This window comes from Thalassotalea litorea (assembly GCF_043642205.1).
In the GTDB taxonomy this organism is placed as follows: Bacteria; Pseudomonadota; Gammaproteobacteria; order Enterobacterales; family Alteromonadaceae; genus Thalassotalea_A; species Thalassotalea_A litorea.
This window is the reverse complement of record NZ_JBHZSG010000005.1, coordinates 120,825-178,495: the sequence shown is the minus strand read 5'-3', so window position 1 is coordinate 178,495 and position 57,671 is coordinate 120,825. Positions and strand designations below refer to the sequence as shown.

Sequence of the window (57,671 nt, the reverse complement as noted above, 5' to 3'; positions counted from 1 at the left end):
TCCTGCAACTTTGGAGTAATTAATTCCCTTCTTAATATAGTTATCAGGGTAGTTATGGATCTCTTTGCTAAAATTTTTACAAGGCTTTCCCTTCCCGCGCCCCTTAATGATGGATTCGTTTGGACAGCTAGCGCTCAGAAGCGAATGCTCATTGTTAATTCTTATAGACTCTAATACATAAGCTCTATTATTAATTAAGCGCGTACTAGTTTTACATAACTTGCAAGTAAGAGACTTGCCTGACCGAGTGGTTGTTAGTTTATAATCATTTGCAAGCCCTCGCTTGGGAGTGCCATCTTTATTCTTTAAAGGGTTTTTAGCGGGTACGCCATAGTTGTCGCAATTTGGATTCTTACAATAGTTTAATTGAACCATTTCATTGGATTCTGGATGCCTAAACGCTCTAGGGATTGGGAAAGCAACAGGGGCTGTGTGCTTATTAAGCTGCGGGGTCACTTGCAGTGGTACTTGCTCCGTTAGGTGATGCCTAATATAAAGTTCGGCAGCCAATTGAGCATCGATTAAAGCGCCATGCACCTTTCTTAATGAAATATCAATGGAGTACCTGCGACACGCGGCGTCGAGTTTTAACCACTTACCTCCGTTCGCAATGGATTTCATTAGGCAAGAGCATTTAAAATCTCTTCTTAATACAACATCTAAACCAGCGCGATCTAGTTCTGCTTGCAGGAAGCCCAAATCGAAATCTAGGTTATAGGTTGATAACTCAGCTCCAGATATAAAATCTAAGAAGCTCTCTGCGATATCAGCAAAAGTAGGGCTTTGTTGGAGGTCTTGGTCTCTTATTCCATGAACCTTCCTAGAACCAGGGCTAATTTTCCGCCCTTCTGGATTTATTAATGAATGGAAATAGTTTTTCTTCGAAAGCTTACCGTCCACGATCTCAACAGCGGCGAGCTCGATAACTCTATGACCGCTTGAATGGCTAACACCTGTTGTTTCTGTATCGATTACGACGATTCGTGACATATTTCCTCCTACCCCCCTTATGCTAATGATTGTGAGCTTGTTGTCAAATACATTATTATCTTATTGATATTCATGGAAAAAAGCATTGACACGGAGTGGTTTTGCTGGATTAGAATGTTTTTAAGTTGTTGTTATTTAACTATATTTTTAACAGCCTTCTTACGGATTAGGTCTTTAATTATTTAATGTAAAAAAGCATCGTTAAGATATTTACGTTTAAAACAATTTGGTAGGGGAAAAAGTGGAGCTAAAGAACGTATTTTAAGGCAGACTCAACGGCAAACATGAATGATCGGCTTGTAACTTATTGATAATATTTACAATTAAGGTTGACACGGAATGTTATTTAGGTGTTTATACTATTTCTAACATGTTGATTTTTAAGATAATTAAAAAAAGGATCTACATAATGTAGATCCTTAATTTCATATCAGCCCATCTTTGAACGGGATTTTTTATCTCTAATTTCCAACCCGTAAAATCAACAAGTTCTCAATTTATAAAGATGCCCCGGACAACACTTTGATGTCATCTATCAGCACTTGTGAATAACCTATGGCTAGAAATATTTCTAATCCTACACTAATTAGAATACTGGCGTTAACCCGCTTAGCCTGATACTCACGAAAGCCAATAATGGCTAGCACTACCATGGCAAACAGCAGGCCAGCAGTTATCGCTAGTCGTAGTTCAGATACTGGCACCTCTCTGGCTAGAAATAAGATAATTGCCATGCCAAGATAAACCGTTCCTAAACGTCGGCCAACAACAATGGCTTCTTCATGTACCGTCATTCCCCAGCGGCGCATAAGTAACGGCGAAAAAAACAACCACCCTATGCCCAATAAAAATGCTGCAATTGCGGTAATGGATACAACCAAACTAAAACTCAAAGCAACTACCTCAATGACTAGTTTTTGGTTTTATCGGAATGACCGAGAGATCTATCTGGCGCTATCACATCTCTTACAGCTTGTTTAAGCTCAGTAATTTCCGGAAACCTGCCCTGCTCTTTTCGTGACCAGATCACTTTATCATTGGCCAAAACCTCAAAGATACCGCCGGTACCGGGTTTTAATGTTAGCTCGGATATTTCGCCATCAAATGTCGTGAGTAATTCCTGTGCCATCCAGCTAGAACGAAGTAACCAACGGCATTGGCTGCAGTATTGAATTTCAATTTTATTCATAATTCTATTTGTTATTCTATTCACTCATCTAAGTGATTATTCGTTTAATATCTCAGGAAAGATGCTTAAGTATTGCCTGAGCCGGATGTTGTAGCCTCTTATCGGTATAGCGTTTAACCTGACTACGGCATGAAAAGCCTGTGGCTAACATCAACTCTGTAGGGTTTTGCTTCAACGGCGTTTGCCAGCTCAGTTCAAATAATCCTTTAGAGTTTTCCTGATTCTGAGTTTCATGGCCATAAGTACCGGCCATACCACAACAACCAACACTCATAGCTTGAAGTTTAAGGCCAAAGATAGCGAATATTTCCTGCCATTGAACTTCACTCTTCGCTAACGCGGTTTTCTCGGTACAGTGGGCAAACAGCTTGAAAGTACCTGGATTAGTACTCGCTGAAATTTCCCCAAGCTTATCCTTAATGCTAAATAACCATTCGTGGCTTAGTAACACATTGAAATCGCCCCTGCTTTCACCAAGAACCTGATTGTATTCATCGCGATAACAAAGCACGAGTGACGCATCCATACCTACCATCGGCATATTCAGGCGATGCAATTCATTTAAAAATTCTGCGCTATCTGCGGCGGTCTTCGCAAACTTTTTAAGAAACCCTTTAACGTGTTGTGGTTTGCCATTGGGTTTAAACGGCAATAACACAGGCCTGAAACCGAGCTTTTTCACCAGGCGCATAAAGTCGGCAACGACGTTGGCATCATAAAATGAGGTAAACGGATCCTGAACCACAAGAACGGTTCTGGCCTTATCTTCATCATTGAGTTGCTGCAGAGCATATAAATCAAACGACTCAAAACCTTCGTCGTCTACCTGTTTCTCTAACGACGGCACCGATAACAATGGCGTATCTTCATAGCCTAGAAATTTGCGAGATACCCAGGCAAACACTGGGTTATTAATGGACATGTTCACCGTACGCGGGAATTTAGCCATCAAGGGGGCCATCGTTTCGATATGCGCAACGAAGTGATCTTTAATTGGGCGCAAATAACGACCGTAATAGTGATCAATAAATCGTGCTCGAAAATCGGGAACATCTACTTTTACCGGGCACTGGCTCGCGCACGCTTTACAAGCCAGACAACCTGACATTGCTTCCATCACTTCGTGTGAATAATCGTATTCACCGGCTTTGAAACGCAACGTATTGACTGTCTTTAACGCCATGGCTTTGACGGAAAATCCTTGCTTGCCATTTTTAAGGTTTTCGAGATCTACGCCCTTTTCCGACAATAATCGTAACCATTCACGCATTAAGCCCGCTCGACCTTTGGGCGAGTGACGACGGTCAGATGTTATTTTACTGGATGGGCACATAGGGCTTTTGCTGTCGAAGTTAAAGCAAAGACCATTACCATTACAGTTCATGACCGATGGGAAATCCTCACGAACCTGAATAGGGATTTGACGGTCGAATCCACCGCGTTTTGTATCATCAACACTGACTAATTTGTCATCGCGCTCAAGTGGCGTACAAATCTTGCCAGGATTCATTTTATTTAACGGGTCAAATACGGTTTTGATTTTCCGTAATTCTAAAAACAATTCTTCGCCAAAAAATGCCGGTCCGTATTCACTGCGATAACCTTTACCATGTTCGCCCCACATCAGGCCGCCATATTTTGCCGTTAAGGCAACAACGCTATCGGATATTTCACGCAGCACTTCTTCTTGCTTAGGATCGCACATATCCAGCGCCGGGCGAACATGCAGGACCCCGGCATCAACATGGCCAAACATGCCATAATCAAGGTTATGTGAATCGAGCAGTGCCCGAAACTCAAGAATAAAGTCGGCAAGGTTTTCTGGTGGTACTGCAGTATCTTCTGCAAACGCTAACGGCTTAGCATGGCCTTTGGCATTCCCAAGCAGCCCGACCGCTTTTTTACGCATCCCATACAATCGAGAGATACTAGCCAGATCATAGGTTATTTGATAACCGATAACACCTTTGTCTTTGGCAGCCTTACCATTGAGAGATTTTTCAAGCGCGGCAATCTTTTGCTCAACTTCTTGTTGTTCAAAACCGGTAAATTCCACCAGATTTAAACCATCCATTTCAATATCAGGTACATCGGTAATCAGGTCTTGAACGCTATGCCAGACAATATCCTGTTTCGCCAGATTCAATACTCTCGAATCGATGGTTTCTACACTCAAGGCTTTTGCTTCAACTAAATCAGGCGAATGACGAAGGGCTGACTCAAAACTATCATACTTGATATTGACCAGCGCCCTGACATTGGGGATTTCAGTGATATTTAGTTTGGCTTCCGCGACGATCGCCAAGCTGCCTTCAGAGCCGGTAATCAAACGGCCAAGATCAAACTGCGTTAAGCTTGGATCAAAAACATTTTCTAAATCGTAACCCGTTAAAAATCGGTTTAACCTTGGAAATTTGCTGAGTATTTTGTCGCGATTATCACCACAGCTTGCTAATGCTGTTTGATACACCTGACCTTCCCGGCTAGCCAATGAAGCTTTTCTTTCGGCGTCTTCAATTGGCAGTGCTGCAGTGTTTAACAGCGTACCGTCAGCAAGAATACTGGTGAGTCCCAGTACGTGATCTGAGGTCTTCCCGTATACCAGCGATCCCTGCCCTGACGCATCTGTATTGACCATACCGCCAATGGTGGCGCGGTTTGATGTTGATAAATCTGGCGAAAAGAAAAAGCCATGAGGTTTTAAAAATTCATTGAGTTGATCTTTAATCACCCCCGCTTGCACCCGCACCCAACGCTCTTCAACATTGATTTCAAGAATACGATTCATGTGACGGGATAAATCCACCACGATCCCGGGCGTCAAGGATTGACCATTGGTACCGGTACCGCCGCCTCGGGCTGAGAATTGAATTTCATGAAATTTTTCAAGATTCGCCAATGAGGTAATAATGCAAATATCATCAACGGATTTTGGGTGTAGCACCGCTTGTGGTATTTGTTGGTATACACTGTTATCTGTCGCAACCGCTAATCTTTCGCTGTACTGACAGGAAATATCGCCGCGATAACCACTAGATTGCAGGGTTTGCAGATACTTTTGATATAAAGGTGAAACTAAATCGTCAACATCAAGGCGCGGTAGCATAAACAACAGAAATATTTTAGCGAGAATATGCGCCTATGATGCTAAAAATGACGTTAAAAAACAATCGATTTAAAAATAAAAAGCAACCCGAAGGTTGCTTTTTTTATCCTAAATCCTGTAAACCAACCACTGCTAGTTAATTGACTCGCTTAGATACATCCAGGTTGATAACACTGAATCTGGATTTAGTGACACACTGTCAATGCCTTGGTCCATCAACCAGGCGGCAAAGTCTGGATGATCTGAAGGGCCTTGACCACAAATTCCGACGTATTTGTTGCGACGCTTACAGGCCTGAATTGCCATTTCTAGCAAAGACTTAATGGCAGGATCGCGTTCATCAAATAAATGTGCAACCAACCCAGAATCTCGGTCCAAACCGAGTGTTAGCTGGGTTAAATCATTAGAACCGATAGAAAAGCCATCAAAGTAGTCCAGGAACTGGTCGGCTAATAAGGCATTGGACGGTAATTCACACATCATAATAACTTTGAGTCCGTTTTCACCACGGACCAAACCATTCTCCGCCAAAATATCAATAACCTGTTCGGCTTCTTTGATAGTTCGAACAAATGGGATCATGACTTCCACATTCTCAAGACCCATGTCATGACGAACCCGTTTAATGGCGTCACATTCCATGGCAAAACATTCTCGGAATTCATCACTGATATAGCGAGACGCACCGCGATACCCGATCATGGGATTTTCTTCATCCGGTTCATACAAATCACCACCAACTAAGTTAGCGTATTCGTTTGATTTAAAATCCGACATACGGACAATGACGCGCTCAGGGGCAAAAGATGCTGCTAACGTCGCAATACCTTCGGTCAATTTCGCAATGTAAAACTCTTTCGGAGAATCATAACCGGCAATAATATCGGTAATTTCTTCCTGTAGTCCGGCGTCAAGTGAATCAAAATTCAACAACGCTTTGGGGTGAACTCCAATCATTTTATTGATGATAAATTCAAGTCGAGCGAGGCCAATACCACTGTGGGGTAAGCGGGCAAAACTAAAGGCTCGGTCTGGATTGCCCACATTCATCATGATCTTAAACGGAATATCCGGCATATTGTCGATTTCAGAGCGCTTCACTTCAAAATCTAATTCGCCATCGTAAATAAATCCGGTATCGCCTTCTGCGCAACTGACGGTGACTTTTGTGTTGGTACTCAGCAAATCGGTGGCATTTCCACAACCAACAACGGCGGGTATGCCCATTTCTCGGGCAATGATGGCAGCATGACAAGTGCGACCGCCTCGATTCGTAACAATCGCCGATGCCCGTTTCATGATAGGTTCCCAATCTGGGTCGGTCATGTCAGTGACTAGTACATCACCAGGTAAAACCTTGTCCATTTCTTCGATGCTTTTCAGCACTTTAACCGTACCTTTACCGATTTTATGGCCAATCGCACGACCTTCACACAATACGTTCGATTGACCTTGTAATAGAAACTGTTCCATTACATTACCACTTTCACGGCTACGAACCGTTTCCGGACGTGCCTGAACGATGTATAGCTTGCCATCCAAACCATCTTTGGCCCACTCGATGTCCATTGGACGACCATAGTGTTGTTCAATGATCATCGCTTGGTTCGCCAGCTCTTGTACTTCAGAATCTGTTATCGAAAAGCGCTCTGATTGCGCCGGCTCAACATCGACCACATCAACCTGCTTGCCATGACTTAAATCGTCGGTATAAATCATTTTAACCAATTTAGAGCCAATATTACGACGCAAAACTGCAGGCTTTTGCTCTGTTACCGATGGTTTAAACACGTAAAATTCATCTGGATTAACAGCACCTTGCACTACCATTTCACCCAAGCCATAACTCGAAGTGATAAAAACTACCTGATCGAATCCTGATTCAGTATCGATACTGAACATAACACCGGAAGATGCTATATCTGAGCGCACCATGCGCTGAATACCTGCCGATAAAGACACACCTTTGTGGTCATAACCAGAATGCACTCGATAGGAAATGGCACGATCGTTAAACAACGACGCAAATACATGTTTAATGGCGATCATGACATTTTCAAAACCACGGACATTCAAAAATGTTTCCTGTTGTCCGGCAAATGAAGCATCTGGCATATCTTCTGCGGTTGCTGAAGAGCGAACCGCAAATGAAACCTCATCACCTAAACCGGCATTAAGATTGCCATAGGCTTTTTCAATGGCATGTTGCATATCCGGCAAGAATGGCGTGTCAATAATCCATTGGCGAATTTTCGCCCCTGTTTGCGTCAGTGCCTGAATATCACTGACATCCAGCGTGTCGAGTTCTGCGTAAATTTTTTCAGTCAGACCAGATTGGTCAAGGAATTCATTGAAAGCGAAAGCGGTAGTGGCAAAGCCCGATGGTACTTGAACACCCAGGGATGAAAGGTTGCTGATCATTTCACCAAGGGAAGCATTTTTACCACCCACGCGATCAACGTCGTTCATGTTGAGGTCTTCATACCAAAGTACATGTTCTTGCACGTTATTATTCTCCAAGAAGTATGAAACAGGATCGAAGTGACTTATTAATTAAAGTGTTGCTACTATATTTAAGTCAGCGGTATTCTACACAACCCATACATTAACTGAAACACATAATGTAAGTTTTTACAAGGAAGAACAAATGCGCGCAGCTTTTTATATTTCTGATGGTACAGCGATCACTTCTGAGGTGTTCGGTCATGCTTTACTGTCTCTTTTTCCAGTGGAATTCGAGCACTTCACCATCCCCTTTGTCGAGACGGTAGAAAAAGCCCAGCAGGTAAAGCAGCAAATCAATCAGGCCTATCGAAAAACTGGCGTAAAACCTTTTGTATTTCATACGTTTGTGAACCCTGATACGCGCGAAGTCATCGACAGTTGTGATGCCGTAATCTATAATTTTCTCGAGCATTTTATTAGTCCGGTAGAGCAGCAATTAGGGATCGGGGCTAAGCCAAAAGCACACAGAACTCACTCAATTCACGAGAATAGCTATGACTATCGAATCGATGCGGTGAATTTTGCTTTGGCTAATGATGATGGCACTCGTGTAACGGATTATGAACACGCTGACATTATTTTAGTCGGTGTTTCTCGCTCAGGTAAGACCCCATCTTGCTTGTATCTCGCGCTACAATATGGAATTAAAGCCGCAAACTACCCGTTTACTGAGGATGATATCGAGGAATTAAAGCTTCCGGGCTTTTTACAAAAACATAAAGACAAATTATTTGGACTGACCATAGACGCGGATCGCTTGATTGATATACGCAACGGTCGAATGGCTAATTCCAAATATTCTTCCGCTCGCCAGTGTCGTTTAGAAGTTCGGGAAGTGGAAAAGCTCTATAAACAAGAAAAAATTCCCTACCTGAATACCACCAAATTTTCCGTTGAAGAGATTTCCGCAAAAATTTTATCGGTAACAGGGCTGCAGCGTTATAAATATTAATAACGAAGAACGCATAAATGAATGGCCAATGTCATTAACTCGTTGGTTAGCAATTGGTTGCACAATATCCTTGATGATTTTCATCGTAAAGGTGCAGTGACACCTGGACCAAAAAGAAAATAACTAAATTATTCTATAAAATTCATAGAAACTATTTCACATATCTCATGAATTTAGCTATGTTAGCGGCCTAATTAACAAGGGTATCCTAATCGAATGACCATAAAGACTGACGAGTTTCGCACTTCATTGATTGAACATCTGATATCACCGGCGCAACTAGCCGAAGATATCCCTCTTTCTGAAGAAACCGCCAACTTTATTATCGACTCACGTACTACCGTAGAAAACATTATTTGCGGAAAGGACAAGCGATTGTTGGTGGTCATAGGCCCCTGCTCTATCCACGATCCTGAAGCGGCAATGGATTATGCAAAACAATTAAAAGTCTTGCATGACAAATACCGCGATCAATTACAGATAGTTATGCGGGTCTATTTTGAAAAGCCTCGAACCACCGTAGGCTGGAAAGGTTTGATCAGCGATCCTTGGCTGGATAAGTCATTTGATGTCGAAAAAGGCCTGCACCTGGCCCGAAATCTGTTAATGGAAATCAATGAGCTGGGCTTACCTGCGGGAACCGAATTCCTGGATATGGTTACCGGTCAGTATATTTCTGATCTTATCAGTTGGGGCGCGATCGGCGCCCGTACGACAGAATCTCAGGTACACCGAGAGCTGGCATCGGCATTATCCTGCCCGGTAGGTTTTAAGAACGGTACCGATGGTAATGTAAAGATTGCCATTGATGCGATCAAAGCCGCTAGTGTGCCCCACGTACTATATTCACCAGATAAAAGCGGACAAATGTCGATTTACCAAACCCACGGCAATCCGTTTTCTCACATCATTTTACGTGGTGGTAAACAACCAAATTACCACGCCAAAGACGTAAAAGAGGCCTATCAAAAACTCCAGGAGTCTGTTATTGACACTAAGATCATGGTGGATTGTTCGCACGGTAATAGTGCTAAAGATCATAATCGCCAGATTGAGGTGGCCAAGAGCCTTGCCGAGCAAATTAAAAACGGTAGCGATGCCATTTTCGGTGTGATGATTGAAAGCTTTTTAGTGCCGGGCAATCAAAAAGTCATCCCAGGTAAGGAAGATCAATTGACTTATGGTCAAAGCATTACCGACGCCTGTATCGATATGACGGATAGCGAAAAGATCCTTGATATCCTCGCCAAATCCGTAAGTAACCGATAAAGCTACCAGCCTACCTTTTACTGTTTACGTAAATGTAACCAAAAAAGGTAGGCCTTTCTTCAAAACGTCTTCAACGCTTCAAAAAAGCTTAGCTTTTCTTTAACCAAACCGTCATGTGTAGACTTTAATGTTTTTCTGAATTTTAAAAATCAGGGAAACACAATGAAAAACCTTACAAAAAAAATTATCTCGCTAAGCCTGCTAAGTCTATTAGGTGCCTGCTCGTTAGAAGGTGATGATGGTATAAATGGCCAGGTAGGTTCCTCAGGGTTAAATGGTACAAATGGCGTTAACGGCCAAAATGGCTCAGACGGTATCAATGCCAACAATTCCGTATCATTACAGGTTGTTGGCCGTTTTCAGGCAGGTGGTCAGGAAATCCTTGGCAAAAGCGCGGCTGAAATCGTTACTTTTCATCAGTCATCACAATCGGCTTTTGCCATCAATGGCGATCTAAATCAGGTAGAAGTAATTTCGTTAGCCGCTTTACCAACCGGTGAAGTTGCTAACCCAACATCCGATACTTCATTAAACTCTGCACCATTTACGTTTGCCGATAATGTTGACGTTATGGTTTCTGGTGCAAGTGAAAATATCTTGCTGGGTGACGCCAATTCTATCGCTATCTTTAATGATACCTTAGCCATTGCGGTTGCCGCCGATACCGCAACCAACGCCGGTGCAATACTTTTCTATCAATTGGACGATAGCGGCAATGGCAGTTTTATCAAAGCGGTAAAAGTTGGTGCCCTGCCCGATATGGTTACTTTTAATCAGGATGGCAGTACCGTATTAGTGGCTAACGAAGGCGAGCCAAACAGCGATTACACCATAGATCCTGAAGGTTCAGTTTCGATTATCAGCATTGATAACGGCATGATTGCCGATGAAGCAATGACCGTAAATTTAACCACAGACATGACGTTCTCATCCGATTTACTTTCCTCTACGGATTTTGATAGCGATGAAAAGCGCAAAGCCTTGCTTCTTGACGCAGGACTAAAGCTAGCGGGCCCCGCCGGCACTACACTGGCACAAAGCCTTGAGCCTGAATACATCGCCGTTAGCGAAGATAACAAAACCGCATTTGTTTCCTTTCAGGAAAACAATGCTCTGGGTATTATCGATTTAGAATCCTATCAAATCGAAGTAAAGCCATTTGGTTTCAAAGACTGGAGCCAATTTGAAATGGACTACACCAACAAAGACGAAATTGCGTCGTTCCGCACCCTACCGGGTGTATTCGGCATGTACCAACCGGATACCATCGCGAGTTTTAACTGGCACGGCGCTAACTTTATCGTTACCGCTAATGAAGGTGATTCCAGAGATTATGATGGTTACACAGAAGAAGTTCGGGTAAAAGACATCATTGATAAAGATGAGTTAAACCTTGAGCTTTCAGATGAGTTACAGGCCCTTTATGATCAAACTGGCGGTAGTGACGGTCTTGGTCGCTTGAAAGTGACGACAGCGCTAGGCGATGTCGATGCAGATGGTGTTTATGAAACACTATATGCTTATGGCGCACGTTCTTTTTCAATCTGGGATCAACAAGGTACCTTAGTGTTCGATTCCGGTGATGACTTTGAAAAAATTTCAGCCGCAATCCTTGGCAATAACTTTAATAGTGCCCATACCGAAAACAAAGGCGATAACCGCTCTGACGATAAAGGTGGTGAACCAGAAGCGTTAGCGTTAGGTATGGTCGGAGACAGAAACTTTGCCTTTATCGGTCTTGAGCGCTCTGGCGATATCTTTGTTTACGACATCACCAATCCATTCAATGTAACTTTCAATAATCACCTGAATAATCGCGATTTTAGCATTGATTTTGAACTTGATGATGATTTGGATAATCCATGCGATGAAGCACAAGGCATGGATTGTACTAATGCTCTTTTTGCTGGTGATTTAGGTCCAGAATCGATGTATTTTGTCGATGCCGACAAGAGTCCAAATGGCAATCCGTTATTGCTGGTAGGTAGTGAAGTGAGCGGTACCGTAACCGTTTATCAGATTATCGAATAAACTCGTTAGCAATTTCTGATATAGTAAAACGAAAAAAAGGGTTAATGCTTGTCATTAACCCTTTTTCATTCAAACCGCGATTATCAATATCAAAGTGCAAATATTAAGACTTTAGGGACTTCAATAAGCCGTCACTGGCATCTTCAATAAGGTTCAACACATGCTCAAAGCCATGACTCCCGCCATAATACGGATCCGGTACGGATATTTCCGCGCGATCTTCGGCGTACTCCAAAAACAGTCGAATTTTATGTTGTAAGTCTTGCGGACATTGCTTGAGTAAATCATCCATATTGTCATGGTCCATGGCAACGATAAGGTCGAATTTTTCAAAATCTTCATCGACCACTTTGCGAGCCCGAATATCGGAAAAGTCATAACCTCTCGCCTCACCAACTTCACGGGAGCGTTTATCGGGCAATTCTCCCTGGTGATAGGCAATGGTGCCCGCAGATTCCACGTCAATATCAAACCCCTGCTCTTTCGCCTTTTGCCTGAACACGGCGTCCGCCGTAGGGCTTCTGCATATGTTGCCCATGCAGACAAACAGTACGGATGTTATCGCAGATGTTTCTTTTTCATCGGACATATGGCGTTCCTTTTCGATAATGGCCCAAAGGCTAGATGTCTGTATATTCCAAAATTTCACGGGTAAAGTACATGGTTGTTCAAGACACGGTGACTTTTCTTAACATGGCTTATACTTGATACATTATTAATAAAGCCAGTAAAGAGCGCAACCGTGCAGAAGTTTGGTGACAATCTATTTATCAGCAGTGCCTTTGTAACGTTTTACGGAACCACACTGCAAACCCGTATGGCAGTTGTTAAGGCGGAAAATAACCAACTGCTGATCTACTCGCCTATTTTTCTCAACGATGCGATCAAACAGTCGTTAGCGGATATTGGCAAGGTTACCTGGATTGTTGCCCCTAATAAAATCCATAATCAAGCACTTGCTGAATATATTGAAGCCTATCCCGAAGCAAAAATTTACGCCGCGCCAGGATTAAAAGAACGATGCCCCGATATTCGGGTAGATGAGGTTGTACAAGGTTATCAGCCAAATTTCCTTTCCCATGATATCGACATGATCACTACGGCCGGAAACTGCTTTTTCACCGAAATTCTATTGCTTCACAAACCCTCGAAAACGTTAATTGTCGCTGATTATATTGAAAATATGAGTAAATCGACAACGTCTAAGCTCTGGCTGTTTAAGCTATTCGGGGTTCGTGAAAAACCCATGTCTTCGCCAGAATTTCGCATGTACACCACCGACGCTGGAAAAGCACAGGAGGTGCTTGAAGTGGTAGATAGCTGGGATTTTCAACAAATATTTCTCTGTCACGGGGAATTAATAACGTCTAATGCCGGCGGTGTTTTCAATCGGGTTAGTGAAAAGTTCCTGGAGAAGATTGAACACAGAAGTGAGCTCAGCAAGAGTCTATATCGACGATTATCTCAAATACAATAAGACAAAGAACAGGTATAGGCTTTACGGTCTGGATCTAAGTTCTTCACCTAATTCAGGTGCACTTCCTGCTTAGCTGACAGGTTGCAAAGCCGCCATTGCAAGCTATGCTCAATGCATTGAAAACCATGATTTATTTCTCATTAGATTTGCTTCTCTAAAGGGCGTGGTTTGGAGATATTCTGGGGATGTTTAAGCCAACCCAACAACCTGATGCAGCCGTTATGCGGTTACGAATTCCTAAACAGATATGCGCAGTTGTATGTGTATTATGGGCACTACTGTTAGTTACGATAGTTTTTATTAGTACCAATCCTCAAGCGCACGCACAGCAACACAATAACACCATTCAAATCCTGGTTTTTGATGACGACTTAAACCAACAAGGCAACGATATCTTTATTCGCAGTATTAATAATACCCTTGAAGCCATTCAACTTGATGAAGAATTTTTCAATACCGGTGAGAATCCTCTTAGCACCGGCAAAGTGATCAGCGAATTCAAATCCAAGTATCAATTTGTTCGCCTACCGTTAAAAAGTCTCGATTGTAATTCAACGTTCGAACAAATAAAAAACTGGGCGCAAATAGGATTGATTCTTGGGCCTTTAACCTCAGGATGTACCATCAAATTATTAAATTTATTGGCCATAGAGTCAGCAAACATTCCGATAATTAACTCCACCGCAACTCGATCAAATATTAACCAGGACGAAGAAGGTCGCCCTTTATACCCATATTTTTATCGAACCGTACACGCCGATGATAAGCGAGTGATGAATGTGGTCAATAAGCTTCAGAGTGCCCATAAACCCGCGGCTACATCCAATGATTTTAACATCCATATATTCTACAAAGATAAGGACCTATATTCTGAAGGGCTCACCAAACATTTAGAGACCACGTTGGCTGGTAAAGGTATTGCGCCCAAAAATATCTACCGATGTTATCGTAAGCAACAGATTTACTGTACGTCTCTGGCATCGAGGCAACAAGATCAAAAACAGATTGGAACAGCAACGCTATGGCAAAACGACAATGATATTCACAAACCCAATGCGGTGATCTTTGCAACATCGACCGATGACGAATCGATGGCTGGGGTCCGGGACTTTTACTGGCAACTGTCAGGTGCATTTGACATCAAATTTTATGCCTTCGGAACGCCTGCGAGCTTTCCTTTTCTCAAGGCTAACTCTTTGCTTATTTCCATGCCGACTTTAAACCTTTATGAAGGGCAATTTAGCAATAAAGTAGCTCAGTTTAACCCTCGACAAGAGCACTACCTATCAACGGTACTGGCCACAGAACTCACCTTTAAACTGATACGGGACTTTGACCCGTTTAATGAACAACAGGTACAGGAAATCATTAATAAAACGTTGCATGCGCTCGTAGAGCCAGAGCATATCAACACCGAGTTTCAGCAAACAATAAAACAGAATAACTGGTGTCATATCAATCAGGTTGCGTGTTTTCGTCTCTATGCCTCACAACGGTTAAGCAGAGAAACGTTCCGGACCCAGCTGGCTCATGAAAAATATCGGTTCAATCACTTCGGTGATTTCGTCTCTAACATGGTCGATGCCACACTTTTTGTAAAAGAGGCTCAATACCTTCTAAAAAATCGTGAACAAGTGGTGGTCAAACCCGATGATATCGAGGCCAGTGTTGACCGAAAATTCGTACAACTGTTGTCAGGTTCCATATTAGTTACAGGTAAGGTTAACAAGCCAGCGCTGAATAAAAATTACAAGGTTCGTATCCGCCAGCAAAACCAAAGTGATAGCGATCCGAAAATAATCGATTTAGCCGTTGCCGAGGATGGTAGCTTTGCCTTTAAACATACGCCCTTGCAAATGGGCGGTTTTGACATTAGCTTTTACCGCGATAAGTTCAGATTACAAAGCCAACCTTTGTTTTTTCACGTAACCTTACCCTCTAATCCTATTTGGTCATTGTTAATCGCATTTGGCGCAACGTTGCTTTATCACCGTGACATGGTCGCTAATCGCGAATTTGCACGCTTGAAAAAACCTTTGATTGAAGCTCTGTTGGCGACGTTGTTGTTTTACGTGTGTTTTGTCATTTTAAAAGAATTTTTTGGTGATTTAACACCACCAGCCTTAAACAGTGATCACAGCTTGAATCCCGGTCTAATCGGGCTGATATGCGCCGTCCTTGGGATGAAGGTTTTAGATCCCATAATCAATGTAATGAAAAATATTAAATCCGACAATTCTGGTTAATCATCACAAATTGAATAGACTTAAGACAGAAGCACTATTGTAACTCCTGTTCGAGAGGTAAATGTGACCTTTAAGCGCTTGTCTTTTATTGTTCTTTTCAGTTATTTGTTGCTCTGCATTCCCGGTTCGTTCGCCAAAGAAACCCCTGATGGTTTGCCCGAGCCCAAGCCATTAGATGTGCAAGTTAACCCAGATGTGCAATTTTCCCTTATCGATAAAGACTTTTTAAAGGTGATCAGCTTAAACATGGCGCACGGGCGTAAGGACGCATTTAGTCAGATCCTTACCAGCAAGAAAGCCATTGAAAAGAACCTCGACGATATTGCTGAGATGCTAAAACGCGAAGAGGCAGACGTGGTTGCTTTGCAAGAAGCCGATGCACCTTCCTGGTGGAGCGGCAACTTCAATCATGTCGAATACCTTGCTAAAAAAGCTGGCTATCATTTTTATATTCAAGCCTCTCATGTCGATAAGTTTTTTGGCACTTATGGCACCGCCATCATGAGCAGATTGCCAATACGTGAATCCTTTTCGGTTGCTTTCAGGCCAACTCCCCCTTCCACCCAAAAAGGTTTTGTTACGGGTAAAGTTGGTTGGGATTGCGCGCCACAAGACAAAGACTGTCTGGAAATTGACATCTATTCGGTACATCTGGATTTTCTTCGTCAGGCCAAGCGCAACCAACAAATTCGCACTCTGGCAATGATGCTGGAGCAACGTAGACGAAATTCTGTGATTATGGGGGACTTTAACAGCGAATGGTTAGGATCTGAAAAGGTTATTCGTTTTCTTGCTGAGTCCGGGAGTTTTAAACTCTATGAACCTGAATCGGAAAATTTGGCAACCTATGGTAACAAGCGGCTGGATTGGGTAATTATTTCTAAAGAATTGAATTATAAAAGCTATAAAATTGCAAAAGAAGTGTTAAGCGATCACCAGGCTGTGGTTGTGGAAATAGAATTTTAAAGGAGTATTCAGATATCCGAGATTTAGTTACAGTCTCGTTACCTGGGTTGTTGATTAACCCAAATCAATTCATCAGTATTAACACCGAATTTAGCGACATGTTCGATAAACTGCTGTTTTTCTCTGTCATCTATTGTAGGTGTTCTCGATAACAACCAGACATAGTCCGTATCATAACCCACTACATAGGCGGTTTGGTACATCCCTTTACCATTGCCAGCTTCCTGTAGATGTGAAATCACGTAGGAAGAATAAAAGGGACCAAAAAATGACACTTTTAAATGGCCGATAGTAGATCCATTAACAAATTTGGCTTTGCCTTTAGCTGTTGACCATTGTTTATCTTCTGTATCAAAGCCTTTGTTCAACACAACGACATTACCATCTTCATCGACGGTGTATTCTGCCGTCACCTGATCTAACCCCCGTTCAAACGAATGATCCAGTCTGGCAACTTCGTACCAGGTGCCCAAATAACGTGATAATTCGAAATCCTCAACCGGTTGCACACCTTCGGGAATGGACGTGCAGCTCGTTATATTCAAGACCAATGCGAGTGGCAGTATGGCTTTTAACGATAACAACAGGTTGTGAGTAAAACTCATGATGCCAATGCCTTTACATTTGTTTATCAAGGCGAACAATACCGCCTTGTAGGTAAACCATACGAACCAAATCATCCTGATGAAATACCATCGCCGGATCAAAGTCCTGAACCACCATAAACTGACCGTCCTGTTCGGTTTCTACCATGATTTCAACCAAACGAATGGTACGACTTTGATATTGCGGATTATGATCTGCGGATACTTTACCGCCGATGATAGAGCCAAGAATGGTAGCCGCTACCCGGCCACTCCCGCCTCCGAACTGATTGCCGATGGCACCTCCTATCAGCGCACCGCCAAACACCTTCCAGCCATGGTTTTGATCTTCAACCAGCTCTTCTCTGGAAATATCACGAACACTTAACACCTGGCCAAACAGCACCTTTTCTACCGGCATCGCTTTATTGCGCTCGTATTGCGCTAGCACCGGCAGGCTTAAACACATCGCCATCAGAGCAACAACAGATATTAAGTGTTTCATGTTTAGTTCCTTAAAGCTTATCCAGTTCAAGCTTATCCAATTAACGGTTACCAGCTCCAGCCTTGTTTCTCTTTGGTTTTACGAATTTCCGTCTCATCGGCCCACTCCACGATACCGGATTCAAGATCCATCAAGCGCATCGTAAATTTATAATAAACGTCAGATTTATCTTTGTTGGACTTCACAATACTGGAAAGGTTGCCATACAACATATATTCGGCTCCAGTCTGCTTACCAAACTGAACCGCCTTGGAAGGGTCCACTAAGCCTCCTTCATTTTGAAACTCGAGTTGCTTGGTTACGTCCTGAACCCGCGACATATCGACAAAACGAAACTTACCGGAGCGAAGTAATTTGGTGGAAATGGAATCAGTAATAGATTCTGTATCAATATGTTCAGACGTTTTGTTTTTAATACGTTCAACGTACATCACCGGACGACCATCTTTAACCAGCTCATTCACTGCAGCCGACTCGATTAAAGAATCCGTCATTTCTGTCGCGATCTTTTGCAGATCCGTTGACCCAAAGCTTAAATCCGTCGTTTCCACTTCCTGTGCATCACCATAGGAGACCGTTGCTTTGTTTGAGCAGGCCCCGAGGCCCAACAATAAACCGATACTAATCACACTTAATGTTAGTTTTTTCATGTTTGTTCCTTTTAGTCTTCGAATTTATACACTTCTTTAGGTACTTCGCGCACATAAAGACTGAATTTATCTACGTTCTTAACCGGAGCCATCGCCCTTAACGTCAAACTTTGCTGGCCGTGCAAGGCAACCGATTTCCATGGTGTTTTGCCCGGTTCAATCACAAACCCATCAGCATCGTACCAGTAAAACTGATATTGGAGATTCTGAGTTTTATCGTATGTACTGAGCAGTTCCAGATTTACTTCTAAAAATTCATTGGTGGTCCGGGATTTAACGTCAGAAATTTGCAATCGCTTGGCAAGTTCCGGGTTATTAACCTTTAGGTAATCCTGAAAATTATCTCCCTGGGTCATAGGATCAGTACCGATACCCGAGGTATCTGGTTCACTGGCACAGCCAATGAGCAACAATAAAGGTAAAACAAATACTATGAGTTTGCGCATAAACATACTCCGAAGATCTCACGATCTTAATTATAGGTTAGAGCTAATATAGCCAATATAATTTCCCGTTACCGTGAGTTTGATCAAGGTAATACGGTTTTCTTTTACTTCTACATCAATCGTTTGCTGTTGACCATTATAGTCAACCTGAATCGTTTGCGGCCCTGCAATTAAGGGTTGTCGTAACACTTGTATCTGCTGTGGCAACGTCAGCCAGGAGCGCGTATCTGCGCGCTCTGACGCCATGTTATATAAACTAGCCAACACATTACCGACATCGCCGCCAGAGCGGGCAGCTTCCTGTCGAATTTCTTCTTTTGCAAATATTCTTAGTACCTGGCGTGCCACCATTCCTGGCATCTGATCATAAAGTTGGAATTTAGCCAATGGCAATAAATCCAATATCGGGTCTGCCACTAAATATTTCCCTTCCTGACTTAATTGCACTTTGCTAGGCGCTGCAAACTGACTAGCATGGTTATAAGACGGTAGTGACAAAGAATAAAAGCGTAAATTACCATGATGACTGGCTGGAATGTTAATGCTTGCATCCTGACGCGGAATGATTTGTCCTAACTCAATCATCACAACCACATCGCCCTTGCCCTGGGTCGTTGCGCTTTTCGGTTGATAAGTACCATAACGCGCCTTAAATCTTTCGATATCATCTTCCATCTGCAAACGCTGCGCCAGGCGCTGAACATCATTAATGATAACTGGGCTTTGGGGATTGATTTCTAATGCACGTTTGTAATCAATGTAAGCATCATTGAGTTCATCACTGCCCTCATAGAGGACACCAGACAGGTAAAAGGTGTATGCATTTTGAAAACCAGATTTAACATCCGCTAAGGTCGATTCCATATCCGGAAAACTGGAATATAAACTCGATTCTGACACATTGGCTTTTTGCAGCGCATCATCACGGGCTTGATCAATTTTTTTCTGATTTTGCTTTAAGGCATTTTCCTGAACGATATTTGCTCGGCGAACTTCAACTAACGCCCCTTCCCTGTCACCTTGCATCAAATAATTAATCGCCTGATACGAATGCATCATACTTTGTTCAAAAGATGGGATGATATAAGGTAAGGCGTTATCATTACTTAATAGCGCACTGGCTTGATTTAACGATTCACTGACTCGTATTTTAGCCTGTTCATTGGTTGTTCTGACGTAATTGTACGCCTCTTCAAAAGCTTGTTGACTTGCCGGCCAGTCATTGGCAAGAAACGCCAGACGACCTCTTTCCAGCTGGCTCAATGCGTAACTGTTTTCTGTTTTACCGCGCTGAATGACTAACGATTGCGCTTGTTGTACCTGACCTTGATCGATCTGCGCTCGCACCGGTTGCATCTGCTGAGCATAACCGCTGAACATATCGGAAAATTGCATACCGGCACAACCGGTAAGCAATACCAACATCCCCAGCGAAGCAAACCAATATGTGCGTTGGTGGGGTTTAACTGAAGAGAAAAAATGTGATCTCATAATTTAAATTAACCACAATTGGCCGTCAATTTCGACAAATTTTATCGTTAAATTGTAATTAACTATTTAAAAGTTATGAAAAAACATCACGTTTTAATTTTTACGAGCTAGCTTTTCCTGCTTCTTTTTAATGAGTTCGGCGAACTCCCAAGGATGCAATATGCGCCCTTTTAGGTCATCACCGGGGAAAATGATCATCGCCAATTCATCTTCTTCCATGCCCGGTATCCACTTTTCCATCAGCTCAACAAATGATAACACTTTTGGTTGGCAATCGGACCATTCATCACTGGCCCACAGTTTGGCCGTTTCTTCACTTGGCCAAAATGGAACGAGGTCTTCATCGCTATCGGTTAACATCACGCAACCATGCTCATCGGTAAGAATCCATGTTTCGCGCTCACTCATTAGTCGATTCATAAACAGATCAAACCGCTGCTCTGCAGAGAGTTTTTGCGACTGCACCTCGAGTTCTTTGCTCATTTGTTTCGCCTTATAAACGGGTACTGACAGCTTTCGCCAGTTTATCGATTAACACTTCAGTGTCATGCCAGCCGATGCAGGCATCGGTGATACTTTGTCCAAACGTCTGGGCTTTATTATTGACCAGATCCTGGCGACCTTCCACTAGGTGACTCTCAACCATGACACCAAAGATTGAACGATTTCCGTCAACAATTTGCTGGCAAACATCGTCACACACCAGTAATTGATTTTTATACTGCTTTTTCGAATTGGCGTGAGAGAAATCAATCATGATTTTGTCGGGTAAATTGGCGGCCTTTAACTGAGCTCCAATATCACTGACAAATTTCTCTTCATAATTTGGCTCTTTGCCGCCACGCAAAATAATGTGGCAGTCTTTATTGCCTTTCGTTTCCACGATAGCACTGTGGCCAAGTTTAGTAACCGACAGAAAATGATGTGGTGCACTGGCAGCACCTATTGCATCGATAGCAATTCGAATGGTGCCATCCGTTCCATTTTTAAAGCCAACCGGGCAAGATAAACCGCTAGCCAGTTCTCGGTGTACCTGAGATTCAGTGGTGCGGGCACCAATCGCTCCCCAACACATAAGATCCGCCATATATTGTGGAGTGATCATGTCAAGATACTCGCCGGCTGTCGGCAAGCCTAAGGCGTTTAAATCGAGCAAAAGTTTACGTCCAAGGCGTAATCCGTCATTGATATGAAAGCTGCCATCCAGATAAGGGTCATTGATTAACCCTTTCCAACCTACGGTAGTGCGTGGTTTTTCAAAATAAACTCGCATGACAATCTCGAGCTTGTCCGCATACTTACGACGAAGCTTTTCCAGGCGTTTACCATATTCCAAAGCGGCATCGGGATCATGAATCGAACAAGGTCCAATAACCACCAGCAAACGATCGTCTTTATCGGCTAACATATTATGAATCGCTTCACGCCCATCAAAAACCGTTTGTGATACCTTTTCACTTGCACGATAACGCTCTAACAGCGCAACCGGAGGTAACAGATCTTTGATGTCGTTAATTCTTACATCGTCGGTTTGATGAAACATGAATACTTCCCTTATGTGTCGATAACTTGTAATTAAATGCCGGGTTTTGGATAAATGAAATTTAGTCGCTAACACCCGCACCAGTGGAACTGAACAATAAGAGTAATTACTCTTAAAGCGAATCGACAAATCTAGCAATGTTTATGCTCGATTCCAACCAGAATTTAACCTTAGGTTAAATAAATATTAAATTCCCGTCAGGATGGGTTAAACTAACAGGCATTATATGGGCTTTGGCTAACGTCAGGATCTGGCAAAGTACAATGAGCGATTGTGCAATCGGTCTGGCCTAATAGAGAATAGCTTATTTGCCTTCACCCCGTTAAAAGCGAAAGAAAATGGTTAATACATCCATTCCCCTAATCGACCTTCACCGTCATCTAGATGGTAATATCCGCCCCAAAACCATTTGGGAATTAGCACAACACCATGGTATAGCCCTACCCGTTGATGACTTCGAGGCGTTTGTTCCTCATGTCACGATCACCGATAAAGCCAGCGATTTGATGGAATTTCTCGGCAAGTTGGACTGGGGCGTCAAGGTGTTAAAGTCGCTTGATGACTGCTATCGAATTGGTTACGAAAATGCCGAAGATTTAAAAATAGCCGGCATTGATTATGCCGAACTGCGGTTTTCCCCGTATTACATGGCGATGAATCACCAGTTAAACATACCAGACGTCGTTGAAGCCGTTGTTAATGGCGTAAAACAAGGATGTAAGGACTTTGACGTAAAAGCCAATTTGATTGGCATATTAAGTCGTACATTTGGCACTGAAGCCTGCCAGGAAGAATTAGATGGTCTACTCGCGCATCAGCGGGATCTGGTCGCCATCGACCTCGCTGGCGATGAACTCAATCAGCCAGCGGAAAAGTTTGTCGAGCATTTTAATCAGGCTCGCGCCAGTCATTTACAAATTACCGTGCATGCCGGTGAAGCGGATGGACCGAATAGTGTCTGGAACGCAATTAAACACTTGGGTGCCCAACGCATAGGTCATGGGGTAAAAAGTATCGAAGATCCATCCTTAATGGACTATCTGGCAAAACAACAAATTGCCATTGAATCTTGCCTGACGTCAAATTATCAAACAGGTACGGTGGCCAACTTAATTCAGCACCCCATCAAACAATTTGAACAGCAGGGCTTACTGGTAACCTTAAATACCGATGATCCTGCGGTCGAGGGTATTGAACTTGCCCATGAATATGAGCTGGCAAAGAACCTATTAGGTTTTAGCAACGCACAGTTAACAAAAATTCAAGAGAATGCTTTGCAGGCAGCGTTTATCAGTGATACTGAAAAACAGTCGTTAAAGCAGCATAAATTAATGAATCAGATTTCTGATTAACCAACATTGAACTACCCATAAGAGAAGCAAACTATGGCAACTCCACATATCGAAGCAAAATCCAATGACTTTGCCAGTACCGTTTTAATGCCTGGCGATCCGTTACGCGCTAAATATATCGCTGAGAACTTCCTCGATGACGCAAAGTGTGTCACTCAGGTTAGAAACATGCTCGGATATACCGGCACCTATAAGGGCAAGCCAATTTCCGTCATGGGATCAGGCATGGGTATCCCATCGATTTCGATATACGCCACCGAATTGTATAAAGACTATGGCGTGGAAAGCATCATTCGCATTGGTAGCTGCGGTTCTGTGCGTGATGACGTTAAATTACGCGATGTGATCATTGGTATGGGGGCTTGTACAGATTCAAAAGTAAACCGTTCGCGTTTAAATCAACATGATTTCGCCGCTATCGCCAATTATGAATTACTCAATAATGTGGTTAAAGCAGCGGATCGTTTAGGTAAACCTGTGCACGTAGGTAATGTATTTACAGCGGATCTATTCTATACCCCAGAGCCTGAGCTGTTCGCAAAAATGGAAGCGATGGGCATTTTGGCGGTTGAAATGGAAGCCGCTGGACTTTATGGAGTTGCCGCTGAATACGGTAAGAAAGCATTAGCGGTATTTACGGTTAGTGATCATATCAAAACCGGTGAGCAAACCACGTCTGAAGAAAGACAAACCACCTTTAAAGATATGATGGAAATTACTCTGGAAAGTATTTTGTAATGGCTAAGTTTAAAACCGTTTTATTATCGTCTGCGATTGCCGCGGCTCTGGCCGCATCGGCCCCGACATTAGCCGCCAGCACACAAGGCAGTAATGGTGAACCACAGATATCAGAAGCACCATTAGTATCAATCAAATCGCACGACGCGTTTTTTGCCGCAATAAAGAGTCACTGCGGGAAAGCGTATGCTGGCAAGATTAGTGTTGATAACTCAGACGGTGGTGGATTTGCAGGAAAAGAACTTGTCATGCATGTTCGCAAATGTAACGATCGTCAGTTACAAGTGCCCTTTCATGTTGGTGATGACGCATCGCGAACCTGGTTAATCACTAAAACTGGTTCAGGTTTACAATTAAAGCACGATCATCGCCACCAGGACGGCAGCAACGATAAATCTACTATGTATGGTGGCCATACTGTCGATGCTGGTTGGCCTCAAGCTCAGTCTTTTCCAGCGGATCAATATTCAAAAGAATTGTTTGTTGAACAGGGGATCCCTCAATCGAACGGCAACACCTGGCAAATGTTTATCTATCCGGATACGTTTACCTATCGATTGATTCGACAAGGACGGGAATTTCGCGTTGATTTCGATTTAACTAAGCCTGTGACGCCACCTGCGGCACCTTGGGGTTATAGCGACTAACATCAGGTCAGAGTATATATCAACAACTCTGCTCCCTTGATAGAAAGCAGATACAAAAAAGCCAACCGAACGGTTGGCTTTTTTAATGCTAATAAAATTAGCTCTTAGAAGAAGCTAACTTTAAACTCAGCACCAACAAATCGTTCTTCATTGACGATTGCAGTGTTATTGGTAAAGTCTACAGCACCGATAGCTTGTTGCTCGTCTGTCATGTTTCTAACAAATAGCGACACGTCATACTCTTGAGCATCGGTTTCCCAACCGTAACCAACACGAGCGCCACCTTCTAGCAACGACTTGCCAGTAAACTCTTTCGATTCATACAAGAAGAAGCTGATGTCATCACGATATGACCAATCGGTATATGCGTAAAGTTCACCATCGCCAAGTTCAATCGCGTATCGTGCGGTAAAGGTATAAATCCACTCTGGCGCATGTGGTAAGCTATTACCATCAACAATCGCCTGACCGTCGCCATTTAATGGATCGGTTACGGTACACAAAGCACAAACCGGTACCGATAATGATGCATCATTCAATTCCGTTTTGTTGTAACTTACACTTGCTGTAATCGCAAAGTTTTCAGTTAACATAAACTCAGAATCGACTTCAAAACCGTAACCTACAGTTTCTTCTGCATTCAACAAACGTGCAGTGTTGCTATCGCCACCCACTGACGTTAATTGTTGATCATCCATGGTAAAGTAAAATACCGATGCATTCAGACGACCACTGCCATCTAAAATGTTCGATTTTACACCCGTCTCATAAGAGATGATGGTTTCAGAATCCGCAACGGAAATACCGTCGTCAAAAGCGAATAGTGAACGTCCTTGCACACTCGGCGCTCTGAACGTATCTGCTACACGAGCATAGAGGTTTACATCGCTAGTTAGTTTATGGCTAACACTGATGTCCCAGCTAACATGGGTGTCACTAGGGTTTACCGAACCACTGACTTCATCCGGGAAGCCTAACCAGGCTAATGGCGATTTTGTTCTTTGGTTGGTGTAATCTTTTTCGTCATCTGAGTAACGAATACCAAAGGTTGCAGACGTTGCATCAGAGAAGTCATAATCAAACGAGCCGAATACCGCCCATGCTGTTGTTTCTTGTTCCTGAATTACGTAACCAGTTTGAGCACCATTACTAAATAATGGATCAAATGCAAAACTTTCAATGGTTAGATCTTCATTGAAATAGAAGGCACCAACCTGATAGTTGAACGCGCCGTCAAGATTACTCGATAAACGAATTTCCTGAGTAATTTGTTGATGATCAGGGATGCCATCAGCGGTTTCTGAATCCAGAGTAATAACACCTGGGCCCATAGTTGGTGCATAAACAGCACCATATCCACCATCAACATCAGCACGTGAATATAATTCCGCACTTTCATAACCGGTGATTGACGTTAAGGTGTAGTCACCCAGGTCAAATTCTAACTTTAAGCTAGCGCCTTCAGTTTCAACCTGCTGAGTCGCGCGTGATGCTGAATCATGCCAAACCGTGTCTCGGCCTTCCCAGCCTTCGCCACCTAACTCATTTGAACCAGGTTTAAAGGCATTAGCATAAAACGTTACCGGCTTACCATCCAAATCACGCATATGGTAGTTAAACAATGCGGTAAAGGCATCGCCTTCGTATAAAAACTGGATACGCGCAGCTTGATCGGTATAACCACCTAAAACGTCATTTTGTTCAAAACCTGGCGCTTTATTGTCAATATAGTTATCTCTATCCTGACGTAATACGGAAACACGTGCAGATAGATTATCCGTTAAACCACCACCAACAGCGGCTCTGAAATCACTTGTTGATTTGCTGCCGTAAGACAAAGAGACAAATCCATCGAAGTCTTGAGACGGCTTAACCGAATCAAACTTAACCAAGCCCGCAGGCGTGTTTCTTCCAAACAGAGTACCTTGAGGACCACCAAGCACTTCTACACGTTCAACGTCAAATACTGGAAAGCCTTTTAAGATTGGGTTTTCTTGAACAACGTCGTCAACGACCAATGAAACAGGTTGTGATGCATTTAAATCAAAGTCAGAGTTACCAAGGCCACGCATATAAAAACGTGGGAAGGTACGTCCAAATGATGATTCAACGCTTAACGAAGGAACTCGAGCGTTTAAGAAACGAATATCCATCGCCGCCGATGAAATTGCTTCTAATTGATCGCCTTGAACGGCGGTTACTGCAACCGGAACTTCTTGAACGTTTTCCACTCGCTTACGAGCTGTAACTTCAATAACTTCCAGTTTCGAAGAATCGATTTGTTGAGTCTCTTCCTCTGCAAGTGCTGGACTGGCTGCAAGTGCAGCAACAGATAATATCGCGCCATTAATACTCATTGACAGAGTACTAGGTTTGAAGGTTTTCATGGTTGTCTCCCTGTGACATTAATTTCAACCCGCTTTTTATTGTTTATTTCGGGCGATTGACGACTTTACAATCAGTTACAAATGATAACCGATTTCACTGCAAATCGTTAACTTTTTATGACGTTAACAGGGATTTAAACGAAGTTCCATATACCGGTGGCTGTAAAGCAAAAATGTCAGCCACCGTTGCACCGAGATCGGCAAAGGTATTTCTTTGTCCTAAATCAATGCTTTTCATATTCGGTTTCCAAGCCAGAATCGGCACAAACTCTCGGGTATGGTCACTACCCGGCCAGGTGGGATCACAACCATGATCAGCGATTAAAAAGAGGTAATCGTCGTCCTTTAGACGTGAAAATATTTCAGGTAAACGCGTATCAAAATATTCTAAAGCCTGCCCATATCCGATAGGATCACGGCGATGTCCATAATCCTGATCAAAATTTACCAGATTGGAAAACACCAGGGTATTATTCTGGGCATTATCAAACTCGACCAATGAAGCATCAATTAACTCGTCTAACCCGGTTGCTTTTACTTTACGGCTAATCCCCTGGTGCGCGTATATATCGGCGATTTTACCCACGCTAATGACCGTTCCGCCGTTATCGCATATGGCATCCAACACCGTTGGGCTCGGCGGCAAAATGGAGTAGTCCCGTCGATTCCCGGTACGTTGAAAATTGCTTGCATCGTCACCAACAAATGGACGCGCGATAACCCGTCCAATATTCAGGTCTAAATCATCCAAAAGTTCACGAACCTGTTCACAATAACGATAAAGATTGTCTAAACCGAAGGTTTTTTCGTGTGCGGCAACCTGCAATACACTGTCTGCCGAGGTATACAGGATCGGAATACCGGTTTGCATGTGTTGCTCGCCAAGTTGAGCAATAATCGTTGTGCCAGACGCATGACAATTCCCCAACCCACCTTCAATGCCGGTACGGATTGAAATTTGTTCGAGTAGAGACTGAGGAAACGAATCGGTTTTATCAAGAAAATAGCCCCAGTCAAACAACACCGGTACCCCCATCATTTCCCAGTGCCCACTTGGCGTATCTTTTCCGGAAGAAATTTCAGCGGCATGGGCATAGGCACCCGAGGTTGCGGTTTGCGGTTGCACCGACAGTGAAGTCCCGCCTGCAGCTTTTGCTGCTTCAAACAGCCCCATTTGTCCAAGATGAGGTAATGCCAGAGCACGCCCTTGTGTTTGTAAAAACTTATCCGCTAAATTGGCAAACGTATTCGCTCCGACATCGCCAAAAGATTCGGCATCCGGTGCAGCACCAATACCAAAGCCATCTACAACCAAAATCAACGCACGAGCCATAACATATTCCAGAATCACAACATAATATAGTCAGTATAGTAATGTTAATGGCAACGTAATGTAAGTCAGAGCCAGTCTATACCACGCTAATCGGTTAATAAGCCAGCGAACGGCCAAAAAATGGTTAGATAATCATTAGCTAAGCATATAATTTATTAACATTTTGCTAGTTTTTAGGGCAAAATAAGCGATACTATTTGCATTCAATTTAAGATTGTTGTCGTATTTTGTCTATTAACCATCTTACCATCATCGCCGTTGTTGGAGCGTCCGCTTCCGGCAAGTCTTTGTTTGCGAAAACGATCTATAACGAGTTAATTGGTGAATTAGGCCACGACAGCATGACCATCATCAACGAAGACTCCTACTATCGATGCCAGGACCACCTTCCCTTCGATGAAAGAATAAAAACCAATTACGACCATCCTGACGCTTTTGAACATGACCTATTACGTGACCATCTGACCAAGCTAAGCCAAGGCCAGGAAATCGATGTGCCCGTGTACGATTATAAACAGCACACCCGTAGCAAAGAAAATACCCTTCGGGTTAAACCGGCGAAAGTCGTGCTGGTTGAAGGCATCATGCTGTTTACCTGCGCCGAATTAAGAAAGCGATTTGATATTAATATATACATGGATACACCATTAGACATCTGTCTATTGCGCCGTATCAAACGAGATTTACAAGAGCGTGGCCGAGATTTTGAATCCGTTCACAATCAATATCATTTAACGGTTCGCCCCATGTACTTTCAATACATAGAACCATCCAGAAACCACGCAGACATTGTGATTACTCGAGGCGGGCGTAATCGTCGCGCTTTAGAGTTAATCAAAGCCAAGATCCGCGAATTGGTAAAAGAAAACTAACAAGCAAGAGACGTTGCAGACATAAAAAGGTAACCCATGGATTTTACAACCTTAAGAGCATTGGCCGGCATTCTGATATTATTGGCAGTTGCCTATCTCGTATGCAGGGACAAAAAGCACATAAAATGGCGCACGGTACTCGGTGCGTTATCGATTCAGATCGCCTTAGGTGCACTGGTTCTCTATGTTCCCTGGGGTAGAGATGCACTCGAATCCGTCACTAACGCGGTCAATAATGTCATCGGCTACGGTAAAGACGGCATAAATTTTCTGTTTGGCGGACTTGGCACCGATGCCATGTTTGACAATGGTGTTGGTTTTGTCTTTGCAGTCAGAGTCCTGCCCATTATCGTTTTCTTCTCTTCGCTTATCTCCGTACTGTATTATCTTGGCATCATGGACAAGGTGGTTAAAGTCATTGGTGGCGCACTACAAAAGTTCTTAAAAACGTCTCGCCCTGAATCCTTATCGGCCACCGCCAATATCTTTGTTGGTCAGACCGAGGCGCCTTTGGTTGTGAAGCCTTTCTTACCCACCATGACCCGTTCCGAATTATTCGCAGTCATGGTTGGCGGACTAGCTTCGGTTGCTGGTGCAACTCTGGCCGGCTACGCAGGATTGGGTGTTGAGCTTAAATACCTGATTGCAGCCAGCTTTATGGCAGCACCTGGCGGTTTGTTAATGGCAAAGTTAATCTTACCTGAGACCGAAGAACCTAAAAATGACCTCGACGATTTAACTCATAAAGACCAGCATGACGACAGTGTTAACGTTATCGATGCTGCGGCAAATGGTGCGGCAAAAGGCCTGCAACTGGCGTTGAACGTTGGTGCCATGTTAATGGCATTTGTGGCCTTGATTGCTTTGCTAAACGGCCTGCTTGGCTGGGTTGGCGGCTTATTTGGCTTTGACCAACTATCGTTGCAATTGATCCTGGGCTATTTATTCCAGCCAGTTGCCTATATTCTCGGCGTGCCATGGTCTGAAGCTAACATTGCCGGAAGCTTTCTGGGGCAAAAAATTATCGTTAACGAATTTGTCGCCTACGTGGATTTTATTGCCAATAAAGATAGCCTAAGCGCCGGTACGCAAGCGATAGTCACGTTTGCACTTTGCGGTTTTGCCAACTTATCGTCGATTGCGATATTACTTGGTGGTATTGGTTCACTTGCGCCGAACCGTCGACCAGACATTGCCAAACTCGGTCTCAAAGCTGTATTAGCCGCGAGTTTAGCCAATATGATGAGTGCTGCGATCGCCGGCGTATTTATCTCATTACAGTAGCCGTTGAATGAACGTTTTAACCCAGAAGTAAGGATCTGTCGTATGTTTGAAGACCGTCGGGATGCAGCCAGACTTGCCATTCGTTTAATGGACTTAACCAGTTTAAATGACGATGATACACCTGACGTCATTGATCGATTGTGCCAGCAAGCACAGAGTAGCGAAGCCAATACTGCAGCGATATGCATTTATCCGCAATTTATCCGCCAGGCAAAGTCGCAACTCGCGAACACGTCAATAGATGTCGCAACCGTAGTTAACTTCCCTTCAGGTAATGGCCAGATTGATATGATTGTCAGTCAGACCAACCAGGTTATTGAATACGGTGCCGATGAAGTCGACTTAGTGCTTCCTTATCAAGCATTGATGCAGGGCAACACAGATACCCCAAAGGCGATGGTAGAACAGGTCAAATCGGTTTGTGGTAATGAGGTAGTGCTCAAAGTTATCATTGAATCTGGCGTTTTAAAAGATTCAACACTTATCCAAAAGGCCAGCGAAATTGCCATCAATGCCGGTGCAGACTTTATCAAAACCTCAACCGGTAAGGTCGATGTAAACGCAACCCTTAGTGCAGCACAAACAATGTTAGACGTAATTGCCGTACTCAATCCTAAAGTTGGTTTTAAAGCCGCCGGTGGTGTTCGTACCTTAGACGATGCTATCGGTTATCTACAAATCGCGGCAGACAAACTGGGCAACGATTATTTGCGTAAACAAACCTTTCGATTTGGCGCCAGCGGCCTGTTATCAAGCCTTCTTAGTGAGCTGGGCCACGGGTCAGACGATTTAGACGCTAAATATTGACCCTAACAACAGAAAAATAATTAAGGATTTCTATGAGAGCAATGAAACCAGCGACATTAAACGCATTCATTACCGCCATGTTATTGGCACCAATAATGAATGCGACAGCGCAGCAACCTGAACAAAAACAAGCACCGATTCCAACGCCCCCAAAAAATGTCATTATGGTTATCGCTGACGGCATGGGGCCGGTCTATCCGGTGTTATATCGTAATTTCAAAGACGATCCGGATACCAATATTGTCGAGCCTACCGTTTTCGACCGATTAAGGGTTGGAACATCAGCAACCTACCCACACAAATCTTCTGGTTATGTGACGGACTCCGCTGCAAGCGCAACCGCATTGGCAACCGGGGTGAAAACCTATAATGGCGCTATCGGCGTAGATATCAATAAAGCGCCGCTGTTAACGGTATTAGAATATGCGAAGATTCAAGGCAAGCGAACGGGGTTGGTTGCAACGTCGCAAATCGTCCATGCCACGCCGGCTTCGTACATTGCAAAAAATGAAAGTCGTCGCAATTATGACGAGATCGCCGATGATTTTTATGACAACCGCATCGAAGACAAACTTGTTGCAGATGTCATCATCGGTGGCGGTACCAACTACTTTATCCGAGAAGATAGAAATTTAGTGAATGAGTTTACCGATTCTGGTTATCGTTACATCGATTCGTTTGCACAATTGCAAAGCCTTGAGCCCGGCCAAACAACCAATGTTTTAAGCCTGTTGGCGGAAATCGCTTTACCATCGGTATTAGACTCCGAAACTGATTCGCCTTTATTAACCATGAGCAAAGCTGCCATTAGTCAATTGGAAAATGACAAGCACGGATTTATGCTGGTTATTGAAGCAAGTCAGGTGGATTGGGCCGGACATGCTAACGATATCGCCTATGCCATGGCTGAAATGGAAGATTTGGCGGCCACCATGTTATTCCTGGAACAATATGCCGAGCAAACAAAAGATACCTTGATTATATTAACCGCTGATCATAATACCGGTGGTGTGAGCATCGGCCGCGATGGTGAATATAAATGGCAGGGTACCTGGTTAAAAAACCTAAAACAAAGTCCTAGAACGATCGCGACCGCCATTGTTGATGACAAATTGGCAAAAGCCGACGTTGAACAGCAGTTAGGCTTTGAACTGACCGACAAAGAGTATATTGACCTTACGACCCCCGATAATGAAAAAGGTGTATATATGGCGGTTAGATCCTTGTTTGATCAGAAAACCCATACTGGATGGACAACGGGCGGACATACTGGCGTTGATGTTCCGGTATATGCCACTGGACCTGGCGCCATAATGTTTCATGGCTATCAGGACAATACCGACATTGCTAAAGAAATATTTCATCTACTGAACGAACAATCAGATAAGTAATAGTTAATCGGATAAACGGCTGTTCGCCATACCTTAATTCAGTGCACGTTAGCACAATGAACGTTTGTACAAAAAAACGGGATCTATCAGATCCCGTTTTTATTCAGACCAATCTTAAAACTAACTTCCAGAGGTTTGTTGTGGCTTTAATGACATACGCAGCACGATAAAGCCGACGATGCCACTTAGCAATGAACCGACGATAATACCTATACGTTCGTCAAACAATTTATCCATCCCCCCCATTTCAAAAGTTAATGAACCGATAAACAAACTCATTGTAAAACCAATACCACAGAGTGCCGCTGTACCATACAGAGCTCTGTAGTTCATACCTGTTGGTAAACGCGTCCATCCAATTTTAATGGCAAGGTAGCACAAACCGAATATTCCGACCTGTTTACCTATAAATAATCCTAACGCAATCCCTAAAGGAACACTGTGCATCAATTGCTCAGTGCCAACCCCAGTTAGGTTTATCCCCGCGTTTGCAAAGGCGAAAACCGGCAACACAAAAAAGGCGACAACTGAATGTAAGTCATGCTCAAGACTCTTTAATGGCGAAAAGTTTTTCCGGGTTGCGGAAGTTAGTGGAATAAACAAGGCGACCAACACACCAGATAAGGTGGCGTGGACTCCAGATTTTAATAGCGCCACCCACATGATCAGACCTACCATCATATACAGGCTGCGAGCTTCGACTTTAGATCGATTGAATAGGTAAAGAATGGGAATACAACAGGCAACAACCACCAGACTGACAAAGGAAATGTCGTCGGTGTAAAACATAGCGATAATAATAATCGCGCCGATATCATCAAATATCGCCAACGATGTTAAAAATACTTTTACGCTACTCGGTACCCTTGAACCCAATAGGCTTAGTACCCCCAGAGCAAAAGCGATATCTGTTGCTGCAGGAATTGCCCAGCCCTGGCGTAACATAGGGTCGTCATAATTGAAATATACATAAACCAATGCGGGGACGAGCATGCCCCCTATCGCACCCACGCCAGGAAGGATAATATTACGCCGGTCGCTTAATTCACCTTCAATAAGTTCCCGTTTTAATTCCAGGCCAACGAGAAAGAAAAATACCGCCATAAGACCGTCGTTGATCCATAGCAGTAACGGTTTCGCCACTTCTAATGGGCCTACAATCACAGCAACAGGGGTGCTGAGAAGCAAATCGTAATAAATTCTTAATTCCGTATTGGCAAATACCATCGCCAACACAGCCGCGAGAATCAAAATGATCCCGCCGGATGTTTCCATTTTGAAAAAGCTTAAGATAAAGTTTTCTTGATCTTGATTATTCGTTTTTCTCGGTGCTTGATTCATACCTGACTCGTTAACTCCTTACTACGTGACTTCAATCATGCAAACTACGCGTCATTACTTTGACATTTAAATTTACAAAAGTTCCTATTACCTATTGCCGAACAATACCCATCGCTCGCTTTCATCCTTGATGACTTACCACTTCATCATAGGTGCAGGATTCAAAGGGTGTTTTAAGAACCATTTACCTGCCCTTTTTGCTAATCCCTTGTGAAAATCCGCATTAGGAAATGCTGTGCGAACGGTTTCTATATAAGATTTATCAATGCCAAATCGAAATAATCCAAATGAAAAGTCCACCAAGTCCCCTCTTCGAAAAATCTCGACTAAGGGCAACGATTTATCCGTATATTCACGTATTTTATGGTGTTCGCTAATCATCAAGCCTATTTCATCCTGCCAGTCCTGCAGATCATTTTCTTCCAGGTAATCCATGGCAGGTTGTATCGATGGCGGTATATAGTCTACCGTATCTTCAACCCAAATACCGATATCATGAAAGGCTGCGGCAATATATATTTCGCGTTTTTCCTCCTCGCTCAAAGTTTGCAACGCCAGACAAAAGTGCACCATACGATATACATGATTGCGATAACCTAAAAAATCATCGCCAATCATTTCTTGATAATGATCCAGGATGGCGTCCAACTGTTGTATATGGGGTTCGACGTTCATGATTACATTCTCACTGGTTAACGATTTCAATAAACTGATCGATCACATTCAGCTTAGTGTATCCAAGAAAAGCTTGCATTTTGGTTGCTCACTTTAGCCAATCATTGTTCAGCGACTTTCGTCAACTACACACGCTTTAACACTAACTTTTTGATTCAGTGCCACATTGCATGGGCTGATAGTTTGGCAAGCTTTCAATACGATTTATCCAGGCCAAAATTGCCGGATATCGATTTAAATCAAAGCCCCCTTGATCGGCCACATGGGTATAGGCATACAGCGAAACGTCCGCTAAGGTGAGTTCATCACCGACTAAATAAGGAGACGTTGTTAACGCAAGGTCCATGCTAGCAAGTGCCCGGTTACCTCCCTCCTGCTTTTGTTGATATTCCTCTAAGCGATCTGCGGGCAGTCCCAAGTACAAATTAATAAAACGTGCTACCGCGATATAGGGTTCATGGGAATACTGCTCAAAGAATTGCCATTGCAGCACTTTCGCTTTAGTCAACGGGTCTTTGCCGGTGATGTTGTGCTGATCGGCTAAGTAATGCAGTATCGCATTCGACTCGCTGATAATGTCGCCCGTAGACGTTTCCAATATGGGAATTTTACCGAATGGATTTTTCTCTAAAAATTCTGGGGTTTGCGTATCGCCGTTTAGAATATTTACCTCTACCCATTTCATTGGGATTGCGAGTAAAGCAGCCAGCAATTGGATCTTATAACAATTTCCGGAAACACTGTCGCCATAAACGGTAACCATGAAAACTCCTTTTTTATCGGGTTCATTGCCTGGATGGTCTGCTGATTCCAAACAACATTAGTTTAGATAAAGGCGGTGACAACACAGAACAGAACAACACAGAACAACACAGAACAGCACCGAACAACATCATACAGCGCTGTGCAACGTGATTGGTAGATACGGTGAGTTGTCTTGATGACGCCATTTTGAATTGAACGGGTCCCTAATTATCTTCAAACCTACTGTTAAATCAAGGCATTTTTCGAAATACAGAGTATGGAATCAAACGATCAGGTTATCGGTTTATAACTCTTGTGGCACCGCTATAGATTGGCGTTGAATTCGTGTAGCGATAATATGTGAAAGGCCGGTAAATATAATGATACCGATGGCATCTGCAATAACATCCTGAATATCCATATTTCTTGTCGGCAAAAATCCCTGGCTGAACTCTTCAGCCAACACGAATATGCTCACTAACAGGGTCCCGAGATAGACATTGAGTTTACCAAGGTTAACGGTTTTAAATTTTAATGAGGCATTGGTAACCAGCGTGAGAAATCCAAAGATAAACAGGTGTCCGATTTTGTCACCATGTGGGGTTTGCGCCACCCATTGAAATAACGCATTGCTATGTCCAATATTCGCCAAATAAATGACCCAAAGCACTAATCCAAAAAATGCCAGTGCGAACAAAGAAACAAATTTGTACAAGAGGCTACCTCTACACTTCGACCCGAAAACCTTTTAACCCCATTTTATTGGCGATTTTAAACACGCTAATTGCAATAAAACACTAAGAAAACACTTGCATAATAAAAACCAAGGTTAAATGCTCCAATGAGTGTAACGGATGAGAAATTATGCGTCAGCTTTTGTTTCAATAATTTTACAAACCTTCTCGCTAGCGCTAAATCCCATTTTGCCTTTGCCTGCTAGACTAGTGCTCCATCAACGTGAGTTTACTGCCATTTCGAACAATAAACTTGCCGTCAAATTCATCCAGATACTTAACTTTTTTCTGGGAATACAATTTATTTCCTTTGCGTTCTAAATAGTGCAAAACCAAGGCTGAACGCTCGTCATCTAAGGTTTCATTTTGAAATTCAACACGCCAGTGTTGCGCATCAGAAATTTGAATTTTGGTAATGTCATAATTCAAGCTTTCTCCCTGATTATCCTTAAAATACGCTTCGGCAAGACGATTTTCCTGCTCATTTAAGGTCAGTAGTTGCGTAGCATATACAAGGTTTTCAGGGTCCGTAAAAGTCACCTGACGGATAAGAGTTTCCTGATCCGCGCTAAGACTGGCTTCCACCGTCATCGGAATTGAGAAGCGTTGGCCACTTTGATAATCGAGATAATACAATTCACCACGCCATTTGCCGGTAGTTTGATGTAAAACAGATGCGAGTGAATTTGTAGAAGACACTTCTACTGCCATTGACGCAGTAGGGACGAACAAAACGAAAGCAATAAGGGACAAGAATATAAAAAACGAATTTTTACTAATAAACCGCATGTAAGCCTCCTTTTATAATTTGGACGCAACAATTTCGATGTGGTTACTGAAAAACGTCTGAAACATCAAAACGGATAACGCCCCGATAATCCTTTCATGGACTGCATACAACTCATTAACTCATTACGGATACATTATTGTGCTAGCTCAAGTAACGCCTTACCTGTAAGCCGGTAACCGATCCACTCATTTTGTGGTTTCGCTCCAATGCCATCATAAAAGTCGATGGCAGGCTTGTTCCAATCCAGCACGCTCCACTCAAATCGGCCACAATTGTTATCTAGCGCTACCCTTGCTAAATGTTTTAGCAAAGCCTTGCCAGCGCCATGGCCGCGATAATGCGGAGTGATGTAAAGATCTTCCAAATACAACCCTTGCTTAGCCAACCTGGTTGAGTAGTTAAAAAAATACACAGCAAAACCGATAGGTTTGTTGTCATACTCGCAAATTAATGCGCGAGTGACGGAGCCTGGACCAAACAGCGACGCTTTGATGGTTTCTTCGCAGGCTTGTACCTCTTCTTCGGCCTTTTCATAGCGAGCAAGCTCGGTAATGTATTGCAAGATCAATCCACTGTCTTCAATTCCAGCATTTCGAATACGTATTGCCGACACAATGTCTCCAAAGTTTGCAAATAATGATAAAACCGTCGAGCTGACATCACGAAGCAAGTGAATACATGCAAGTATAGTCGACGAACAAAATAGTAAAAGTTGAGATGTTTTTTAGCTGCGTTGCAGCTTAGTTAAGAAAGTATTGCAAGCCTGATAACCAGGAAAATCCGCACGATAGCAATAATTGCGGATATGGATAATGACTGTACGGCTTTGATTTTTATAATGTAGTTTAGACGATACGTGTTGTGCGCTACGTAATCGATACACCTTTACGCCGCATTAAACTGACGAAGCTGAATCTGATCACCGTCACTAAGGGTAATATGACGTACATGGCATAAATGATTGGACCATCAAAAGCCCGGCGGCTAAGGTCAATGGTTTTAATGTTAGGACTTTAAAATCATGGGACTTTTAAATCATGGGACTTTTAAATCATAAGGAGTTTAAGATTATAGGCCGTTAAAATCAGTGTTATCTTGTCGATTATGTCCGGTTGCCCTGCTCCCCTCAAACCCTTTGCCTGTTAGCGAACGCAGGTTACAAAACTTCGATGTACCGTTATCATCAGGCGTTTGTGAACTTCATTGTTAGTCACATAACCGCATTCACCTTGCAATACTCTTCCTTCCTCCAACACAAAATGGTATTGATAAACTCCATCTTTGGGCTGTGCCAAATCATAATACAAGGTATTGTTGTGCTCATTGCCTAACACACCAAAATTTAAACGATTAGACGGTAATTTAACACTCGTTTGGATTAACTCAAAGCCCGAACTATTGACGAGCGTAATTGCAGGTTTCACCAGTAACACTATGTAAAAAGCAGCGATGCCTAGCACTAAGGTAATGAATGTCAATTTAACAAATGATTTCAATGGCTTTGAGACTATTTTTTGGCTTATTTAAGGTGGTTTTCAAGTAATATTCTAATGAGGTCATTCAAAGGCGATGCCAATCACATTTTCAGCACCGACCCTGGCCCCTTAGGATTAGCCTTTAGCTCCCTTGTTGAGCAGATCGAACATCACACTTTGATTAACTTTGATCAGCCCTCGTTTGGGTCGGTCTAAGTCAATAATGATAAATACAATTAAAGCTATTAATATGGATACTAAAACAATCGGAGCCAACATTCGGGTACCACTTAAACCAGCTGAATATCCCATTATTCCTCCTGACGAAATAAACGCCACAAATAATAGTATCACTACAACTTCGGGAACCTGCATTTGTAATAAAGCATTGCGTTTACCCTGACTATCAATTAACTGATTTAAAGAACTTACAAAAGCGCCAGTCGTGACCGGCCGAGGATCTTCAGCGGTTGCTTTAATGGCTAAAGACCATAGCTGTTTTTGTAAGCTTGATATCTCTTGGTTATAGGACAAACGCTCTGTTTTCTTCGTTAAATCAAGTCTTCCAATTTCTACTCTAAGTCTAACGTATTCATTGAGTAGTTCTTTTGCTTCATTTCGATAATCAGAGGGTAAAAGCTGAACTCGTAATATTGCGGTGCCTATTGCGTTTGCCTCATCAATTAACGCAAGGCTTCGGCTATCAAACCGTTGCATTGACATACTAAACGTGAAACCTAGCAACAATGCCAGCAAACCAAGAATACTCGCCTGAATGGATCCGGTCAGAGACTTGGCTTCGCTATCGGTTCGAGATTGCACATACCGGCCAATCCTAAAACCGATTTCATTTAAAACAATAATAACAACGAATAGTGTTACAACAATCGTGATACTGCTGTACCCATACAGTAAAATCTGTTGACTCATCGAAGTTAACCACCTGATTTCTATGCAATAAGAATAACTATAACAGGTTTGTTTCGAAACAAGTGCAGATTAACGCACATCGATATCGAACAATCACTTTTTCTGGTTTTATCAACCTTTTATGATCGCTCTAATGACTCAGTACCCATATCTAGCGGACGGTGCTTATCGGCAGATTTGCGCCAGAAAGAGGCGAGAATTGAGCCATTGATGTTCATCATCGGGCCAAATACCGCAGGTGCAATCCCCATCGTTGCTACACGGCCCATTTCTACCGCGATACCGGAGGCCAAGCCAGAGTTTTGCATACCAACTTCAAACGCGATGGCTCGAGCCGACGCTTCGTCCATACGGATTAACTTGGCAACCAAATAACCCAATGCTAATCCAAGAACGTTTTGTAAAACAACGATACCAATTAGAGCAAAACCTAAGGTGATCAGGTTATCGCGACCAGCGGCAGTGATCACGGCAATGATCACCACGATACCGACCATTGAAACGATCGGCATCGCTTTATCAACGAATGAAAATTTACCGTGTAGGAAGTGATTAAATACCAGACCCGCAACAACAGGTAAAATTACTATTTTAGTGATACTCCAGAACATGGCTACGGCATCAATCGGGATGTGTTCGCCCGCTAACCAAGACATCAGAAGTGGTGTCGCAAACGGTGCTAGCAGCGTTGAGAATGCCGTTAATGACAAAGATAGCGCTAAATTCGCGCCAGATATATAAGCCATCACGTTTGACGCAAGGCCACCTGGTGCGCAACCAACTAGGATAATACCCGCCGCTATTTCCGGTGGCATACCTGAGAGTGTTGCTAACGACATGCCGATAAAAGGCATGATGGAATACTGACAGATTAACCCAACGCCAATACTTTTAGGCATTTTGGCGACACGAACAAAATCCGCAACACCAACTGAGGTCCCCATACCAAACATAATGATCATCAACAGTGGCACAATAAGGCCGGTCAGTTTGTAGTCTCCCACTTGTGTAAATGCGTCGGGGAATGCCAAAGCAATTGCAACAATGATGAAAATCGATAACGTAAATGCGGTATTTTTTAGCATCTTATTTTCCAGTAATTGTTATTCTAATGGGGACAGAGTCATGCCTGAATCATAGATAATATATTGTTTTTCTGGGGCTTTGTCTTTTGATAATTGACTCTGACCCCATGGATTTTTAAATCAATCCTTGCAAATACATCTTACGAACCTCAGGTTCGTGCTTTTCAATCGCATAGCGCAGCATGGTTCTTGGCATTTGCTGGTAATGATTTTTTAAGTACGTATCCAGTACTTGCCTGTCTTGTCGAAAGATTTCTCTTAGCATCCAGCCACAGGCTTTGTGCATCAGATCCTCCTTATCATTGATGAGCATAGTTGCGAGTTTTAAAGTGGGTTCAAATTGATTGTGTTTGATAAATCGAAAGGTCGTGATCATTGCAACCCGACGAGTCCATAAATCATCAGACAGGGCAAGTTTATAAAGCATGGACTTGTCATGATTTAACAAGTAATGACCAAGAATATGATGCGCAGAGCTATCGACGAGATCCCAGTTATTCACCCAGGCAAGGTGGTTGAGGTAAAAATCTACCAACCGCTTTTGTGCTGTTTCAGTTTTGGCTAATTGATACTTCTTCACCAGAATGAAAAGCGCTAACAATCGGATTTCGTGATACTGGCATTGCTGTAATTTACCTAATTCTTCCAGCTCTATCTCCTTGAGTTTAGGGACGAGTTTTCTTAAGCTTGGTACGCGAATACCAACAAAGACATCCCCTTCTCCGTATTCGCCTTTGCCAGTTTTAAAGAAGCGCTTTGAATGTTGAGCGATCTCTGGATCGCCCAAGGCTACTACATCTGTTTCAATCTGTTTCGCGGTTATTGCCATACTTAAACCTTTTACCAGAAACCTTTTACCTAAAACCTTAAGCGTCAGTTACAGATGGGCATTCAGGCGCTCGAAGCCTTTTTCCAGATCTTCCAATAAATCGTCCACGTCTTCCAGACCAATATGCAAACGTACCAGAGGTTTTGCAAACGGCCAGGTGGTTGCGCTGCGCATTTTGCCAACGTTAGAATTTGCCAGGATCAGACTTTCGTAGCCGCCCCAGGAAAACCCCATCTTAAAATGGCTCATACCATCAAGCATAGCGGTTAGTGCCTCAGGGTTTGAATCTTTTAATACGAATGAAAATAAACCATTGCTGCCATGAAAATCTCGCTTGAAATACTCGTGACCAGGATGATTCTCAAATGCCGGGTGCAAGACACAGTCGACCTCTTCGCGCTTCGCCAGCCACTCAGCGATTTGCAACGCGCTGGTTTGGTGCTGTTTTAAGCGAACCCCTAAGGTTCGGATCCCCCGCATGGCAAGATAGATATCATCGGGAGAAGCACACTGACCTAAGAGGTATGAATTTTCTCGCAACGTTGGCCAGCACTTTTCATTTGCCGTTGCCGTTCCTAACATGGCATCACTGTGACCGACAATATACTTAGTCGCCGCCTGCACAGAAACATCGACACCATGTTCGAACGGTTTAAACAACACCGGTGACGCCCAGGTATTGTCTAATATAACGGTGATATCATGCTCCTGAGCATGAGCTACATCACAAATCCCCGGAACATCCTGTACTTCCATGGTTAATGAACCTGGCGACTCAAGGAAAATGACGGTGGTATTGGTTTGAATTAATGTTTCGATATTACGACCAATCATGGGATCGTAAAACGTCACGTCAATGCCCAGACCCGCAAGAGTCTTTTCACAAAAATCTCGAGTGGGTTCATAAGCGGTGTCGACCATTAACACATGGTCGCCCGTTTTCACGAAAGATAAAATGGCGCTCGTAATAGCGGCTGTTCCACAAGGGTACACATAACAACCGGCTCCGCCTTCTAATTCAGTCATAGCATCTTGAAACGCAAACGTTGTCGGGGTGCCACGACGACCATAGAACATTTCTTGTTCCGCGCGTTTTGCGGTGGCCTTTTTCATCTCAAGGACGCTGTCGAACACGATAGTGGATGCCCGAAATACAGGTGGATTAATCACACCTTGTGTCCATTTTTTCTTGCGCCCGGCATTTACAATTGCGGTATTTTTCTTCATTGCGACATTGTATCCATTGATTACTACTGGCTTTTAACTAGCTACTAACACGAATTAATTTAGCTATCTAGCCATCTAAACATAATTTTAGAATACGGTAACTGTAAGGAAATTACACGAAGTTTTTCAGACAAATACGGAATTGCCGTAATTTTTTTGTTCTAGTGATGTTTAGGTTTGAGATACCGGCCTACGCCGGTATGACGTAATGAAATCACTGGTTTGACTTATTGAACTTGCCGGTATGACGTAATGGAGTGACCGGTATAACGTATTGAAGTTACCTGTATGACGTAATGGAGTGACCGCTATGACGTATTGAAGTTACCTGTGTGACGTAATGGAGTGACCTGTATGACGCATCGAAGAGAAACAAAGACTTGATTACTAACATAACCGTAAGCCCTGACTCCAAACAAAGCGCGAAGCCGTCATTCCAGAAAAAACCAAGATCTTTTTCTGGCAAACCACAGCCCGTCATTCTGGACTTGATCCGGAATCTTAAAGTTCAGAGAAAGATACCGGCCTACGCCGGTATTACGTAATGGAATCACTGGTTTGACTTATTGAAGTTGCCGGTATGACCTATTGAAGAGAAACACCGACTTGGTTACTAACATAACCTTAAGCCCTGACTCCAAACAAAGTCCGAAGCCGTCATTCCAGAAAAAACCAAGATCTTATTCTGGTAAACCACAGCCCGTCATTCCGGACTTGATCCGGAATCTTAAAGTTCAGAGAAAGATACCGGCCTGCGCCGGTATGACGTAATGAAATCACTGGTTTGACTTATTGAAGTTGCCGGTATGAAGTAATGGAGCGAACGGTATGACCTATTGAAGTTACCTGTATGACGTAATGGAGTGACCGCTATGACGTTTTGAAGTGACCTGTATGACCTATTGAAGTGGCCGGTATGGCGTATTGGAGTGGACAGTATCACGTATTGAAATGGCCAGTATGACGTATTGGTGTGACCGCTATGACGATAAAGATGATATTAGTCATGGCGCAACGGAAGCTAGTTTCACCTTCCGCCTTCCACCTTTCAACTTCCAACTTCCGTCATCCACTAAAAAATAAGCTCTCGGCAATTGCCCATGCATGGCTCTAATAAGTTACTCCCCTGCAACGACTTGCATTTTCGGCATACAGATCATACATGGACAAAACCTTCCCCTTCAAATATCGAAGATATCTCGAGGAATTAATCCTTAAAACAACAGCATCTGCTGATCGCAGATGCTGGCAAAGTCTTTGCCAATAAACGGCAAAATACCATCAGCGATGGCTGCCAGCTGTCTGTCAATGTAAAGTTGATAATCAATCGCTGCTTGTTGATGTTCCAGTGTCTGCGGGCCCGCTACCGTCATTACGTATTCAATCCAGCCTTTGTTTTGATAGCGCAATGGTTGATTCATCGATTGATAAATATCGTCGGCATGGCGAGCCGCTTTTACATGGGGTGGTACATTTTTCTGGTACTCGTCAAGTTTTCGACGCAAGCGTTTGCGATATGTAAGCATGTGATCAAATTTACCCGCCATGGTGTCGTTAACCATTTGCAGAATATATTCGTCTACGGGTTCATTATGAAACACCTTGAGATAAAGGGTTTGCTGAAAGCTCTTGGCTAATTCGGTCCAATCCGTACGAACACTTTCCAGACCTTTAAAGACTAATTGTTCTTTGTCCTTGCGTCCCACCAAACCGGCATAGCGTTTTTTAGTTCCGATATCGGTGCCACGTACGGTTGGCATCAAAAACGTATGAAAATGGGTTTCAAATTCTATTTCTAATGCACTGTCAATTTTATAGTCATCGGCCAACTTTTTTTGCCAGCGGTCGTTAATCAAGTGCATTAACGTTTTACCTATGGCCTGCGCTTGCTCATCATCATGCTCTTCGCCAATACTGACAAAAATCGAGTCGGTATCGCCATAAATCACTTTGTAGCCTAACTCGTCTATCCAGGTCTGGGTGGTTTTCAATAAATCATGCGAACGTTTGGTAATCGAGCCTGACAATCTCGGGTCGAAAAAACGACAACCACTGGAGCCTAAAACCCCATAAAACGAATTCATAATGATTTTTATTGCCTGCGACAAAGGCGCATTTTTTTGCGCTTTAGCTTTGTCGCGCTCGGCCCATAAGGATTCGATGATTTGCGGCAGAAAATGCTGTTCACGACTAAAGCTGGCGCCGTCATAACCAGGGATCACCGAATCCGGATCAGACTCAACGCTTTGCAAACCAATAACCATCCCCATAGGGTCAATTTTAAAGGTACGAATAATACTGGGGTACAGGCTTTTAAAATCCAGAACCAACACATTTTTATACAAGCCGGGAATAGAATCCATCACATAACCACCCGGCGACACGAGATCTCGCTCACCATCACCAAGATTTGGCGCGACAAAACCAGCTCGGTGTAATTTGGGCAAATATAAATTGGTAAATGCTGCGACACTGCCGCCTACCCGATCCAACTCTAAGCCGGTCAAGGTTGATCGCAAAACCGCAAATTCAAGCAATTGGGTTTTGATAAAAATATCCCAAACCAATTTACAATCCATTAAGTTGTAGGTCGCAAGCGCCTTTTTATCTTCATGAAATTTACGGGTGATTTCTTTGCCACGATTATCAACATCATCGATTTCTTTACCCACACCAAGTAATGTCTGAGCGACATTTTCTAATGAAAAACTGGGAAAGTTATAGGTCGCGGTTTTTAACAGGTCGATACCGTCAAGGGTGACCCGACCTGCTATCATGACAAAATGCTGCTCCGGCGACAGGCGATTCTGGCGCCATTGGGTAATCGAACCATCGCGACCTATGGCAAAGGAGATATTGTGTAAATCGCATCGTTTTTGCAACAGACGCATATCAAAGCCAATGACATTCCAGCCAATGATGGTATCCGGATCCCAGTCATTAATCAGCGTAATCGCCGCGTCTAACAACGCCTTTTCATCCTCAACCCAGACAATGTAATCTTTCGCTCCCGGTTCCGGAGAACCAATCATGATCACCGTCTGGCGTGTCTCCTGGTAAAAGCCAATAGAATATAATTCGCCGCCAAAAGAACATTCTACGTCCAGCGACAACATACTCAGGTTTGGTGTATAGACCCCAGATTTCGCGCGGCCTTTTTGAATATGATGGAAGGTTGATGACGGACATGTCGGATGTTTTAACGGTTGTGAAGTCTCGTTTGCAGTGCCAGTAAACGTTATCGAACCATAGATAAACCGTTCCATTAAAAAACGGTCATCAGGACGAACATCATCCTCGTATACTTTAATGCCCTGGTCTTTTAAACGGTCCCTCGCCACATAAAACTGACTGAGTCGCTGAAAATAAAAACCATTAACTTTGTTATGGTTATAGGTGGTAAGGCCAAGTTGTTGGCACTTATGCTGAACATTGTGTCGATTGAGGATTTTTATCGCATCTAAAGCATATTGGCTTTCGACAAAAAACACCGGTTGTTGCCCGTCAACTTCCAATTTTACCGGGCCATTATCGGTTTGTAGCCAAAATACTAGCTGTATACCATGAATACTTTCCTGTATTTGCCGGGTTAAAACAAAGCCGGATAATTGCCCATAAGCCTTAGGCGCCGCTGACAGGGGGTTAGCGTCAGGTTTTGGCTGACAAGCTAAACTAGGTGTTTGGGTATGTACCGATGTGGTATCACTCATAGACATACAAAGAGATGAACTGTTATTATATACAGCATATTCGAAGCGCGAGTTAATGGAAACCAATTTATTTATGTTAGGTGAAAAGACCAAGGAAGTTATCCGCAAAGCGTACAAAGAAATTGGCCAGAATCTCGACAATTTTTCGCCTCGCAAACAACAAACCTTTTTGATCGCAGAGATCGCAAAAACATTAGGCGGCGAATACGATAAATTGCGCAAACATATCGCCATTGAAGCTGGTACTGGTACCGGCAAGTCTCTGGCTTACTGTCTAGGGGCAATCCCGTTGGCAATGGCTCGCAATAAGAAAGTGATTATCTCGACCGCTACGGTTGCATTGCAAGAACAACTGGTTGACAAAGACCTGCCGTTTTTACAGAAAAACTCTGGTCTGGATTTTGATTATTGTCTGGTCAAAGGTCGTCAGCGTTACGTATGTGCGCAAAAACTGGCGCAAGTTACGCAGGGAAATGCCGGTGGCGACGATACTCAGGTGGCCTTGTTTCAGGAAAAACCTAAAGCCAGTGACATTCGCATGCTCAACACCATGTCAGAAAAGTTAAGCAGTGGCAAATGGCAGGGAGACCTGGATTCCTGGCCAAAATCCGTGCCCCATCACATTTGGCAAACCATTCAATGTGATCGTCATTCCTGTCTCAAACACTTACCGGAACACACCCATTGTCCTTTTCATAAAGCCCGAGAAGCAATGGATCTTGCAGACGTATTAGTCGTAAACCATGCCTTGTTATTATCGGATCTTGAATTGGGTGGCGGTAAAATTTTGACCGAGCCGGAAGATACCATTTACGTGCTTGATGAAGCTCATCATCTGCCGCAGATAACGCGGGATCATTCATCAGCGATGGCCACAGTGAAAGGCGCAATGGACTGGCTAAGTAAGGTCAGTATTCTCAGTGATAAAATTTCTAAGTTAAGTAAAAATCAAAGGGCAATTTCTCCATCGTTAAAACTTGCGGACTATTGCCAGGAAATCATCGCTGACTTACAAAAAGTGTCGAGTTTCATAGAGGCGAACCGCAGCGTTTACTTTGGAGACGAACAGCAGTACCGCTTTGAGAACGGCTTGATCCCGAAAAACCTAAAGAACCTGGCAGAAGACATCGCTGCGGCAAGCAAAAAAGCTCTGGCGGAAATCACCAAACTTTATAACTTGCTAATGGAAGAGGTAAAGGATGGTGCCATTCAAATGTACCAGGCTGAAGGTCCGTTATCGGAAAGTGGCTTTATTATGCAACGCCTGGAAAACCTTGAGAAAATCTGGGCAATGTATGCCAAAACTGACTCAGAGAAAGGCGCCCCACTTGCCCGCTGGCTTGAACAAAGCGATGGTAATCGTGATGATGTTATGGTCTGTGCCTCGCCTATCGACGTTGGTTTTATGTTGGAAGACAACCTCTGGAGTAAATGTGAAGGTGCGGTGCTTTGCTCTGCAACAATCTGCGCACTCAATTCCTTTGATCACTTTCGTCGGCAAGTTGGCTTGGGTAACAATGACGGTACCCAATATCAGCGCATTGGCTCACCGTTTGATTACCAAAACAATGCGGTGTTGCACATTCCGGCGATGAAAACCGAACCGACCAACAGTGACGCCTTTACCGATGAACTGATAAAAATCATCCCAGATTTACTCAAGGACAATGAAGCAAACCTGGTGTTGTTCTCCTCTTACTGGCAAATGCAAAAAGTGGCGGAAGCTCTGCGAGAGAAATCCAAGATAGAGATTTTGGTGCAAGGCGAAGATTCGCGTCAGAAAATTATCGAAACCCACAAAAAACGCTGTGACCAGGATAAAACCAGTGTTGTGTTTGGTAGTCAGAGTTTTTCTGAGGGTCTCGATCTACCTGGCAAATACCTGACCAACCTGATCATAACCAAACTCCCCTTTTCGGTGCCTACATCACCAGTCGATCAAGCGCAGTCAGAGTACGTCAAACTCAAGGGTGGTAATCCGTTTATGATGCTAACGGTGCCAGAAGCTTCGAAAAAACTCATTCAGGCCTGTGGCCGTTTGCTTCGCAATGAAAAAGATACTGGCAGCGTCTATATCCTCGACAGACGTCTGGTGAGTAAGCGTTATGGCAAGGAACTACTTGATTCATTGCCACCGTTTAAACGGGATATTGCTTACTAATACCTATCAATGCCCGCCATACCGGGGTCCGACTACATGGATGTAGGAGGCAGAGCAATGCATGGAGCAATTGCCGAGCTCGGTATCTGTTTGTCAGGCTATAGATTCCGGTTCGGACTCCGGAATGAGGTTGAATCCGGAATGACGCTGAGCGTATAGAATCCTTAACCCATAATAAGCGCGGTTCCCTTAACCCGTCATACCGGGGTAGCCCGGTATCTGTTTTCCAAGCTCTAGATTCCGGATCGGAGTCCGGAATGACGCTGAATCAGGAATGACGCTGAGCGTATAGAGTCCTTAACCCATAATAAGCGCGGTTCCCTTAACCCGTCATACCGGGGTAGCCCGGTATCTGTTTTCCAAGCTCTAGATTCCGGATCGGAGTCCGGAATGACGCTGAATCTGGAATGACGCTGAATCTGGAATAACACCTTGATTATTGAGTCTGGCTTGACTGCTGTTCGCGATAACGGTCCAGCTCCTCCAGTAACCAGTCGCCTGAGGGAACGGCTTCCTGCTCCGGGCAGTGGATCATATATTTCTTTTTCGAGATAAGACTTTGAGTCGCACTCTTAGCGATAAAATCTTCGGTCGTTTCAATATCATCAGCGAAGTAATCGTATTTTTTTTGAATGTGCTCAACCGCTTCTTCACCTTGATGAAAATCACCATTACGCTCATATTTACAACCACTTTCTCCAACGTAATTAAGAAGATGCTTAATTTCCTGTTTGGTTTTCTTGTCTATCTCTGAGCCATACGCCAGCGGGCTTAACGCCAACAGCGCAGTTACCAAAATCCATAGACGGTTTTTCATGTAGTTCTCCCGAAAAATTGATGTTGTCATAGTCAATAATAACCCTGCCTTTAAGTATAAGTGATGATGTTCAGACTGCTGCACCAGTTAAAAGGTTTAAAAGCATGCGACCAGAAGCTTATCATTGTTGATATACGGGATAGTCGATCAGCCCCGTCTCATCGCCGCCAAACAAGGTATCGGGGTTATGCACCGCCAATGGGTAGCCATGCTTAATACGCTCAGGTAAATCAGGGTTTGCCACAAACGGTCTGCCAAAGCCAATCATATCGGCGATCCCGTTATTGATTGCCGCACTTCCCTTTTCCCCGTCATAGCGGCCAGCATAAATTATCACTCTGGAAAACGCCTTGCGCAAAGCACGTTTAAAATTCTCCGGTGTCTTTGGTGCGTCATCCCAATCCACTTCGGCGATATGCATATACGCGATGTTATGACGTTCAAGTAATTCGGCAGCTGCCACATAGGTTTCCTGAGGATTTGCATCAACCGTACCGTTTAAGGACGTTAATGGTGCCAGTCGCACACCGACTTTACCCGCGCCAACGGCATTCACCAAAGTTTCAACAACACGATCCAGAAAGCGTAATCGGTTTTCCAGATTACCACCGTATTCATCCACTCGCTGATTCGATTCTGAGTCGATAAATTGATTGAGCAAATAACCGCTAGCGGCATGCAGCTCGACCCCGTCAAATCCGGCCTCCATGGCATTTAATGCCGCCTGATGAAACTCTTGTATCACCAGTTCGATATCATCCACTGTCATTGAACGTGGTTCAACGACATCCACAAAACCAGGCTGTTGTTCACCGTTATCGACATAAACCTTGACGTTTTCTGCTTTTAACGTCGATGAAGATATCGGTTGCTCGCCGGCAAGGTTATCAGGATGGGACACTCTACCAACGTGCCAAAGCTGGGCAAACATAATACCTTCTTGGGCATGGACTGCTTCTGTCACCAGCTTCCAACCCTGTATTTGCGCGTCACTAAAAATTCCCGGGGTAAATGCATAGCCTTTGCCCATCGGCGAAATTTGTGTTCCTTCACTCACAATCAAACCTGCAGAGGCTCGTTGTTGGTAATAAGTTGCCATCATTTGATTGGGGATATCGCCCGGTTGCGAGGCACGCGAACGCGTCATGGGTGGCATAACAATGCGGTTTTTAAGTTGGTAAGGTCCAAGTTTGATAGGTTGAAACAAAGCGTCGTTCAAAGCTAAACCCTCTTGCTGCGGCTTTTTTTGAGCTTAGCCCAAATTTAAACCAATCACATTAAGTTTGTGCACAACTCAGAGTTAGGGCCGAGGTTCAGTTACAACATAGATTTTATTGATATAGTCATTCTATATTAATGAAATATAGGGCAGTAAATGGGCCTTAAGGTAAACTCCCTACGGGTGAGTTTTAAAGGCGTTTGGACTACGTTACTGATTTTGGCTGATTTTGAGAGCGGAATAACCATTCTCTGCAATCAAAGCCTTGTCTAAAAGCCTTTAAATTCTCACTGAGTGAGCAATAATTTAATGGGATTGGTATTACGATTAGGTCAGAGTGTAATCAGGGAAGGTTTGCCGGTAGGTCGGGTCAAAAGCTCAGTAATGTTTAAGTCAACAATACTGAGCCAATAGACGGACATAAATATAGTGTTTGAAAAAGAAAAAGGATGCCGAGCGCTACTCAATACCAATATATTTATGGACCTGAATCGACAGACGCCAGTTATTGGCAATGCAAGTGTCAATAGCGAGCTGCGTAGCACGCTCTTTTTGGCTTATCGGCTGCAGATAAATCGGAGTATCAGAGATCTGATGCTCCGCCAATAGCGCTTTTAAATCGTCTACATGCTGTTCTGTGGCCACCGGGTGCTTGATCTCATTCGCCCGTTGCATCGCCGATCCCAACACCTTATAACCGCCGCGCATATTGACTTTTGGTGATACGGTAACCCAACACTTTGGACTAACCAGCACTTCAAACGTCCCGGATGTTTCTACTTGCGTAGAAAAACCACTTTCCTCCAGAACCCGGCACAATGGCTCTAAGTCCACCATACAGGGTTCGCCACCGGTCAATACGATATGTTTTGCCAGCCAGCCATTATCTGCAATGGTTTGTAATAAATCGGCAATACTAAAGTCTGCCCATTCATCGGTTTCTGCGTTTTTACTCAACATAACGGGAGCACTGACTTCTCTTTGCGGATCGATTTCCCAGGTATGTTTGGTATCGCACCACGAGCAACCGACCGGGCACCCTTGTAAACGAATAAAAATAGACGGCTGTCCGGTAAAAGACCCTTCGCCCTGAATCGTCTCGAACATTTCATTAATTTTGTATTGGCTCATCATAAATCTTCTTTTGCGATACAAGAATATCAAGTAAAATTAGTAGCATCCGATATTATACCAGCCTGATCACATAAGTGCTTTACTAAAATGGTAATGCACGATGACGTAAAGCGCTGGGAAATATAACTAAGCAAATCAAAATATGGCTGAAAATATGACAGAAAAAGTTGTAGTAATTTACTCCGGCGGTATGGATTCATTTACCGTTTTAAATCGCGCAGTAAAAGACAACAAAGAAGTATTCGCCCTGTCTTTTGATTATGGCCAACGTCATGTCAAAGAACTGGAATATGCCGCAAACGTGTGTCGAGAGCTGAAAATCGAACACAAAATCATTGATATTAGCAGCATCAATCAATTGCTCTCGGGCTCTTCGTTAACGGATGAAATAGACATTCCTGAAGGTCATTATGCGGAAGAAAGCATGAAATCTACGGTAGTTCCGAACCGTAATATGATTTTGCTTTCATTAGCGGTGGGTTATGCCGTATCCAAAGGTGCTGGCCAGGTGTATTACGGGGCTCATTCCGGAGACCATGCGATTTATCCCGATTGTCGTCCAGAATTCGTAATGAAAATGAATGAGGTATGTAAAATCGCCAATTATGAACCGGTGGAGATATACTCCCCTTACCTGACGGTTTCCAAAATTGATATTTTAACCGATGGCCTGAAAATGGGATTGGATTATGCGAAAACCTGGACCTGTTATAACGGTCGGGAAAAAGCCTGCGGTAAATGCGGCGCCTGTCAGGAACGTTTGGAAGCTTTTGATAAAAATAACGTGGTAGATCCGTTAGACTACGAAAACACTTAAGGTCCAGATGTTGGTGATTTAAACACCGAACCTATGAAAAAAAGAACTGTAGACCGATTCAGTCTACAGTTCATATTCTTACTTTTTCGAGTCAAGTGCCTGCTGGATTTGCTCCAATTCATCTGCACTTAAGTCGGCCTTTTTAAGTAGATGCACTATCGCCTCGGCTGCCCCACTTTTAGAATCCGCACTGATAAACATTGCGTGTTCACCATCCGTATCCGTACTAACCATTTTCTTAATGATTTTTACGTCGGCTTCGGCGCCATCTGAACCCACGTTTTTCTCAATAACAACCACTTTTCCTTTCACTTTGTCTGCGGAGGTGAGTTCTATTTCTTCTTCGCCGTCTTTCTCTATCCAGGTTAACACCTTAGCTTCGCCCTTGTCAGTCTGGCGAACAGATACATTATTTAGGGCATCCATGACGACCTTTTGAGTTTCTTCAGGGAGTTTGGCTAACTCTTTTTGCAGTGCCTTTTTATCTTTAATTGCGGCTTCGCTCAACAATAATGTCGTGGTTTTGCCATTTTCAGACACCGTAACATTTGCGTCACTGCCACTTTTCTTAATAATTTCTATCTCTTGTTCAAATGCTTTTTCAGCCGCTGACGTTGCGACAGAACACAAGCCAAAACTGAGGACGCTCAAACTCAATAGAGCTAAACCGGGATTTCGTGTTTTTATTATCATTATCTACTCCTTGTTTAATGGAATTAGCATACCGGGATGTGTTCCGGTTGCCAAGATTAGATTGATTACAGGATTCGATTATAATGAATCCTTTCATTGCCTGCCTCAACGTGAGTGTCATTGGTAAATGTCCCGCTTTACAAAATAATACAACGCTCTTTGTTTTTTGAGGTCACTGAAAATGTGATTTAAATAAAAGACTTAATCAAATTCCGCGATAATACTGAAATTTGTTGGCGTGAAACTCTGTGTAAAAAAGTACGTTGAATAATTTTTTAACCTAAAATTAAGGGATAGATGGGGTTCATACCCATTTTGAGAAAATTGTGAGCGATGCAAAATGCCTGCTGGTTTTAACCGTTGAGATTGTCGAATAATGGGCACCATGATCCTAAAACATCAGCAACAAACGAGTAGAAACCCTTAGCGGCATTAAAACAGAAATACAGTTTAAAAACGCCACATGCTGTATTGTTTGAGCCAGATTAAATGCTTACTCAAACAATGAATATCAGCTTGTCAGAATTAGTATTGTTGTGAGGTAGTTATGGGTTCAGTTTGGCGCCATCACGCAGAGCACTTGGCCAATTTACTTGCAGATAAAGAAGAACTCAAGGCACACTTGTTCCTTGAGCAGTTAATGCTATTCCCGGTTGATATTCAGGATAAAATAATCGAAGATATTGCTAAACTACCGCGCTGTAACAGTGATGACGTTGCGGAAATCATCACTTACTATTCCTCAAGAGTCTAATACCAGCCTTTGCCCATTATTTACGGGATCTTATAACGAAGCGTTGAGCCTGACAAACTGAATCAGGCCCGAAAAGCTTCTAGAGCCGACATTAACTGCGCAATTGCATTTCCCTGAGTTTAGAAATCTCATCTCGAGCTGCAGCCGCCTTTTCAAATTCCAGATTGCGCGCATGATCGAACATTTCGTTTTCCAGTTCCGCCACTTTCGCATCGATTTCAGACGTTGAAAGAATTGGGCTCTGATCTTTAGGTTCGGCAATCTTTTTACTTGCACCACCAACACCGGAATCAACCCCCATAACATCGGTTATGCGTTTTACCAGGCCTTTCGGGGTTATGTTGTGTTCTTCATTGTAAGCGTGCTGTTTCGCACGACGGCGGTCAGTTTCATCGATGGCTCGCTTCATCGAACCGGTGATCCGATCGCCATAGAGAATCGCCCGTCCATTTAAGTTTCGTGCTGCCCGACCAATGGTCTGAATAAGCGAACGATCAGAGCGCAGGAAACCTTCTTTATCGGCATCTAATATCGCTACCAAAGAAACTTCGGGCATATCCAGACCTTCTCGAAGCAAGTTAATTCCGATTAACACATCAAACTTACCAAGCCTTAAATCACGAATAATTTCCATCCGTTCAACGGTATCGACATCAGAATGCAGATATCGAGTTTTGATCCCATGCTCCGACAGGTAATCGGTTAAGTCTTCCGCCATACGCTTGGTCAAGGTTGTCGCCAGCACCCGCTCATTTACGGCAACCCGCTTGTGGATTTCAGACAGTAAATCATCCACCTGAGTCTCCACTGGACGCACTTCAATTTGCGGATCCAAAAGACCCGTTGGACGAACAACCTGCTCCGCCACTTCACCGCCGGATTGTTCTAATTCGTATTGTGACGGCGTCGCTGATACATAAATGGTTTGCGGTGCTAGTGCCGAGAATTCCTCAAATTTCATTGGTCGATTATCTAATGCCGATGGTAGGCGAAAGCCATATTCAACCAGATTTTGTTTCCGTGATCGGTCACCTTTATACATAGCACCGAGCTGTGGCACCGTAACGTGAGACTCATCAATGATTAACAAACCATCATCGGGCAAATAGTCAAACAAGGTTGGCGGTGCTTCACCCGGACCTCGCCCAGAAAGGTATCGTGAGTAATTTTCAATACCCGAGCAATAACCAATTTCAGTCATCATTTCAATATCGAACTGGGTCCGCTGGACAATGCGTTGCTCTTCAACCAGGCGATTGTTGACTTTTAATTGTTCTGCCCGCTCTTTTAATTCAACTTTGATTTTTTCGACCGCTGCCAGGATCTTTTCCCGTGGCGTTGCATAATGCGTTTTGGGGTAGATGGTAACTCGCGGTAAAATTCGCTCTACCTGACCGGTTAATGGATCAAACTGGCTGATCCGTTCCACTTCTTCATCAAACAATTCAACTCGCAATGCAATGCGATCAGACTCAGCAGGGAATATATCAATGACATCACCACGAACCCGATACGTCGCCCGTTGAAACGCAACATCGTTGCGGGTGTATTGCAATTCGGCTAAGCGCCGTAAAATATCCCGCTGATTAATAATATCGCCCTGACGCAGGTGCAACATCATTTTTAAATAAGAGTCGGGGTCTCCCAGACCGTATATTGCTGAAACCGATGCAATAATAATGACATCACGACGTTCCATTAAAGCCTTCGTTGCCGATAATCGCATCTGCTCAATATGATCATTTATCGAGGCATCTTTCTCAATAAAGGTGTCAGTGGTCGGTACATAGGCTTCTGGCTGATAGTAGTCATAATACGAAACAAAGTATTCCACGGCATTTTCCGGAAAAAACTCTTTCATTTCTCCGTACAACTGTGCCGCCAGCGTTTTATTTGGCGCCAGTATCATGGTTGGACGATTTTGAGTTTCAATCACATTGGCAACGGTAAACGTTTTACCCGACCCCGTAACCCCTAGCAACGTCTGATGCGCCAGACCAGCATCTAAGCCTTCAAGTAACTGGGCAATTGCCGTTGGTTGATCGCCACTCGGCGTGTAATTGGAAACTATTTTAAAATCTTTACTCATGGTTTACTCAGGAAGACTTGGTTTGTGCCACACATTCTGGCTTTGCGAATTGTCGCGTAAATAAATGATAAGACAGTACTGCCATCAATAAATTTCCGAGCAACGCGCCGATAAACAATCCATGTAATTCAAATAACAGACTGCCAAGATAAGCCAGTGGCACATAAAAAACAAACAAACGAATAATACTGAGTACCAACGCGGCAATCGGTTTATGCAAGGCATTGAATGATGAATTGGTCAGAATGATGATGCCTTGCAAGCCATAACCAAGCGGTAAGATATAAATAAACAGCTTGATGATATCTGCGACATTCTGCTCTTTAGCAAACACGGCAGCGATCCATGGTGCCAACAACACCATTAACAAATAGATGCCCACTTGCCAGAACATAACAAACTTTGTAGAGACGTTATAGGCGTCTTCTACCCGTCCCATTTTACCGGCACCAAGATTTTGACTGATAAATGGCGGCAAGGTCATGGACAAAGCCAACACAACCAAACAGGCGATCGACTCGATTCTTGAGCCAACACCAAAGGCCGCAACCGCGGTTTCGCCGTATGACGCGACAATGGCGGTCATCACCGCGGCAGCGATCGGGGTCAACATATTAGCGCCTGCGGCAGGCAACCCAATATGCAATATCTCCCGGGTACAACGCTTTAATACGTGCATATCCGGAAGTTTTAAATGGATCATCTGCCGACGAACCCCGAGAATATAAAGGATAACAATCAGGCCAAATGCCCAGGAAATCAACGTCGCAATCGCCGCACCTTTAATCCCCATAGCAGGAACCGGTCCCCAGCCAAAAATAAACAGCGGATCAAGGACAGCATTAATTAAACCGGCGCCACCCATAATATAACTGGGGGTAACGGTATCGCCAGACGCGCGTAAAATAGCGTTGCCTGTCATCGGACCGATAAGTCCAATACTGCCCAGAAACCATAAATCCATGTAGTCGTGAATAAGCGGCATTAGAGTTGGCTTTGCGCCCAATAAGGTAAATATTTGTTCCGAAAAGGCGTAGCCAATCATTGAGATCAAACCGACGATTATTGCGGTCATCAACATTGCTACCGTTGCACTATCGCGCGCAGAATCAACATCACCGGTGCCCAGCGTTTTGGCAATAACCGCAGAGGTCCCAATACCCAGACCTATTGCTAAACTAATAACCGTAAACGTGATCGGAAAGGTAAAGCTAATAGCAGCCAGGGGCTGGGTGCCAAGTAAACTGACAAAAAACGTATCGACCAAATTGAAGGTCATCAGCAATATCATCCCCAGTATCATGGGAATGGTCATATTTTTTAGCGTGCTCGTCACCGGTTCATTGAGCAGATCTTGCTTTTTCTTGCTTGTCGCTGATGTCATTAAATGGTGGTTTTCTAAAGAAATGAAAGGAGCGTATTGTAAAAGATAGACCGCTTTGTTGCTAGAAACATTTGAGAAAGCACAATAACCTATCGACTTTAAAAATAAACTGGCCGTCATCGAATTTTAAAAATCGTTAGTTGCGCAAAACTTATCCGGCTTTGATTATTTCCAATTCGATTTGTTCGCAAAATCAGCAAACGAATCAACATTTAAATTTATTCTTATTTTTCCTGTTGACAGTACACTTCCAGATAGATAATATTCCGCCCCGTTAGCGAGATGCGAACATTTTTATTCCC

49 protein-coding genes (1 of these 49 only partly in view) are annotated in these 57,671 nt (G+C 43.4%); 16 read left to right on the top strand and 33 right to left on the bottom strand.

The window, feature by feature from the left end; all coding sequences use genetic code 11:
* The 5 genes from ACHUFQ_RS04550 to ppsA all read right to left on the bottom strand — a co-directional run.
* A protein-coding gene (locus ACHUFQ_RS04550) for an exonuclease domain-containing protein (protein WP_394173405.1) crosses the window boundary here: on the bottom strand, positions 1-990 show its beginning. The gene continues 1,371 nt to the left of window position 1, outside the view; the window shows 990 of its 2,361 coding nt (coding positions 1-990); it begins with the start codon at positions 988-990; its stop codon lies beyond the left edge, outside the window.
* Positions 991-1,487: 497 nt separating this feature from the next.
* Positions 1,488-1,883: a hypothetical protein gene (locus ACHUFQ_RS04545; protein ID WP_394173404.1), complete on the bottom strand. Its 396-nt coding sequence runs from the start codon at positions 1,881-1,883 to the stop codon at positions 1,488-1,490.
* Between the two features lie 17 nt (positions 1,884-1,900).
* On the bottom strand, positions 1,901-2,179 hold the full coding sequence (locus ACHUFQ_RS04540; RefSeq protein WP_394173402.1) for a SelT/SelW/SelH family protein: 279 nt from the start codon (positions 2,177-2,179) through the stop codon (positions 1,901-1,903).
* 52 nt (positions 2,180-2,231) lie between these two features.
* Complete coding sequence (ydiJ, locus tag ACHUFQ_RS04535) at positions 2,232-5,285, bottom strand: D-2-hydroxyglutarate dehydrogenase YdiJ (RefSeq protein ID WP_394173400.1); 3,054 nt, start codon at positions 5,283-5,285, stop codon at positions 2,232-2,234.
* Between the two features lie 132 nt (positions 5,286-5,417).
* A complete protein-coding gene (gene ppsA, locus ACHUFQ_RS04530) occupies positions 5,418-7,790 on the bottom strand; it encodes a phosphoenolpyruvate synthase (protein ID WP_394173399.1) in 2,373 nt (790 codons plus the stop codon).
* A gap of 142 nt (positions 7,791-7,932) precedes the next feature.
* On the opposite strand from ppsA, the gene ppsR reads away from it, so the two are divergent.
* From ppsR to ACHUFQ_RS04515, 3 genes are all read left to right on the top strand, one after another.
* Positions 7,933-8,742 carry a posphoenolpyruvate synthetase regulatory kinase/phosphorylase PpsR gene (gene ppsR / locus ACHUFQ_RS04525; protein WP_394173397.1) on the top strand — a complete coding sequence of 270 codons (810 nt, stop codon included), beginning with the start codon at positions 7,933-7,935 and terminating at the stop codon, positions 8,740-8,742.
* A 216-nt stretch (positions 8,743-8,958) separates the two neighbouring features.
* Positions 8,959-10,011, top strand: a complete 1,053-nt coding sequence (locus ACHUFQ_RS04520; protein WP_394173396.1) for a 3-deoxy-7-phosphoheptulonate synthase — start codon at positions 8,959-8,961, stop codon at positions 10,009-10,011.
* Positions 10,012-10,173: 162 nt separating this feature from the next.
* Entirely contained in the window at positions 10,174-12,042 is a 1,869-nt protein-coding gene (locus ACHUFQ_RS04515) for a choice-of-anchor I family protein (protein ID WP_394173395.1), read from the top strand.
* Positions 12,043-12,145: 103 nt separating this feature from the next.
* On the opposite strand, the gene ACHUFQ_RS04510 is transcribed toward ACHUFQ_RS04515, so the two are convergent.
* Positions 12,146-12,631, bottom strand: a complete 486-nt coding sequence (locus ACHUFQ_RS04510) for a low molecular weight protein-tyrosine-phosphatase (protein ID WP_394173393.1) — start codon at positions 12,629-12,631, stop codon at positions 12,146-12,148.
* 153 nt (positions 12,632-12,784) lie between these two features.
* Here ACHUFQ_RS04510 and ACHUFQ_RS04505 point away from each other — a divergent pair, with 153 nt between their 5' ends.
* From ACHUFQ_RS04505 to ACHUFQ_RS04495, 3 genes are all read left to right on the top strand, one after another.
* Positions 12,785-13,519, top strand: a complete 735-nt coding sequence (locus ACHUFQ_RS04505) for a DUF4336 domain-containing protein (protein WP_394173392.1) — start codon at positions 12,785-12,787, stop codon at positions 13,517-13,519.
* Positions 13,520-13,704: 185 nt separating this feature from the next.
* Positions 13,705-15,765 (top strand): hypothetical protein, encoded by a 2,061-nt coding sequence (locus ACHUFQ_RS04500; protein ID WP_394173391.1) that lies wholly within the window; start codon positions 13,705-13,707, stop codon positions 15,763-15,765.
* Positions 15,766-15,828: 63 nt separating this feature from the next.
* Positions 15,829-16,731 (top strand): endonuclease/exonuclease/phosphatase family protein, encoded by a 903-nt coding sequence (locus tag ACHUFQ_RS04495; RefSeq protein WP_394173389.1) that lies wholly within the window; start codon positions 15,829-15,831, stop codon positions 16,729-16,731.
* 38 nt (positions 16,732-16,769) lie between these two features.
* Here ACHUFQ_RS04495 and ACHUFQ_RS04490 read toward each other — a convergent pair whose 3' ends face one another.
* The 7 genes from ACHUFQ_RS04490 to aroG all read right to left on the bottom strand — a co-directional run bounded on the left by ACHUFQ_RS04490 (position 16,770) and on the right by aroG (position 21,950).
* A complete protein-coding gene (locus ACHUFQ_RS04490; protein WP_394173387.1) occupies positions 16,770-17,336 on the bottom strand; it encodes a lipocalin family protein in 567 nt (188 codons plus the stop codon).
* 13 nt (positions 17,337-17,349) lie between these two features.
* Positions 17,350-17,820 (bottom strand): outer membrane lipoprotein, encoded by a 471-nt coding sequence (locus ACHUFQ_RS04485; RefSeq protein WP_394173385.1) that lies wholly within the window; start codon positions 17,818-17,820, stop codon positions 17,350-17,352.
* 47 nt (positions 17,821-17,867) lie between these two features.
* Complete coding sequence (lpoB, locus tag ACHUFQ_RS04480) at positions 17,868-18,470, bottom strand: penicillin-binding protein activator LpoB (RefSeq protein WP_394173383.1); 603 nt, start codon at positions 18,468-18,470, stop codon at positions 17,868-17,870.
* Between the two features lie 11 nt (positions 18,471-18,481).
* Positions 18,482-18,916 carry a YcfL family protein gene (locus ACHUFQ_RS04475; RefSeq protein WP_394173381.1) on the bottom strand — a complete coding sequence of 145 codons (435 nt, stop codon included), beginning with the start codon at positions 18,914-18,916 and terminating at the stop codon, positions 18,482-18,484.
* A gap of 30 nt (positions 18,917-18,946) precedes the next feature.
* On the bottom strand, positions 18,947-20,407 hold the full coding sequence (locus tag ACHUFQ_RS04470; protein WP_394173379.1) for a COG3014 family protein: 1,461 nt from the start codon (positions 20,405-20,407) through the stop codon (positions 18,947-18,949).
* Positions 20,408-20,500: 93 nt separating this feature from the next.
* A complete protein-coding gene (locus tag ACHUFQ_RS04465) occupies positions 20,501-20,890 on the bottom strand; it encodes a DUF2750 domain-containing protein (RefSeq protein ID WP_394173377.1) in 390 nt (129 codons plus the stop codon).
* A gap of 10 nt (positions 20,891-20,900) precedes the next feature.
* Positions 20,901-21,950 (bottom strand): 3-deoxy-7-phosphoheptulonate synthase AroG, encoded by a 1,050-nt coding sequence (gene aroG, locus ACHUFQ_RS04460; protein WP_394173375.1) that lies wholly within the window; start codon positions 21,948-21,950, stop codon positions 20,901-20,903.
* A 338-nt stretch (positions 21,951-22,288) separates the two neighbouring features.
* On the opposite strand from aroG, the gene add reads away from it, so the two are divergent.
* Genes add through ACHUFQ_RS04445 form a run of 3 tightly spaced genes read left to right on the top strand, consistent with a single transcriptional unit; the run spans position 22,289 to position 24,687 of the window.
* The gene (gene add, locus ACHUFQ_RS04455; RefSeq protein ID WP_394173373.1) at positions 22,289-23,302 is read left to right on the top strand and encodes an adenosine deaminase; all 1,014 of its coding nucleotides are present in this window, start codon (positions 22,289-22,291) and stop codon (positions 23,300-23,302) included.
* Positions 23,303-23,335: 33 nt separating this feature from the next.
* A complete protein-coding gene (deoD, locus tag ACHUFQ_RS04450) occupies positions 23,336-24,040 on the top strand; it encodes a purine-nucleoside phosphorylase (protein ID WP_394173371.1) in 705 nt (234 codons plus the stop codon).
* Positions 24,040-24,687, top strand: coding sequence for a hypothetical protein (locus ACHUFQ_RS04445; RefSeq protein ID WP_394173369.1), 648 nt, complete (start codon positions 24,040-24,042; stop codon positions 24,685-24,687). The genes deoD and ACHUFQ_RS04445 overlap by 1 nt, the downstream gene beginning before the upstream one ends.
* Positions 24,688-24,791: 104 nt before the next feature.
* Here the strand turns inward: ACHUFQ_RS04445 and ACHUFQ_RS04440 are convergent, their stop codons facing one another.
* The gene (locus ACHUFQ_RS04440) at positions 24,792-27,074 is read right to left on the bottom strand and encodes a TonB-dependent receptor (RefSeq protein ID WP_394173367.1); all 2,283 of its coding nucleotides are present in this window, start codon (positions 27,072-27,074) and stop codon (positions 24,792-24,794) included.
* A 115-nt stretch (positions 27,075-27,189) separates the two neighbouring features.
* Entirely contained in the window at positions 27,190-28,407 is a 1,218-nt protein-coding gene (locus tag ACHUFQ_RS04435; protein ID WP_394173365.1) for a phosphopentomutase, read from the bottom strand.
* Positions 28,408-28,640: 233 nt separating this feature from the next.
* On the opposite strand from ACHUFQ_RS04435, the gene udk reads away from it, so the two are divergent.
* From udk to ACHUFQ_RS04415, 4 genes are read left to right on the top strand one after another with little or no spacing between them, the layout of a single operon-like run.
* A complete protein-coding gene (udk, locus tag ACHUFQ_RS04430) occupies positions 28,641-29,279 on the top strand; it encodes a uridine kinase (RefSeq protein WP_394173411.1) in 639 nt (212 codons plus the stop codon).
* Positions 29,280-29,315: 36 nt separating this feature from the next.
* Complete coding sequence (locus tag ACHUFQ_RS04425; protein ID WP_394173363.1) at positions 29,316-30,563, top strand: NupC/NupG family nucleoside CNT transporter; 1,248 nt, start codon at positions 29,316-29,318, stop codon at positions 30,561-30,563.
* Between the two features lie 42 nt (positions 30,564-30,605).
* On the top strand, positions 30,606-31,370 hold the full coding sequence (gene deoC, locus ACHUFQ_RS04420) for a deoxyribose-phosphate aldolase (RefSeq protein ID WP_394173361.1): 765 nt from the start codon (positions 30,606-30,608) through the stop codon (positions 31,368-31,370).
* A gap of 32 nt (positions 31,371-31,402) precedes the next feature.
* The gene (locus tag ACHUFQ_RS04415; protein ID WP_394173359.1) at positions 31,403-32,761 is read left to right on the top strand and encodes an alkaline phosphatase; all 1,359 of its coding nucleotides are present in this window, start codon (positions 31,403-31,405) and stop codon (positions 32,759-32,761) included.
* Between the two features lie 120 nt (positions 32,762-32,881).
* Here ACHUFQ_RS04415 and nhaA read toward each other — a convergent pair whose 3' ends face one another.
* The 12 genes from nhaA to ACHUFQ_RS04355 form a co-directional block, all read right to left on the bottom strand.
* On the bottom strand, positions 32,882-34,102 hold the full coding sequence (gene nhaA / locus ACHUFQ_RS04410; protein WP_394173357.1) for a Na+/H+ antiporter NhaA: 1,221 nt from the start codon (positions 34,100-34,102) through the stop codon (positions 32,882-32,884).
* Positions 34,103-34,237: 135 nt separating this feature from the next.
* Positions 34,238-34,777, bottom strand: a complete 540-nt coding sequence (locus ACHUFQ_RS04405; RefSeq protein WP_394173355.1) for a hypothetical protein — start codon at positions 34,775-34,777, stop codon at positions 34,238-34,240.
* A gap of 142 nt (positions 34,778-34,919) precedes the next feature.
* On the bottom strand, positions 34,920-35,540 hold the full coding sequence (locus ACHUFQ_RS04400) for a glutathione S-transferase family protein (RefSeq protein WP_394173353.1): 621 nt from the start codon (positions 35,538-35,540) through the stop codon (positions 34,920-34,922).
* Positions 35,541-35,825: 285 nt separating this feature from the next.
* Positions 35,826-36,236: a VanZ family protein gene (locus ACHUFQ_RS04395; RefSeq protein WP_394173351.1), complete on the bottom strand. Its 411-nt coding sequence runs from the start codon at positions 36,234-36,236 to the stop codon at positions 35,826-35,828.
* A gap of 226 nt (positions 36,237-36,462) precedes the next feature.
* Entirely contained in the window at positions 36,463-37,044 is a 582-nt protein-coding gene (locus tag ACHUFQ_RS04390; RefSeq protein ID WP_394173349.1) for a hypothetical protein, read from the bottom strand.
* Positions 37,045-37,178: 134 nt separating this feature from the next.
* A complete protein-coding gene (locus tag ACHUFQ_RS04385; RefSeq protein WP_394173409.1) occupies positions 37,179-37,661 on the bottom strand; it encodes a GNAT family N-acetyltransferase in 483 nt (160 codons plus the stop codon).
* Between the two features lie 526 nt (positions 37,662-38,187).
* Complete coding sequence (locus ACHUFQ_RS04380) at positions 38,188-38,541, bottom strand: hypothetical protein (RefSeq protein WP_394173347.1); 354 nt, start codon at positions 38,539-38,541, stop codon at positions 38,188-38,190.
* 114 nt (positions 38,542-38,655) lie between these two features.
* Complete coding sequence (locus ACHUFQ_RS04375; protein WP_394173345.1) at positions 38,656-39,450, bottom strand: bestrophin-like domain; 795 nt, start codon at positions 39,448-39,450, stop codon at positions 38,656-38,658.
* 119 nt (positions 39,451-39,569) lie between these two features.
* On the bottom strand, positions 39,570-40,535 hold the full coding sequence (locus tag ACHUFQ_RS04370) for a bile acid:sodium symporter family protein (protein ID WP_394173343.1): 966 nt from the start codon (positions 40,533-40,535) through the stop codon (positions 39,570-39,572).
* A 115-nt stretch (positions 40,536-40,650) separates the two neighbouring features.
* A complete protein-coding gene (locus tag ACHUFQ_RS04365; RefSeq protein ID WP_394173341.1) occupies positions 40,651-41,364 on the bottom strand; it encodes a DNA alkylation repair protein in 714 nt (237 codons plus the stop codon).
* Between the two features lie 48 nt (positions 41,365-41,412).
* Positions 41,413-42,591: a cystathionine beta-lyase gene (locus ACHUFQ_RS04360; protein ID WP_394173339.1), complete on the bottom strand. Its 1,179-nt coding sequence runs from the start codon at positions 42,589-42,591 to the stop codon at positions 41,413-41,415.
* A gap of 1,214 nt (positions 42,592-43,805) precedes the next feature.
* The gene (locus ACHUFQ_RS04355; protein WP_394173337.1) at positions 43,806-46,301 is read right to left on the bottom strand and encodes a DNA polymerase II; all 2,496 of its coding nucleotides are present in this window, start codon (positions 46,299-46,301) and stop codon (positions 43,806-43,808) included.
* Positions 46,302-46,374: 73 nt separating this feature from the next.
* Here ACHUFQ_RS04355 and dinG point away from each other — a divergent pair, with 73 nt between their 5' ends.
* Positions 46,375-48,462, top strand: coding sequence for an ATP-dependent DNA helicase DinG (gene dinG / locus ACHUFQ_RS04350; protein ID WP_394173407.1), 2,088 nt, complete (start codon positions 46,375-46,377; stop codon positions 48,460-48,462).
* Between the two features lie 436 nt (positions 48,463-48,898).
* Here the strand turns inward: dinG and ACHUFQ_RS04345 are convergent, their stop codons facing one another.
* From ACHUFQ_RS04345 to queE, 3 genes are all read right to left on the bottom strand, one after another.
* Entirely contained in the window at positions 48,899-49,279 is a 381-nt protein-coding gene (locus ACHUFQ_RS04345; RefSeq protein ID WP_394173335.1) for a DUF5329 family protein, read from the bottom strand.
* Positions 49,280-49,400: 121 nt separating this feature from the next.
* Positions 49,401-50,498 (bottom strand): alkene reductase, encoded by a 1,098-nt coding sequence (locus ACHUFQ_RS04340; RefSeq protein ID WP_394173333.1) that lies wholly within the window; start codon positions 50,496-50,498, stop codon positions 49,401-49,403.
* Between the two features lie 459 nt (positions 50,499-50,957).
* A complete protein-coding gene (gene queE, locus ACHUFQ_RS04335) occupies positions 50,958-51,632 on the bottom strand; it encodes a 7-carboxy-7-deazaguanine synthase QueE (protein WP_394173331.1) in 675 nt (224 codons plus the stop codon).
* Between the two features lie 142 nt (positions 51,633-51,774).
* Between queE and queC the strand changes: the two genes are divergently transcribed.
* Positions 51,775-52,449: a 7-cyano-7-deazaguanine synthase QueC gene (gene queC / locus ACHUFQ_RS04330; RefSeq protein WP_394173329.1), complete on the top strand. Its 675-nt coding sequence runs from the start codon at positions 51,775-51,777 to the stop codon at positions 52,447-52,449.
* Positions 52,450-52,527: 78 nt separating this feature from the next.
* On the opposite strand, the gene ACHUFQ_RS04325 is transcribed toward queC, so the two are convergent.
* Positions 52,528-53,142 carry a hypothetical protein gene (locus ACHUFQ_RS04325; RefSeq protein ID WP_394173327.1) on the bottom strand — a complete coding sequence of 205 codons (615 nt, stop codon included), beginning with the start codon at positions 53,140-53,142 and terminating at the stop codon, positions 52,528-52,530.
* A 547-nt stretch (positions 53,143-53,689) separates the two neighbouring features.
* Between ACHUFQ_RS04325 and ACHUFQ_RS04320 the strand changes: the two genes are divergently transcribed.
* Positions 53,690-53,896 (top strand): hypothetical protein, encoded by a 207-nt coding sequence (locus ACHUFQ_RS04320; RefSeq protein WP_394173325.1) that lies wholly within the window; start codon positions 53,690-53,692, stop codon positions 53,894-53,896.
* 91 nt (positions 53,897-53,987) lie between these two features.
* On the opposite strand, the gene uvrB is transcribed toward ACHUFQ_RS04320, so the two are convergent.
* Both uvrB and ACHUFQ_RS04310 read right to left on the bottom strand, forming a co-directional pair.
* Positions 53,988-55,985: an excinuclease ABC subunit UvrB gene (gene uvrB, locus ACHUFQ_RS04315; RefSeq protein ID WP_394173323.1), complete on the bottom strand. Its 1,998-nt coding sequence runs from the start codon at positions 55,983-55,985 to the stop codon at positions 53,988-53,990.
* A gap of 7 nt (positions 55,986-55,992) precedes the next feature.
* A complete protein-coding gene (locus ACHUFQ_RS04310) occupies positions 55,993-57,369 on the bottom strand; it encodes an MATE family efflux transporter (protein ID WP_394173321.1) in 1,377 nt (458 codons plus the stop codon).
* Positions 57,370-57,671 lie beyond the last annotated feature (302 nt).

What these genes read in the sequence shown, in the direction of transcription:
- ACHUFQ_RS04540 (WP_394173402.1), bottom strand. Translation starts at nt 2,179, where the DNA reads ATGAATAAAATTGAAATTCAATACTGCAGCCAATGCCGTTGGTTACTT.
- ydiJ (WP_394173400.1), bottom strand. Translation starts at nt 5,285, where the DNA reads ATGCTACCGCGCCTTGATGTTGACGATTTAGTTTCACCTTTATATCAA.
- ppsR (WP_394173397.1), top strand. Translation starts at nt 7,933, where the DNA reads ATGCGCGCAGCTTTTTATATTTCTGATGGTACAGCGATCACTTCTGAG.
- ACHUFQ_RS04520 (WP_394173396.1), top strand. Translation starts at nt 8,959, where the DNA reads ATGACCATAAAGACTGACGAGTTTCGCACTTCATTGATTGAACATCTG.
- ACHUFQ_RS04515 (WP_394173395.1), top strand. Translation starts at nt 10,174, where the DNA reads ATGAAAAACCTTACAAAAAAAATTATCTCGCTAAGCCTGCTAAGTCTA.
- ACHUFQ_RS04510 (WP_394173393.1), bottom strand. Translation starts at nt 12,631, where the DNA reads ATGTCCGATGAAAAAGAAACATCTGCGATAACATCCGTACTGTTTGTC.
- ACHUFQ_RS04500 (WP_394173391.1), top strand. Translation starts at nt 13,705, where the DNA reads ATGTTTAAGCCAACCCAACAACCTGATGCAGCCGTTATGCGGTTACGA.
- ACHUFQ_RS04490 (WP_394173387.1), bottom strand. Translation starts at nt 17,336, where the DNA reads ATGAGTTTTACTCACAACCTGTTGTTATCGTTAAAAGCCATACTGCCA.
- ACHUFQ_RS04485 (WP_394173385.1), bottom strand. Translation starts at nt 17,820, where the DNA reads ATGAAACACTTAATATCTGTTGTTGCTCTGATGGCGATGTGTTTAAGC.
- lpoB (WP_394173383.1), bottom strand. Translation starts at nt 18,470, where the DNA reads ATGAAAAAACTAACATTAAGTGTGATTAGTATCGGTTTATTGTTGGGC.
- ACHUFQ_RS04475 (WP_394173381.1), bottom strand. Translation starts at nt 18,916, where the DNA reads ATGCGCAAACTCATAGTATTTGTTTTACCTTTATTGTTGCTCATTGGC.
- ACHUFQ_RS04470 (WP_394173379.1), bottom strand. Translation starts at nt 20,407, where the DNA reads ATGAGATCACATTTTTTCTCTTCAGTTAAACCCCACCAACGCACATAT.
- ACHUFQ_RS04465 (WP_394173377.1), bottom strand. Translation starts at nt 20,890, where the DNA reads ATGAGCAAAGAACTCGAGGTGCAGTCGCAAAAACTCTCTGCAGAGCAG.
- aroG (WP_394173375.1), bottom strand. Translation starts at nt 21,950, where the DNA reads ATGTTTCATCAAACCGACGATGTAAGAATTAACGACATCAAAGATCTG.
- add (WP_394173373.1), top strand. Translation starts at nt 22,289, where the DNA reads ATGGTTAATACATCCATTCCCCTAATCGACCTTCACCGTCATCTAGAT.
- deoD (WP_394173371.1), top strand. Translation starts at nt 23,336, where the DNA reads ATGGCAACTCCACATATCGAAGCAAAATCCAATGACTTTGCCAGTACC.
- ACHUFQ_RS04445 (WP_394173369.1), top strand. Translation starts at nt 24,040, where the DNA reads ATGGCTAAGTTTAAAACCGTTTTATTATCGTCTGCGATTGCCGCGGCT.
- ACHUFQ_RS04440 (WP_394173367.1), bottom strand. Translation starts at nt 27,074, where the DNA reads ATGAAAACCTTCAAACCTAGTACTCTGTCAATGAGTATTAATGGCGCG.
- ACHUFQ_RS04435 (WP_394173365.1), bottom strand. Translation starts at nt 28,407, where the DNA reads ATGGCTCGTGCGTTGATTTTGGTTGTAGATGGCTTTGGTATTGGTGCT.
- ACHUFQ_RS04425 (WP_394173363.1), top strand. Translation starts at nt 29,316, where the DNA reads ATGGATTTTACAACCTTAAGAGCATTGGCCGGCATTCTGATATTATTG.
- deoC (WP_394173361.1), top strand. Translation starts at nt 30,606, where the DNA reads ATGTTTGAAGACCGTCGGGATGCAGCCAGACTTGCCATTCGTTTAATG.
- ACHUFQ_RS04415 (WP_394173359.1), top strand. Translation starts at nt 31,403, where the DNA reads ATGAGAGCAATGAAACCAGCGACATTAAACGCATTCATTACCGCCATG.
- nhaA (WP_394173357.1), bottom strand. Translation starts at nt 34,102, where the DNA reads ATGAATCAAGCACCGAGAAAAACGAATAATCAAGATCAAGAAAACTTT.
- ACHUFQ_RS04405 (WP_394173355.1), bottom strand. Translation starts at nt 34,777, where the DNA reads ATGAACGTCGAACCCCATATACAACAGTTGGACGCCATCCTGGATCAT.
- ACHUFQ_RS04400 (WP_394173353.1), bottom strand. Translation starts at nt 35,540, where the DNA reads ATGGTTACCGTTTATGGCGACAGTGTTTCCGGAAATTGTTATAAGATC.
- ACHUFQ_RS04390 (WP_394173349.1), bottom strand. Translation starts at nt 37,044, where the DNA reads ATGCGGTTTATTAGTAAAAATTCGTTTTTTATATTCTTGTCCCTTATT.
- ACHUFQ_RS04375 (WP_394173345.1), bottom strand. Translation starts at nt 39,450, where the DNA reads ATGAGTCAACAGATTTTACTGTATGGGTACAGCAGTATCACGATTGTT.
- ACHUFQ_RS04370 (WP_394173343.1), bottom strand. Translation starts at nt 40,535, where the DNA reads ATGCTAAAAAATACCGCATTTACGTTATCGATTTTCATCATTGTTGCA.
- ACHUFQ_RS04365 (WP_394173341.1), bottom strand. Translation starts at nt 41,364, where the DNA reads ATGGCAATAACCGCGAAACAGATTGAAACAGATGTAGTAGCCTTGGGC.
- ACHUFQ_RS04360 (WP_394173339.1), bottom strand. Translation starts at nt 42,591, where the DNA reads ATGAAGAAAAATACCGCAATTGTAAATGCCGGGCGCAAGAAAAAATGG.
- ACHUFQ_RS04355 (WP_394173337.1), bottom strand. Translation starts at nt 46,301, where the DNA reads ATGAGTGATACCACATCGGTACATACCCAAACACCTAGTTTAGCTTGT.
- dinG (WP_394173407.1), top strand. Translation starts at nt 46,375, where the DNA reads ATGTTAGGTGAAAAGACCAAGGAAGTTATCCGCAAAGCGTACAAAGAA.
- ACHUFQ_RS04345 (WP_394173335.1), bottom strand. Translation starts at nt 49,279, where the DNA reads ATGAAAAACCGTCTATGGATTTTGGTAACTGCGCTGTTGGCGTTAAGC.
- queE (WP_394173331.1), bottom strand. Translation starts at nt 51,632, where the DNA reads ATGATGAGCCAATACAAAATTAATGAAATGTTCGAGACGATTCAGGGC.
- queC (WP_394173329.1), top strand. Translation starts at nt 51,775, where the DNA reads ATGGCTGAAAATATGACAGAAAAAGTTGTAGTAATTTACTCCGGCGGT.
- ACHUFQ_RS04325 (WP_394173327.1), bottom strand. Translation starts at nt 53,142, where the DNA reads ATGATAATAAAAACACGAAATCCCGGTTTAGCTCTATTGAGTTTGAGC.
- ACHUFQ_RS04320 (WP_394173325.1), top strand. Translation starts at nt 53,690, where the DNA reads ATGGGTTCAGTTTGGCGCCATCACGCAGAGCACTTGGCCAATTTACTT.
- uvrB (WP_394173323.1), bottom strand. Translation starts at nt 55,985, where the DNA reads ATGAGTAAAGATTTTAAAATAGTTTCCAATTACACGCCGAGTGGCGAT.
- ACHUFQ_RS04310 (WP_394173321.1), bottom strand. Translation starts at nt 57,369, where the DNA reads ATGACATCAGCGACAAGCAAGAAAAAGCAAGATCTGCTCAATGAACCG.